We start from the raw sequence: 57,671 nt of genomic DNA on the forward strand, positions 1-57,671 counted from the left end.
AGAATTTGTTATATTGTTTACTAGTTCGGATAGTTCAATATCTTCTTTTTTAGTCTTTAACTTATTTTGATCAAAACGTGCTAAAAATAATAGACCCTCTAATAATGTCTCCATGTGCTGAGTTTCACTTTTTAAATCTGTAAGTACTTCTTGTCCAAAAGCACTAAATCTATTTTCATCATCATTTTCTAAAACTTCTAAAGAGCTATAGAAAACGCTCAGAGGTGTGCGTAATTCATGCGATGCATCCGATACAAATTTTCGTTGTCGCTCAAAGGATTTTTTAATCGGTACCATCGCCTTACCTGCCAGATAATGACTTAGGAAAGCAATACACAATGTTCCGATTAACGTTAATGCGATAAATGCATACATCATTCGTTCTAGTAAATGATGCTGTTTCGTAACGGACTGTCCAATAATTATATAACTGCCATTATGAGAATCGTATTTAATTAAGAGTAAATCTTGATTTTTCCATTCAACAGTTTGTGGATCTTCTTCTTCTACATGCATCATTAACTGTGCAGCATCTTTATAAAGTCCGTAAAAAGATTCATCACCATGCACTAATTCATTATTTTTAGTAAATACATAATAAAAATTTGCTCGATTTGCATCATATTCTATTTTCTTGTCATCTGTTACTCTATCTTCTTTATTATGATCTTCTTCTTTATTATGATCTTCTTTGAAATCATCGTCCTTTTCTAAATGGTAACGTTCTTTACCAAAGAATAGCTCTAGTTCTTGTACTTGTTGTTGTTGCATAAGAGCAGAAATCGAAATATAAAGTGCAGCCATCAATAATAAGACAAATAGTAAGAAAAAGAATGCATATTGTATAGTGAGCTTACGTTGAATTTTATTGAACATGGGAATCTCTCAACTTATAGCCAATCCCTCTAACTGTCTGAATAATTGAAGGATGCTTGCTATCATCAATTTTCTTTCGTACCAATTTCACTAAAGCATCTAACGCGTTATTCGAAACATCCTCATTATAACCCCAAATATGATCATAAATTTGTTCACGCGTTAATGTGCGTCCCTTATTGATAAAGAGATATTCTAAAAATAAAAATTCATTTTTGGTCAATTCTATTTCTTGGTTATCCCGGTAGAGCGTTCTGGCATCTAGGTGTAGTGCATAAGATTGGATTTCAATGACTTGTTCTAATGGTTTATTTTTTCTACGTAAAATGGCACGAACTCTAGCTAACAGTACTTCCATTTTAAAAGGTTTTATCAGGTAGTCATCTGCTCCATTATCAAGGCCTAAAATAACATCTCGTGAATCATCTCTAGCTGTTAACATCAAAATGCCACCCCCATAACCGTTTTCCCGTAATTCACTACATACTTCGATACCATCCTTTTCTGGCATCATCCAATCTAATATAACTAAATCGTAATTTTTATCAAGTGCTAAATCTAATGCTTCTTCACCATTTTTAGCAGTATCTACTTGATATAAATCTTTCTTTAACATAAAAGCTATATTTTTCAATAATCGTAAATCATCTTCGGCAACAAGAATTTTCATCATTTCACCTACTATTTCGAAATTATTATCTTTAGTTTAATGTATCTAACTGAAATAGGTCTGAATATAAGCAAAAAAATAGTGAAAGCTATACTTTCAGCTTTCACTATTTTGTCAAATTTAATCTTCATCCAATATATTTTTCAAATGGTAAATTAGTTTAAGTAACTCTGTAAATAAATTGATGAAGTCGAGATAAAGATTTAATGCGACTAGTGGCACTTCTTCATCACTAATATAATTATGTGCGATTTGGTTCATATCGTACAACGTGTAACCAACGAAAAGTAATACACCAATTCCACTAGCTATGACCATGACAATGTCACTAAAACCTATAAAAATGGTAATAATGGAGAAAATAATTACACCGATCAAAACGATGAAAAGAAATTTACCCCAGTTTCCAAAATTTCGTTTTGTATTATAACCAATTAGGCCAGCGACTATAAAGATTGCTGCTGTAGTACCAAAAATAACTAGGACAAGACTTCCACCTAATGCACCAATATAGAAGTTTAATAAACTATATAGAGTGATCCCTGTTAACAATGCAAACACTATAGAAATACCTTTACTCGCTTTTCTAGCTGCTCGGCTAAACATCACGATTAATAGTAAAACAACTGTTGCAATACTTATTGGCATGATGAAAGCAGGTGGTATAAACACTCCAACAAACAACCCAACTGCCGTAACTACCCATAACAGCGTAAAGAACCGAAGAACCTTCGGAAATTGCGATTCCATTTAACATAACCTCTTCTCAAATATTTCATATATATTATATACGATTTAAGTCTTTGAAAGTTTTAAAAGACATTAAATGTTTTTGAAATGGTTATGAAGTATAATTACTCAAACAATTTGAAACCAAACATCTTACTTATTCGTAAATATTTTAATAATACTTTGGAGGGAAACTAAATGTTCTTTATTCCATCAATTATCGCATTTCTCTATGAGCTGATTCTAATGATTCCTGTTCTAGGAGGCACTATTATCATCGCTTCTGGCTATACAGCTATAACCACTGCTCTCGTTATACATGTAATTGTTCTTGTAATGCGATTTGTTACTGGACATTCGAAAATTGTGCCAACACTTGCTATCCTTCTTACTTTGTTAACTTGGATACCTTTCCTTGGCTGGACAATACACGTAATACTCACTATCCTCTATTTTATCGATATCTTATTTGGTTTGTTGAAAAGGCCTTAAAAAAAGGAGCTAAATACAGCTCCTTTTTCTTTCGTTATTGACTTTTTAATTGAATTAATATAACCTACCTACTACCATTTTTCATATAATTTAATAGCGTCGACTAATGCTTGTACCTCTTTTTTGGAAAGCTTTTTTACAAACGTTTTTTGAGAAGTTGTAAAAGTTACTTTTACCTCACGCTTTATTGATATATTCTTTTTAAAAAACTCATACTGAGAGTCCTCTAATATTAGACCATTCTTTTCTAACTTAAAAGTTTTCTTTTTGTTATTTGAAGCAATAACTACTTTTTCTATTTTTAAATTACCTGAAGATCCCACTAAAGTCATAACCTTTAAATGTTTATCTGTTGCTGGTACCAGACCAATCATGTTTTCATAGTTATCTCTCCATTTAGAATCCACTAAGTTCTTATGAAGATAGAGTATAACATCTGCCTCATAATATTTTCTAAATTTACTTTCAAGGGAATTATTTTTCTTAACAGTTATTATTCTTTTTTTCACTGTTTTATTGCCTGAGGAATCCTTTACTGAGTATGTCAAAGTATATTTCCCCGTTTTTTTAGTATTCACTTTTCCTTTGACTGTAATCTTCTTAGTAATATTGCCATCATAATTATCAGTTGCCCTTACGCCTGTTCTAGCATTAAACTTACTTTTTAAATAGACTGTTTTATTGGAAACACCCGATAGAACAGGCTTTTTTGTATCTACGATTTTAATATCAAAGCTGTTTGTTTTCCCTTCATAAGTAACAGTTAACGTAACTTTTCCAATTTTTTTTGGTACTAATTGATTGCCCTTAATGGAAATTAAAGAATTTGAACTCTTCCATAGAACATTATTATTATTTTCAATTTGCTCCGTTCTTCCATCACTATATTTTTTAACAATAGTTAAATTTACGTTTTTCTTTACTTCCACTGTTTTAAATTTTGAAGGTAACTCTAAAGTGTAAGCATCTGTGGCTTCAGGAGTAGAACTATTTTCTTCTGCATTTGAAACGATTGGCATGGCGCATAAAACGAATAAAAACATGAGTAAAAATAATTTACTTTTCAATTGTTTCCCTCCAATTCCTAGATAAATATATTTTAATTTTTTAATACCAACAATATCTCACTTTTTCTATTTATATCATTGATTCATATGATTACCATATTAATACAATTATGAATTAAAAAACCACGTTATTCTAATTATACAGAATAACGTGGTTTTAGGCTAAGGTTCATAAGATTCAATATTGTTTTATATAAATATTTGCAAATAAGAAAAATATATTTTTTAATGCCTAATATATCAATTAAATATTGAAATGAGATTTATTTTGCAACGATATTTACTAATTTGCCTGGTACAGCAATGACTTTTTTAATATCTTTGCCAGCGATAAATTCTTGAACATGTTCGTCTGCTAATGCTGCTTTTTCTAGTTCTTCACGTGAAGCGTCTTTTGCTACCATTAGTTTTGCTCGTACTTTACCATTTACTTGAACTACTACTTCAATTTCATCATCAACAAGTTTTGCTGGATCAAATGTTGGCCATGGTTCGTATGTGATTGTTTCTTTGTGACCAAGTATAGTCCATAGTTCTTCAGCAATATGAGGAGCAATTGGTGCTAGCATTTTCACAAATCCTTCAGCATATGCTGTTGGTACAACATCTGCTTTATAGCATTCATTGATAAAGACCATCATTTGTGAAATAGATGTGTTAAAACGAATATGTTCGTTATTATCTGTTACTTTTTGAACTGTTTGATGGTAAACCTTTTCTAAAGTTGTATCATTTGAAGCTTTAATTTTATCTGAAAGTGAACCAGTTTCTTCGTTAACAAATAGACGCCAAATTCGATCTAAGAAACGACGTGCACCATCTAAACCATTTGTAGACCAAGGAATTGAAGCTTCAAGTGGTCCCATGAACATTTCGTAAAGACGAAGTGTATCAGCACCGTGACTAGCAACAATATCATCAGGGTTTACAACATTTCCTTTTGATTTGGACATTTTTTCATTACCTTCACCTAGGATCATACCTTGGTTGAATAGTTTTTGGAAAGGTTCTTTTGTTGGAACAACACCTAGATCATATAGAACTTTGTGCCAGAAACGAGCATATAGCAAGTGAAGCACTGCATGTTCTTGACCACCAATATAGATATCAACTGGTAACCAACGTTTTAATAATTCTGGATCTGCAATAGCTTCTTTGTTATGTGGATCGATATAGCGTAAGAAGTACCAACTTGAACCAGCCCATTGTGGCATTGTATTTGTTTCACGACGACCTTTTTTACCTGTTACAGGGTCTACAACATTTACCCAATCTTCAATATTAGCGAGTGGTGATTCACCTGTACCACTTGGACGGATATCAGATGTTTTTGGTAAAACTAATGGAAGTTCTTCTTCAGGAACTGTAGTAATTGTACCGTCTTCCCAGTGAATGACAGGAATTGGTTCACCCCAGTAACGTTGACGAGAGAATAACCAGTCACGTAGACGGTAAGAAACTTTCTTTTCACCGACTTTGTTTTCTTCAAGCCATTCGATTGCTTTTTTAATACCTTCCGCTTTGCCTAAACCGTTTAAGAAACCAGAGTTGATATGTGGACCATCTTCAGTGAACGCTTCTTTTGTCACATCTCCGCCTTCCAATACAGGAATGATTGGTAAATTGAATTGTTTTGCAAATTCATAATCACGATCATCATGTGCAGGAACTGCCATGATTGCACCTGTACCATAGCTAGATAATACATAATCTGCAATCCAAATAGGAATTTCTCTACCATTAATAGGATTCACTGCATAAGCACCAGTGAATACACCAGTCTTTTCTTTTGCTAAATCAGTACGTTCAAGATCTGATTTCACTTTTACTTTGTCAAGATATGCTTCTACAGCTTCACGTTGTGCATCAGTTGTAATTTCTTTTACTAATGCATGTTCTGGAGCAAGGACTGTGTATGTTGCACCAAATAGTGTATCAGGGCGAGTAGTAAATACACGGAAATGTTTGTCAGTACCTTTAATATTGAAATCTACTTCAGCACCTTCAGAACGGCCAATCCAGTGACGTTGCATATCTTTAATATTTTCTGGCCAATCCACTTCATCTAAATCATCGATTAAACGATCAGCATATGCTGTAATTTTCAACATCCATTGTTTCATCGGACGACGTTCAACTGGATGACCACCACGTTCTGATTTACCATCGATAACTTCTTCATTTGCAAGTACTGTACCAAGAGCTGGGCACCAGTTTACAGCAACTTCATCAATATAAGCTAGACCCTTTTTGTAAAGTTGGATGAAAATCCATTGTGTCCATTTATAATACTCTGGATCAGTTGTGTTAATTTCTCGATCCCAGTCATAGCTAAAGCCTAATTCTTGAATTTGACGTTTAAATGTAGCAATGTTTTTTAGTGTAAATTCAGCTGGGTCATTCCCTGTATCAAGTGCATATTGTTCCGCTGGAAGACCAAAAGCATCCCAGCCTATTGGATGCATGACATTAAAGCCTTGCATACGTTTGAAGCGTGATAAGATATCAGTTGCAGTATATCCTTCAGGGTGTCCTACATGTAGACCAGCCCCAGATGGATAAGGGAACATATCTAATGCATAAAATTTTGGTTTTGAATTGTCATTTACTGTTTTGAATGTAGAATGTTCAGCCCAGTATTTTTGCCACTTTTTCTCGATTTCTTGATGATTAAAGTTCAATGGTTCTTCCTCCTTCTTGTTTAAACAACGATAGTTCGTTCACTTCTAATATGGAAGATTCCGTGAAATATAAAAACTCTCGTCCCTATAAAAGGGACGAGAGCAAAAATCTCCCGCGGTACCACCCAAATTAGTGTTAGCACTCAACTTGATTCCTTAACGCGGAAAACGACTTTGGCTATCATTTATTTCACCATAGTGACTCCTGGGCGAGTTCAATTTACCGATTTACTAACTTCCACCAACCGCTAGCTCTCTTTAAAATCAAGATAAACCTACTATTCCCTTTCACAGTCATATCATATTGAGTTATATTCTAATCGAAGTTACGTAAATTGACAAGAGATTTAGTAAAATTGTGAAATTCTTATAAATAGATACTTCCATTAGAAGTAGGAAGAACATACATGATTCACCTTAAAATCAATTCGGCCTCAGTACTATTTACTACATCATCTACTGTAAATCCATCCATTATCTCTTTTAATACTAATCCCTCTTTTGTTACTTCTATCACTGCTTTTTCGGTAATGATCAAGTCAACTACCTCTTTTCCAGTCAGCGGTAACTCACAATCCTTTTTAATCTTTGGAGCCCCATTTTTCGCATTATGTTCCATAATAACGATTACTTTTTTGGCTCCATGGACAAGATCCATTGCGCCTCCCATTCCTTTTATCATTTTTCCTGGGATCATCCAATTGGCAAGGTCTCCTTTTTCAGATACTTCCATCCCCCCCAATATAGCTACATCTATATGTCCTCCTCGAATCATCGCAAAGGATTCCGCACTACTAAAAAAAGAAGCTCCTGGTACAGTTGTGATTGTTTCTTTACCTGCATTGATCAGATCTGGATCCAGTTCTTCTACAGTAGGATAAGGTCCGATTCCTAATAATCCATTCTCTGATTGCAAAATTACAGTTTTTCCTTCTATAAAATTTGCAACTAAAGTCGGCATCCCTATTCCTAGATTCACATAATTCCCATTCTTTACTTCTTCTGCCGCTCTTCTAGCGATTCTTTCACGAATATTCAAATGCTCTCCCCCTATGAACGTGTAGTTATTCTTTCAATTCGCTTTTGCTGTTTTGCTTGGAATATTCCTTGTACATATATACTTGGTGTATGAATGGTACCTGGTTCAAGTTGGCCTACTTCAACTATTTCTTCTACTTCTACAATTGTTGTTTTGGCTGCAGCAGCCATGATTGGGTTAAAATTCTGTGCTGTTTTGTTATATTGTAAATTTCCAAATGTATCCGATTTATGAGCCCTTATAAAAGCGATATCCGCTACTAGTGACTCCTCCAGTAAAAAATCCTTATCACCAAATTTCCGTATTTCTTTTCCTTCCGCAATTTGTGTACCAACTCCAGCTGGTGTATAAAAAGCCGGTATTCCTGCTCCACCAGCGCGGATTTTTTCTGCCAACGTTCCCTGTGGAATCAATTCAACTTCTATATCACCAGTAAGCACTTGTCGCTCAAATTCTTTATTCTCTCCAACGTATGAAGCGATTATTTTACGAATTTGTTTCTTTTTTAAGAGTAAGCCTAGCCCCCAGTCATCGATACCACAGTTATTAGAAATGACTGTTAAATCGTTTACTCCTTTTTTTTCGATAGCGATAATTAGTTGCTCAGGTATACCAACTAAGCCAAATCCTCCTACCATAATCGTCATACCATTTTGAAGATTATCTATTGCTTCTTCTGCAGAACTGAAAATTTTTTTCAACCCAGCCCCTCCTTTTCGTAATAATGATCCCTATACTATTTTGTAAGAAAAATAAGACTCTTTTAATTCCCTGAAATTTTAATAGTTTTAGAGATTTTTTGGGTTTATAAGTAAATATATGAATTTAAATATTTTCTATTCTTATAAATCTATATTTAAATACGATAATTAATAATTTCCTATTTTCTCATTTTGATGATATTGGTTTTCATATATAGATTAATTTTACATTTATACTATTTTACGTAATGTTAATATAAGTATTTATACCCGATATCTATGCATCATTGTACGATTCTATGATAAATAGTAAAATTATGCATGGAAACGGAGGGGAAAATATGAAAATAAAATCTTTCATAACAGCAGCTATCCTCGGAGCAACTTTAGCACTAGGATCTATAACCGCTAACGCGACAACTAAAGATACAGTTAAACCTAGTATCAAAGGGGTAACAACTAAAACTGTATACATAGGACAAACATTCCAACCTTTAAAAGGGGTGTCAGCTTATGACAAAGTGGATGGGAATCTTAGCAACAAGATTAAAGTAACTGGAAAATACAACTTAAAAAAAGCGGGTACTTATACACTAGTCTACTCTGTAAAAGACAAAGCGAAAAATACTCGAGTGATTAAAAGAAAACTAATTGTTAAACAATTAAATGTGACACTTAAACAAAAAAGCCAATACTTTAAGGCAAAAGGTGGTTTTGGAACACTTACAATAGCCCCTGCCAAAACTAAACTTAAAATTGCCCAACTTGCATCAAAAAAATGGATGAAAACAACAAGTGGAAAATGGGTGAAAGACGGTTTTATAGGTAATTATGTATACTTAAATAAACAAACAACTCTTTATAATAAAGTAAATGGAAAGAAATCCAGCACATTGAACGGTGGGATATACCATGTATCGAAAACAACAGAAAATGGTTGGATTCATGTTTCAGTGGGATGGATTAAAAGTGGAGAATTTGTTGACAGCTATATAGATTATGGAAATAAAGCTAAGCAACAAGAAATTATTAAAACTGTCAACAAAGAACGTGCCAAAGAAGGTCGTAAAGCATTAAAAGAAAATCCTATGTTGACAAAAATCGCAATAATTAAATCAATGGACATGGCAAAAAACCATTATTTTTCTCATTATAGTCCTGTATATGGTAGTTTCGATACTATTCTAAGACAAGCAAATTACAAGTATTATTATGCCGGTGAAAATATCGCAACTGGTCAACGTACTGCCGCTGATTTTATGAATAGCTGGATGAATTCATCTGGACACCGCGCAAATATTCTAAATGCAAATTTCAAAGAAATAGGTGTAGGTGTTGTAGAAAATATACCTAATGCACAAATGCCTACTTATGGTACACAAGAATTTGGTAGCCGATACTAGTTCAATAAAAAAGATGAATTCGTTTTTTATACGAATTCATCTTTTTTAGATTTATAGGAGAAAATGCACTCGAGATCCACTCCCCGAAAAATATGAAGTTTTGCATGTAGTACATACGACAAACTATCAAGCATTATCTCTTTCATTTTGTTTTAACGGACGATCATAAAGCATGTAAGGTATCAAAGCAATGGCCAATATACCGATCAAGACAAAGAATGTAATCTTCATACCGTATTGATCTGCCAATACCCCTCCTAAAAAAGGTCCTATCATTTTACCTATCGCACTAAAACTATTAATAAGTCCTTGGTAAAAACCTTCTTTTCCTTTTGGAGCAAGCGAACTCGCAATAGTCGGCACTATTGGCCAGACGAACATTTCTCCAAAAGTTAATATCATGATGGCCACAAGGAACATTTTAAATGTAGCTGCATAACTGACCACAGCAAATGAGATGATAAAAATAACAATACCTATAAAGATTTGACCTTTATAAAATTCCCCCATTTTCTTAACAATCGGATTAATAAGTGGTTGACCTAATACGATTAACAACCCATTTGTTGTCCAAAGTAAACTATATTGGTTCAAAGATATACCCAGATCTTGAGTATAAGAGGAAATTGTTGTTGTCCATTGGGTATAAACCATCCAACTTAAAAGATATCCAATTCCCAAAATAATAAGTGCATTTAGTGTCGAACGATTCTTTATATTACTACTTTCGCTAATTACTGAAGGTGGTGCCATTCCATTATCTGTTGAAATACCTTTATAAGATAAAGCGACAAAGAAAAATAGTATATACATTATTAAGTTTGCAACAAATAAATAGTCGAAACTCTTATTGGCAACTACACCAGCTAACGCTGGACCGATTGCGACTCCTAAATTTTGGGCAAGGTAGATTGCATTGAATCCTTTTCTTCCCCCTTCTGGCCAAGCAGTGCCAACCATCGCAAACATACTAGGAAATACAATTCCCCCACTGAAACCAATTAAAGTTAAAAACCAAACATAATGAGGCCATCCATGCCAAATTACTAAACAAATCAAACCAAGAATCGAGATAATAGTTCCTAACAGAATTGACTTAAAGCCACCAAATTTATCAAAAACATAGCCACCAATTAGATTACCAATAACACCTGCCGCAGCATTCCCCATAAGCACAAGCCCTGCAACTGATAGCGATTGTCCTAGATGATCATGCATATAAATTGTATTTAATGGCCATAAAAATGAGCTACCTACAGTATTGATAAGCATCCCAATAATTAATAACCAAACACTTCTAGGCATTGCAAATCCTCCATTTATATCACGTTTACAAACAATAAACTAAATAAAATTCTAATTTATTTCGCGCATCTAAGTAATACTATCAACCTTTCTTAAAATGCACAACCAATATACACAATTTATATCTTTTAGACTGTTAATAGAAAGTATTCGTCCTCTTTCACTTAACCGTGATAAAATAAGAAGTTGAGGAGTTGAAATTATGACAGATTTAAAAAACAACGACTTTCCTTTTCCTTCAGATGGGAAGCGTTATTATACATGGAATCGCTATTTGCGCGATGAATTTGGATGTAAAGTCTATAAAGTTGCACTAGACGCCGGATTTGACTGTCCAAACCGTGACGGCACAGTTGCGTTTGGAGGATGTACATTCTGTAGTGCTGCAGGTTCAGGTGACTTTGCGGGTGACCGTGTTGATCCAATCCCTGTTCAATTTGAAAAAATTAAAGAAAAAATGCAACATAAATGGAAAGACGGTAAGACAATGGCTTATTTCCAAGCCTATACCAATACACATGCGCCACTTGCAGTTCTAAAAGAAAAATTTGAAGCAGCTCTTGCATGTGAAGGTGTTATGGGTTTAAGTATTGCGACTCGACCCGATTGCTTGCCCGAAGATGTTGTGGAATATTTAGCCGAATTAAATCAACGGACTTATTTATGGGTTGAACTTGGGTTACAAACAGTGCATGACCGTACTGCTAATTTGATCAACCGCGCACATGATTATGCCACTTATATTGAAGGTGTAGAGAAACTTCGCAAACACGGTATTCGTGTTTGTACGCATATCATCAATGGTTTACCACTAGAAGATTACGATATGATGATGGAAACTGCCAAAGAAGTAGCAAAATTAGATGTACAAGCGATTAAAATACATCTACTTCATTTGTTAAAAGGCACTCCACTCGTTAAACAATATGAAAAAGGTATGCTCGAACTAATGGACAAAGATGCCTACATCAATTTAGTAGCAGACCAATTAGAAGTAATTCCACCAGAAATGGTTGTTCAACGAATCACTGGTGATGGACCAATCGACTTAATGATCGGACCAATGTGGTCTGTAAACAAATGGGAAGTTTTAAATGGGATAGATGCCGAATTAGAAAGACGTGGAAGTTGGCAAGGTAAGTTCTACAAAGTGGAAGAAGGCAAGTAATATGAAATTACAACGCGTTTTACAATACGCTCAATTTCTATTAAAAGAAACTGTGGAAACTGGAGACATCGTTGTAGATGCCACTGCTGGTAACGGATACGACACGACATTTCTCGCTCAATTAGTAGGCGAAAACGGTCATGTCTTTGCATTTGATGTGCAACAACAGGCAATTGAATCTACAAATAAACGGTTAACCGAAGTTGGAATGGCAAATAGAGTATCTACTATTTTAGATGGACACGAGAACGTGGCTCAATATGTACAACAGCCGATCAGTGCAGCTATTTTCAATCTAGGTTATTTACCCGGAAGTGAACATCAAATCATCACTAAACCAAATACAACTTTGCAAGCAATTGAAAGTTTACTAAAACTTTTAAAAGTAGGTGGCATGATTGTTTTAGTCGTCTATTATGGTCATGAAGGCGGAAAAGAAGAACGTGATCAAGTAATCGAATACGTTTCAAACCTTCCACAGAAAAAGGTTCATGTTCTACGCTACGAATTTATCAACCAAAAAAACGACCCACCTTTTATCATTGCACTTGAAAAAGTTGCTGAAATTACAAATAAGTAGACAACGTTAAGCTACTACATTAAAGCTAAAAGAATTGTTCTTCTATAATTAATTGAAGAACAATTCTTTTTTATTGAGATTTAATTTTTATCTTCGCTTAATCTTTTTATAATATTTATAAGTAAATTGGTTCTTTCGACTAGCGAAGGTATTTCTAAATATTCATCTTCACTATGTGGTCTTCCTCCAACTGGCCCTAAACCATCAATAGTTGGGATACCTAAAGAAACGGTAGTAGAAGCATCTGAACCTCCTCCTGTTGATACGTCTTTTAAGGTTATTCCCATTTCACAACCGATTTCTTTAATGATTGATAACAATTTTCGGGATTTCTCATCTTTTACCATAGGATAACGATCAATACTTCCGATTAATTCTATTTTTGTACCTGGAACGTCTGATACTGAGCAAATTTCTTTGATTTTTTTTGATAATATTTTCATTTGCTCAATTTTACTGATTCGGACATCGATATAAGCCTCTGCTCTGGGAGCTACTACATTGGCAGCAATACCACCACGAATTATTCCAACATTAACATTAATCCCTTCCTCTTCATCATTAAGACTATGTAGTTTAATGACCTTATGTGCAAACTCTTCAATGGCGCTAACACCTATCTCCGGTTCAATGCCTGAATGGGCTGATTTCCCTCGAATAATTAGCTTATAATTTCCACCTCCCTTTCTTTCGCTAACAATAGAACCATCTTTTCGTGCAGGCTCCAATATCAAGGCATATTCTTTTCCAAAAGCAACTTTTTGGATGAGACTTCTTGAAATTGGTGAACCAATCTCTTCATCACTATTCAAAACAATCTCTACGTTTTTAATTGCTACAGAATGATTATTTTCTACCAATTCCTTCATCGCGTATAATAACTCAACTTGGCTTCCCTTCATATCAATGACACCAGGTCCATAGGCTCGGTCTCCTATAATTTTAAACGGCCTCTTACGAACTGTTCCTTTTTTAAACACAGTGTCCATGTGTCCTATTAGAATAATTTTAGGGTTCTCTGCGCTTTTATGCCTTATGACCAAATTATTCCCGTTTCTCTCTTGATGGTTAACCTGTACATCAAATCCTAGTTTTTGATACTCTTTAGATAAAATATCGCCAATTAAATCTATTCCTTCTTTATATGTGGAACCAGAATCTATATTAACTAATTCTTCTAATAATTTTAGCATTGACACTTGAGTACCCTGTTCATAAGAAATCATATAAGTTAAGTCCTCCCTAATCAGTTTAAGTTTCTTGGAAAAAAGCAAGCAACTTGATGTCCCTTCTCTAACTCGCTTAAAGAAGGTTCCTTCATCTTACAAATATCTTGAACATAAGGACATCTTGAATGGAATCTACATCCTGTAGGTATATTTAAATTACTTGGAATATCATCTTGTAGAACAATACGTTCCCTCTTATCCCTAATTGTAGGATCTGGCAAAGGAACAGCTGATACGAGACTTTCTGTATACGGATGCATAGGTTTTTCAAACAACTCATTTTTTGTCGTAATCTCAACAATCCTCCCAAGATACATTACGGCAATACGGTTACTAATATACTTGACAGCGGGTAAACCATGAGCGATAAATATGAACGTCAATTTAAATTCTTTTTGAAGTCTCATCAACAAATTTAAGATTTGCGCTTGAATCGACACATCAAGTGCTGATACTGGTTCATCACAAATAACTAACTTTGGTCTTAATGCAATTGCTCTTGCAATACCAATTCTTTGACGTTGACCCCCACTAAATTCGTGCGGATATCTATTTCCATATGAGCGATCTAAACCAACAGCATCAAGTAATCGATTTACTTCATCATTTATCTCTTTTTTTGATAATTTAGTATGTGTTTTGATAGGCTCAGCTATTATGTCTTTTACTCTCATTCTAGGATTAAGAGAAGAATACGGATCTTGGAAAATCATCTGAATATCCGCACGACTTTTTCGCATTTCTTCTTTCGTCATTTTGTCCATATCTAGACCATTAAAAATAATTGTCCCCTCTGTTTTATCAAGAAGATGGATTAATAAGTTTCCTGTTGTTGATTTTCCACAACCTGACTCTCCAACAATCCCTAATGTTTCGCCTTGTAGAACAGTAAAATCGATACCATCTACAGCCTTTAAAATTTGATTTTTTTCAACATGAAAGTACTTTTTTAGCCCGTTCACTTCTAGTAAAATTTTATCTTCTATCACATCTTGACCATTTCTAGACTGATTTTGTAAGTTGACCATTTAGTTTCCCCCTTCCTCATATAGCCAGCATCTAATTTGATGTCCAGGAAATCTCGTCATTATTTGTGGTTCTTCTACTACACATTTTTCCATTGCATATGGACATCTCGGATGAAACTTGCAACCTTTTGGCATATCATTAATTGTTGGTACAGTTCCCTCAATAGATTCAAGCTTTTCGTCTGTTTCAAAGAATTTTGGAGTACTATTTAACAATCCTTTTGTATAAGGGTGTTTGGGTTCGCGAAATAGCGTAAAAACATCTGTATATTCAACTACTTGGCCTGCATACATAACAATTACTTTGTCTGCCATTTCTGCTACAACACCTAAATCATGCGTTATTAATAATATTGAAGTTCCATGTTTTTTACTCAGATTACGCATTAAATTTAATATTTGTGCTTGTATAGTTACATCTAACGCAGTTGTTGGCTCATCCGCAATCAATAAATAAGGACGACAAGATAAAGCCATAGCAATCATCACTCGTTGTCTCATCCCTCCGCTTAATACATGAGGATAAGAATCATATACTTTTTCAGGACTTGGTATACCAACATGTCTTAACATTTCTATTGATTGTTTTCTTGCAGTTTTTTTATCTATCTTTTGATGCAAGACAATAGTTTCTGAAATCTGGTTTCCAACAGTAAATAGCGGGTTTAGAGAAGTTAATGGTTCCTGGAAAATCATTGCGATTTCATTTCCTCGTAGATGGCGATATTCCTTCTCTTGTAATTTGTTTAGCTCTTTATCTTTAAATTTAATTTTCCCATTTACTATTTTCCCAGGAGATTCAATAAGACCCATTATAGATAATGAGGTAACACTTTTACCTGACCCTGATTCACCTACAATTGCTACAGTCTCCCCTTCATTCATTTCAAAACTTACTCCATTTACTGATGGAACAGTCCCAGTTTCAGTTATGAAATACGTATGAAGATTTTCTACTTTTAGTAAAATTTTATCTTCGCTCATTTTATCCCCCCCTATCCTTTAGTACGGGGATCTAATATATCTCTTAACCAATCCCCTAAGAAAATAATTGCTAAGACAGTAATAGTGATTGCTAATCCTGGGAAGGTTGCTAACCACCAGCTAGTCGCCAAATAATCACGGCCATCACTTAAAATCCCTCCCCATGAGACAGTAGGTGGCTGAATCCCAAGGCCAAGAAAACTTAATGAAGCTTCCATAATAATAGTTGTTGCAACACTTAATGTTGATATGACGATAAATGAAGAAATGACGTTTGGTAGAATATGCCGCATGATAATCATCATATTTTTTACGCCTATTGCCCTTGCGGCTTTTACAAATTCTCTTTCTTTCACTGACAATGTCTCACCGCGAACAATCCGTGCATATGATACCCAATTTGTTATACCAAGAACGAAAATTAACGTAACAACGCTTGGTCCAAATACTGCTAAAAAAACTAGAGCAAATAGAATATTAGGAATAGCTAAAAATGCATCTACTATTCGCATTAAAATAGTATCTAGAAATCCACCATAATATCCCGAAATTAGTCCAATAAAAACACCTAATATACCAGCTAAAACTACAGATGAAATTCCTACTAATAAGGAAACTCTAGAACCATATAAAATCCTACTTAGGATATCTCTGCCTAAATTATCTGTTCCTAAAAGATGTTCTATTGATCCACCTTCGCTCCAAAAAGGCGGAACTAACATTTTCTCAGGATCAATCTCATTTGGATTAAATGGCGCTAAAACAGGGGCTAATATCGCAGTTAGTATAACGATAAATATAACCAGCAGGCCTACAGTTCCCGTTTTACTTTTCCAAAGCCTTTTCAACCAGATTTTCCAGCTACTACCATTAGTTTTCGAATCTATTAGATGCTGATCAGAATTTTTATGTTCAACAACCATTTAAACACCTCACATTAGTTAAATTTGATCCTAGGATTTAAGAGACGATATGCAATATCAGCTAGGAGATTCATAACAATTACTAGGATGGAAATGACAAACACACTCGCTTGAACAATTGCCATATCTCTCGTATTTACTGCCTGAATTAATAGCTGTCCTAATCCCGGCCAAGAAAATACAGTTTCAGTAATAAGTGCTCCTCCAACTAATGTAGAGGTTTGTAGAGCTGTAATTGTAATTACAGGAATAAGAGAATTTCGAAAAGCATGCTTATAAACGATGAAAAACTTTTTTAGTCCTTTACTTTTGGCTGTACGAATATAATCTTGGCTCAAAATCTCCACCATATTGGATCTAATTAGACGTGTCATTTCTGCTGCAATCCCCGTTGCAAGTGTAACTGCTGGTAAAACTAAATGAATGAATGTCCCTCTACCAGACACAGGAAACCACCCCAATATAACTGAAAAGAATAGGATTAACATAATGCCCAACCAGAAATTTGGCATTGCCTTGCCAATAACTGCTGCACCAGTAGCTAATAAATCTATTGGTGTATTTTTTCTTGTCGCAGACCAAATACCTAAAGGAATTGAAACAACAATTGCTATCGTTAATGCTGCTACAGCCAGTTCTAAAGTTGCCGGCAAACGTTCTAATACCAAAGGTAAAGCAGCCGCATTATATCGAAATGATTCGCCAAAATCACCTGTCACTAGACCGATAAAATATTTACCGTACTGAACGATAAAAGGTTGGTCTAACCCCAGAGCAATTCTTAAATTTTCGATATCTTCCGTACTTGCATCTTCTGGCAGCATCAATGCAACAGGGTCACCTGCAATATAGACCAATGCAAATACTATAAAAGAGATGATGAACAAAACTGGTATAAACTCTAATAATCTTTTAACCAAAAATTTTATCATTTGCTTCTCTCCTTTATACAAGGGAAGCCAGGAAGTTATTTCCTGGCCTCTCTATCTAATCCCCTTTTATTTTCGTTTAATAGTTGGCACATACAGCATTTCATCCTGTGTAGGTGTATAATCCACTCTATCGTTCACGCCAGTATAGATTTTCTCTTGGTAAAGGTGTATATGTGGTACATCCTCTGCAACAATTGATTCGATTTCTTGTAGCTGTTTTGTGCGACTTTCAGCATCCATATTGGAAGCAGATTCTTCTAATAACTTTTCAATTTTGTTATTCTTATAATCTGTTTCTCCGATATTTCTTTCAGCTCTATACCAATCTACTGCATATGCACCATCAAACATTGAATTACCTAAACCTAGCAAGTATGCATCCTTATTCTTTTTAGCTGTTCGCATTTCAACAAACTTGCTCCATTCCATAAAGTCAATCTTTACTTTAATATTCACCTTTGATAGCATACCAGCAATCATTTCTGTCACTTCGGCATCTTGTAAATAACGTCCTTTAGGAGAATGTAACGTCATTTCAAATCCTTTTTCGTATCCAGCTTCTTTAAGTAATGCTTTTGCTTTATCAATATCAAAATGATATTGGTCATATAAATCTGGATTTGCCCCAAAGTTGCCAGGCCCCACTTTTGTCAATGTAGGAATGCCCCCGCCTTTAAGAGCATTTTCTGCTAATGATTTATCATCGATCGCATAGTCGATAGCTTGTCGGACACGTACATCTGATGTTGGATAACCTTTTGTAGCCCGTAGTATCAACATAATAGTTCGGTTTGAAATTTCCTGTTTCAAAGATGTTCCATCATTATCTTCAACACGTTTCCAATCACTTGGAGGAATATTCGTTGCGATATCTACCCCTCCCGTTAGTAATTCAGACACGCGTGTTGAATTCTCAGGAATAACACGGAAAGTCACTTTATCCCATGTATCTACTTTTCCTTTAAAATAATCTTTAAATGGTTCAAATACTACCTTTTCATCACGTACCCATTCTTTAAATTTATAAGGTCCTGTTCCAATTGGATGTTCTAAAAAGTAGTCAAATCCTTTTTCTTTAATATATTTACTTGGCAATATCCCTGAACCTAGACGTGATAGTCTGTGGAGAAGCGAGGGTTCAGCTTTATAAGTAATTATTTTAAAGTTTAAATCATCAATAATTTGTACTTCTTTTATCTGTTTATAATTAGGGTATTCTTTTAAGGTCTCGTCTTTAGCAACACGCTCTAATGTGTACTTAACATCTTCTGAAGTTAATGGATCTCCATTGTGGAATTTAACACCCTCTTTTAACTTTGCTTCTAACGTAGTGTCATTTACTATCTTATAAGTTTCTACTAAGTCTGGTTTTATCTCATTGTTTTCATCTCGTTTAAACAAATAGTCGAACATATTTTGATGAACCGATTCAGTAGATGTATTGTTATGATTGTGAATATCAAAAGAAATAATATCTGAACCAATTGCGATTACTAAACTCTTATCCTTCTTATCCCCAGAACTACTATTTGAATTACCACAAGCTACTAGAAACGTCGAAACAACTATAGCGAAGATCGCAACAAATATAAGACTTTTCCTTTTGCCCATATAAGCACCCCTTTTTGTTTTGTTGCTTATTATATGCAAAATGTGTATTTAATATTTTCTAATTTTTTTAGATTTAGTATTTCTAAATCTATTAATAAAAATTAGTTTTGATCTTTTATTCAAACTTTTGAAACGAATAATGTCATATACTCTTTTGTTTTAAACTTTTAATATTGCGCATAGACTGATACATCCAATCAAAAAAGGAGTTTACAATTGCCAAAAATTCAAGCTGTTAGTACCTATTCTCCTCCTCATTTGCTTACGCAAGACATTGCCGAGAAATTTATTGGAGAACTATTTACAGGAAAGATGAATAAGCTTGAACGTTATTTGAAAGTATTTAAGAATGCTGAAATTCATAATCGTCAACTCGCCATGCCAATAGAATGGTATCAAACCAATCATACTTTCTCAGAAAAAAATGATTTATACATCGAATTGGCAACAGAGTATGGTGTAAAAGTCATTCAAGATTGTTTGGCACAAGTACCTAGTGTAGATGTCGAGGATATAGATGCTATAATTTTTGTCTCAACTACTGGTATTTCAACACCGAGTATTGAAGCAAGATTGATCAATCAGTTATCCTTCTCAGATAGCGTTGTTCGGATACCGATATGGGGGCTTGGGTGTGGTGGTGGAGCAGCGGGCATTAGTCGCGCAAATGACTATTGTTTAGCACACCCAGATTCATTGGTATTAGTTATTTGTTTGGAACTTTGTAGTCTCACTTTTCAACCAGAGGATTTAAATAAGAGTAACTTTATAGGTACTTCTCTTTTTGGTGATGGAGTCGCATGTGTTTTAGTTAGTGGGGACCAAGTAAAAAAATCCACAAATAAAATTTTACCTAGTATTAAAGGAACCGCATCAAAATTACTGCCAAATTCTGAAGATGTTATGGGTTGGCGCATCGAGGACAACGGGTTGCATGTAATATTCGCAAAAAGTATTCCAAGTATAATCGAAAAATGGTTTGCTCCATTTGTAGAAAGCTTTCTCACAAAAAATAAACATTCAATAGATGAAATTTCTCAATTTATCGCACATCCAGGTGGAAAAAAAGTTCTCGCAGCATACGAAACTGCTTTAGAACTTCCAAAAGAACTGCTTGCACCAAGTTCAATTGTTTTAAAACGTCATGGCAATATGTCTTCCCCAACAGTACTTTATGTATTGAAATACGTGATGGATCAACAACCAAACTACGGTGAAATTGGGATCATGGCTTCACTGGGACCAGGATTCAGTGGTGAACTGGTTTTACTTGAATGGGAGTGATGAAATGTTATTTGTAATTGTATTCACATTAATTTGTATCCAAAGATTAGTAGAGTTGCGAATTGCTAAAAGAAACGAACAGTATATGAAACAACGAGGAGCAATTGAATTTGGCCAATCTCATTATCCATTTATCGTTGCACTACATATTTTATTTCTCTGCAGTCTTCTACTAGAATATCTTGTAAAAAGCCCATCACTTAACGTCCTTTGGGTCTTGCTTCTAACGTTATTCTTCCTTCTACAAATTAGTCGTATTTGGGTGATTAAATCTTTAGGACATTTTTGGAATACTAAAATTATTGTTTTACCAAATGCCAACTTAGTAAAAAAAGGACCTTATAAATGGATCTCGCATCCTAATTATGTCATTGTTGCTTTAGAAATTTTAGTTATTCCATTAATCTTCCAAGCATACTTCACTGCAGTTATTTTTACGATATTGAATATGGTGATGATGCTAGTTCGTATCCCTGCTGAAGAAGCAGCATTAAAGAGCATTGATCATGAAGAGGGAAATTTGGAACATTTATAAAGGGATACATCAAATGTAAATTCTATGCCTTACATTCAATACAACGCAAAAAACTAGGGGTCATTATAAATCCCCTAGTTTTTTTATATTTGAACCTTATTTAATTTAATTTTTTCCTTTATTTTTTTCTTCCCAGAAATCAGCATTTTTAATACCGAGCTTTTCAGGATTAAATTGTGGATCTTTTCCGTCTTTTTTCTGTTGTTCATAGTCTTTAAGAGCAATGAGGGTTGGTTTGACTAAAAATACTAAAGAAATTACATTCACCCAAACCATTATTCCTAGACCAATATCGCCTAAAGTCCATGCTGATTTTGAAGTCCTTACCGCACCAAAATATGTTGCGATAATGATCAATAATTGGACAACTCGAATTGCAATTTTTTGCTTTTTCCCATCAAAGATGAAGGCAACGTTTGTTTCTGCAATATAATAATATGCCATTGTTGTTGTGAAGGCAAAGAAGAATAATGCTATTGCAACAAATGCTGCACCAAATCCTCCTATTGGAAACGCCGCATCTACAGCTGCTTGCGTATAAGCTGTTCCTGCATCTATTCCTGGAATATTTTCAACAATAAATTTACCCGCACCATCATCAAGTTGAACATTAAACATTCCTGTAAACAAAATCATTAAGGCTGTTGCTGTACAAACTAAAAATGTATCTAAGTATACAGACGCTGCTTGCACTAGACCTTGTTTAACAGGATGTGATACTTCTGCAGCTGCAGCAGAGTGAGGACCAGTCCCTTGACCAGCCTCATTTGCATAAATCCCACGTTTAACACCCCATGCAATCGCTGCACCTAACATACCACTAAACATTTGTTCAGCGCCAAATGCACTACGGAATATTAACGCAAATATATCTGGTACTTTATCTATATTAATAATGATAATAATAGCTGCTACTAATATATAGCCTATAGCCATAAATGGTACGATAATAGATGCTGCATTAGCAATCCGTTTTACTCCGCCAACAATGATCGTTCCTAAGATTAAGCAAACAAATAAGCCAGATACCCAATGTGGAATATCGAATGCGTTATTCATAGCATCGGCAATTGCGTTAGATTGAACAGTTGGTTGAAGTAGTGTCATCGCTACAAGAGCTGCTACCGCGAAAATCATCCCTAGCCATTTTTTACCCGTGAATTTATGGATATAATAAGCTGGACCACCACGGTATTGACCATTTTTTTCTTCTTTATATATTTGAGCAAGTGTTGACTCCACGTAAGCAGTAGCAGATCCGATAAACGCTGTTACCCACATCCAGAACACAGCTCCTGGACCACCAAAGGCAATTGCTGTAGCAGTACCAGCAATATTCCCGGTACCTATCCTACCAGATAACGCCATAGACATTGCTTGGAATGAAGATACACCCGATTCTGACTTTTCGCCATGAAAAATTTGTCCAAACATATCTTTTAGAAACCTAACTTGTACACCTTTTGTTAAGATGGTAAAAACCAAACCAACTAGTAAAATGCCGTAAATCATCCAAGGTCCCCATAAAACATCATAAATAGAATCAATAATGTTTTTCATCTTGTTGTCTCCCATCATAATAACTTTTTACAACTATTAATACCAAAACATTCGGAAGAATTTAAAAATTCTCTTTAAATATCATTTTAACTTTTACATTACATTTTTTATTTTAATATAAATATATATAGTTATGCATTATTTGTAACCGTTTACATAAGAATGGACACAAAATAGACACAATATGTATTTCCAGAGTGGACATTGTGACATTTTTTTAATAATCTAACCCTTCAAAAATGGCTTTATATAGGTATTTTATGACAATCCTCATTGAAATCGTTCACAAAATACAAAAATTGTCCACTGGTGATGATACAAACAGAAAAAATCAATGCATATCTTTATAATTAAGGTGTGAATTAATATTCATTTCATTTAATGAATATACAATAATTTTCAAGACATTTCCTGAATATCTTTTTAAAAAGATATGTTATTAATAATATATTTAAAAAGAAAATGGCTATCATAAGTAAATTATCTACTTATAATAGCCATACTTCTATTTACTAAATAATATAGCCAATATTACGCAACGCATTATACATAAAGGACTCCATATACTTATAAATATCATCCCGTTCTGGTTCTTGATAAAGATCGTGATAACAAACTATCCATTCCTTGTATTGCATTTCTGATACATTTTGTTGCATCAGCCATTTTTTACTATGGGCTGAGGAAACAACTTTATCATTGCCACCATTCATTAATAATATAGGTATATCTGGAAAATCACCCTGAGTCATAACAATATTCTTCATAAATTGATGCAATTCTCGATACCAGTTCACAGTAATATCAGAATTATAGTAAATATCATCTTTTTCTTCTTTATAAAATTCATAACTACGTGTTAGTTGTTTAACCGTAATGTCATGGTGAATTTTTAAATTTCCTGTTAATTTACTAAGCCCTGTTAAAGCATTTGATAATTTTGATGGTTGGTGTATTAAGTGCATCCACGGAGATGTTAAAATTATTCCAGCACATTCGTATTTATGTTTTCTTTCTATTTGAATAGCGAGAGTTGCTCCTAAACCGTGACCAATTATAAATATTGGTAGATTGTAAGTTAACGCTACCTTCATCATTTGACGAATAAATTTTCCATACTCTCTAAAATCTTCGTCATGCGCTTTTTTTCTTCTACTCTCTTCACCGTGTCCTGGTAAATCACCAGTAATGACATGCATTCCAGACATTCTTAATTTTTCGATTAACCATGCATATCTTCTATGATGCTCATATGCGCTATGTATAAATACTACAACAGCTTTCGCCTGACCTTCAGCTTCCCATTTCCACATATTACTTCTCTCCTCATAAAATCCTATCTCTATTTTAACGTATTCTATTTTTTTCTGTTCCAATTATTATATGAGTTTGTTACGATTATTATAAAAAATCTGAGCTAGAAAAGAGGCGTTTTTTAATGATTTATCCTTTTAAAGATAAAAAGCCATCTATTGACCCATCTGTTTTCATCGGTGACAATGTAGTTATAACCGGAGATGTGACAATAGGTCCAGATTCGTCTATTTTTTATAACACCGTTATTCGAGGAGATGTTTCTCCTACTATTATAGGTCGAAAAGTAAATGTTCAAGATTTATGTTGTTTACATCAAAGCCCTATAGCACCACTTATCCTAGAAGATGAAGTAACAGTTGGACATCAAGTGACTTTGCATAGCTGTCATATTAAAAAAGGCGCACTCATTGGTATGGCTTCTATTGTTTTAGATGGTGCCGAAATCGGAGAAGGGGCTTTTATAGGTGCTGGTAGCCTTGTTACACAAGGAAAGAAGATCCCACCAAATACATTAGCATTTGGCCGACCTGCGAAAGTTATTAGAGAACTTACAGATGAGGATAAAAAAGATATGGATCGTATTCTTAACGAATACTATGAAAAAGGACAATATTATAAATCAGTACAAAATAATCCACTTACACGTTAGCTTTTACTTAATAGAAGATTTTCTTATGAAGGTTCAGATTAGTATTCTGAACCTTCCGTACTTATATGAACTTTTATATTGGAGATGCTTATATGAAAAAGATCCACTATAGTTGGGTAATATTAGTTATTACTTTCTTTTCTATCATCGTAGCAGGCATAATACGTTCGTCTTCGGGTGTTTTTATAGAACCCTTTGAAGCTGAGTTTGGTTGGAGTAGACCTGTTATATCCTTCGCTTTTGCTGTAGGACTTTTTTTGTATGGTTTTTCAGGGCCTTTTATGGCTGCATTTGTCGAAAGATTCGGATTAAAAAGAACAATGATTGCATCCATGGCACTTTTAACACTAGGCCTTGGCTTAACTTTTGTCATGACAGAGGAATGGCAACTTATTTTAATTTGGGGTGTCATGATTGGAATTGGTTCTGGCTTATTTTTGACCGTATTAAGCACACAAATTGGAAATCGTTGGTTTGTCAAACACCGTGGTCTAGCTGTTGGTATTTTAACTGCTGCTACAGCAACCGGGCAACTTGTATTGCTACCTATTCTCGCAAGGTTAATAGAGCAGTATAGTTGGCACCATGCTATTGCATTAATCTTTGGTCTAAGTACTATTATGCTCTTAATAATAGTACTCTTCATGAAGGATTGGCCCAAACAGCTTGGAATCACAGCATTAGGAGCTGTTAAGGATGAGTTTAAAATCAGTACCAATACTACTTCAAATGAAAACCCTTTTAAAATTGTATGGATCTCTTTAATAGAGGGAAGTAAAAGCAAAGCATTTTGGCTTTTAGCTGGCAGTTTCTTTATTTGTGGTCTTTCAACTACTGGTCTAATTGGTACTCATTTTGTAGGATATTGCATGAGTTATGGTATTCCGATGGTTCTTGCTGCTTCGATGTTAAGTTTTATGGGAATATTCGATCTGGTTGGTACAACTTTATCCGGTTGGCTTAGTGATAAAATTGATAATCGTTGGCTATTATTTTCTTATTATGGGCTTCGGGGCCTTTCCCTATTGTTTTTACCTTTTGCATTAAATAACGGCTCTATTACTCTACTTGTTATTTTCTCAGTTTTCTATGGCCTTGATTGGATTGCAACAGTACCTCCTACTATTGGCCTTGCAAGACGCGAGTTCGGTATGAAGAAAAGTGCTATGATGTACGGTTGGATGGTCGCATTTCATCAAGTTGGTGCAGCAGTTGCTGCTTATGGTGGTGGACTTATCTACAATATCTTTGATTCTTACACATGGGCATTTATACTTTCAGGGGTATTTTGTGCATTAGGCAGTCTGTTTGTTATTTTACTCAAAAAACATGATCCTAAAAATGAAATTATTATGGATTAAACTTTAAACAGTAATTCTGTGTTTATTCAGCCTTCTTTCCTAGGAATCACTCTTCTTCATCTTCTTTTTATTTTGCTTGCTATTCTTACTACCCGTTAATGTCTGTTGAATCTGAAACAGTTTGAATGTTATTTTACGTTCTATCATCCAACATAATAGTATAAATAGTTTTATATACTATTATGTTCCAGTTTCAATATTAAAATCCAGATAGGCATATCAAGTAATATAAGGAGTGAATTTCTCATTTTTAGAAATAAAAAGAATATGTCTTTTCTTTTAGTTAGCTTTTTGTGCATTTTATTTTATCCCATATTTCTACTACTATATCTTCAAAACAAAATTAGTGGTTCATCTTTTATTCTTTTCTTTTTACTTAGCCTAATTATTCTAACAACTGTTCGTATTTTAAAAAGGAAAAAAGTATACAAAAGAAAAATCAGCTATGCAGTTTGTATACTTTTTATATTATTTTGTTATGAGCTTCCGCTAATTTTTTATGATGCTACAACACATGTGGCACTTCTTTATCAGCCACCTGAGGAAATTATCGAAGGGACTAATATCTATTTACTTGGTGTGAATAGTGTAGAATTCTCTTTAACAAAAAATAAATTAGATGTTTCGAAAATCTTAGAAAGACAACATGTCAAGCCACTTGCTATCGTTGAAGGTGATAATAAAGATCGCTATGCTAGTAAAAATAGACAACTTTTAAGCTGGCTTCATCTTAAAGAAGACACTACTGAACAAATGAAGAAAAATGTTAGTTACTATTTAGAGCAAACCGATCAAAAGACAGAGAAAAAAATAGATGCCTTTCTAAATAGAGAACGTATCGGTGGAGATAGCGGAGGTTTGGCACTTGTATTGTCTGGAAAAGTTAAAAATGAAGGTTTACAAAACGAACACCCTATTGCTATAACGGGAGCAATCGACAAAAATGGTAACGTAAAGACAATTGGCATGTTAAAAGAGAAAATCCAAATCGCTAGTATTTCAGGTATTTCTTATCTAATTATCCCTAGTGGGAATAAAGAAGAAGCTAATAAATTTCGAAAGGAGATTAACAGTAATATTCAAATTTTTGATGTAGCAACAATTGATGAAGCCATTGAGGTTATTGAAAAGATTAATCAAAAATAAAAAGTCGTTCACTTTTTGTGAACGACTTTTTATTTTTGTGTAAATACTTCACTGTTATTTTAAAGAATCAGCAAATTTTGCTTTTAATGCAGATACTTTGTCTGTATTTTCCCAAGGAACATTCAAATCTGTACGACCGAAGTGTCCGTAAGCTGCTGTTTGTTTGTAAATTGGGCGACGTAAGTCTAGCATTTTAATAATTCCTGCTGGACGCAAGTCAAAGAATTCTCGAACCGCTTCAACTAAATCACTTTCTTTAACTTTCCCAGTACCAAAAGTATCGATTGCGATAGATACTGGTTGTGCAACGCCGATTGCATATGCAAGTTGTACTTCTGCACGTTCTGCAAGACCTGCGGCAACAATATTTTTTGCAACATAACGAGCTGCATATGCACCAGAACGGTCAACTTTTGTAGCATCTTTACCAGAGAAAGCACCGCCACCATGACGAGCATAGCCGCCATAAGTATCAACGATAATTTTACGGCCAGTAAGACCTGCATCACCTTTAGGACCACCAATTACGAAACGGCCTGTTGGATTGATAAAGTATTTTGTTTTGTCATCTAGAAGTTCTGCTGGTACAACTTTAGCAATAACTTCTGATTTTAAATCTTTTTTAATTTGTTCTAAAGTTACTTCTTCATCGTGTTGAGTGGAAATAACAATTGTGTCCACTCTTACTGGATGGTTATTTTCATCATATTCGATAGTTACTTGTGTTTTACCATCTGGACGTAAGTAATCTAATTGACCTGATTTACGAACTTCTGTTAAACGACGTGCTAATTTGTGTGCCAAACTAATTGGAAGTGGCATTAACTCAGGTGTTTCGTTGCAAGCATAGCCGAACATTAAACCTTGGTCCCCTGCACCAATTGCTTCAATGTCTGCATCTGTCATAGATCCTTCACGTGCTTCTAATGCTTTGTCAACACCTTGTGCGATATCAGGTGATTGTTCACCTACAGCAACAAGTACTGCTAGGTTTTCTGCATCAAAACCGTATTTACCACGAGTGTAGCCAATTTCCGCTACTGTATCGCGAACAATACCTTTCATATCTACATACGTAGTAGTTGTTAACTCACCTGTTACAAGTACTAGACCTGTTGTAACCGTTGTTTCACATGCTACACGTGCATTTGGATCTTTTGCTAAAACAGCATCCAAAATTGCATCTGAAATTTGGTCACAAATTTTATCTGGATGTCCTTCTGTTACGCTTTCTGAAGTAAATAATCTTCTGTTTGTCATTTGGTTTCCTCCTATTATCAACGAGATCCTCTCGAAAAAAAGATACGGTACTCATTACCCATGTCCGTTTATGTTCTAAACGTCAAGCCAGCTATAAGCTGCTTTTTTAACACGAGGATATAGAAAGTGCCAGTACATAATATAAATAGAATGCAACAAATCGCATATAATAATGAAACAAATCAGATTTGCTTCTATTTTTTGAAAAAAAAAACCTTTCACTCATCGAAAATCAATGAGGAAAGGATATGTTTCGTAAGCACCTTTCACTCTTATCGTTCAAGGAATCTTCCTTGCATCAGATTAGCACCAACGCATCACGTGAAAGATAATGCAGGTTGCCGGGCTTCATAGGGCCTGACCCTCCACCAGCTCGGGATAAGAGTATCCGTTCTAATGCATATACTAAGTGATATTACTATGAAAGTCAAACTTATTTTCTTATAGTAATAAAAAAATCAAATTCATAAAAATTAATTTCCAATTAGTATAGACTATTCGTTTCAATGTGTTATACTAATTCTCGAGATGAAGAAAAGAAACCCATTTAAGGGTAATAACATAAAAAGGAAGGTACGAACAAAGATGAATTCAGTAGAAATTGCGAATGAACTGAAGGGTTTATTACAAGGAAATAACATTTCAGTACAACTTTCAGTCCCACAATTAGTGGAAAAAGCAACTTCCCGCGGTGAAGCAATCTTAACAGTTGATGGCGCTGTTCGTGCAGTAACAGGCAAGTATACAGGACGTTCACCTAAAGATAAATTTATGGTAGTCGAAGAATCTTCTAAAGATCAAATTGATTGGGGTAAAATTAACCAACCAATTTCTGCAGAAGTGTTTGATTCATTATATAACAAAGTTGTTAACTATTTAAAACAAAAAGAAGAAGTTTTTGTGTTTAAAGGCTTTGCAGGTGCAGACAAAGATTCTCGCTTAGCAATCCGCGTTGTTAATGAATACGCTTGGCATAATCTATTTGCTCACCAATTATTCATCCGCCCTACTGATGAAGAACTAAATACACATGAAGCTGATTTCACTATTTTATCCGCGCCTACTTTTAAAGCGGATCCAAAAGTGGATGGTACAACTTCAGAAACTTTCATCATCGTATCTTTAGAAAAACGTATTATTTTAATCGGCGGCACTGAATATGCTGGAGAAATGAAAAAATCTATCTTCGGTATTATGAATTACTTATTACCACAAAACGGAATCCTACCAATGCACTGTTCTGCCAATGTAGGTGAACAAGGAGACGTTGCTCTATTCTTTGGTTTATCAGGTACTGGTAAAACAACGTTATCTGCAGATGGTAATCGTAAACTAATCGGTGACGATGAACATGGTTGGTCTGATAACGGCGTGTTCAATATTGAAGGTGGTTGCTATGCAAAAACAATCAACCTTTCAGCTGAAAAAGAACCAGAAATTTATAACGCTATTACATTTGGTACAGTGCTTGAAAATGTTATCGTAGATTCTGAAACTCGAATTCCTGACTACGATGATGAGACACTAACACAAAATACTCGTGTTGCATACCCAATCCAAAACATTGAAAATATCGTTGATCCTTCTGTTGCAGGTCACCCAAAAACAGTTGTTTTCTTAACAGCTGATGCCTTTGGTGTTTTACCTCCAATTAGTAAATTAACGAAAGAACAGGCTATGTATCACTTCTTATCAGGTTTCACTTCTAAAACACCTGGTACAGAGCGTGGTGTTGTAGAACCTGAACCAGTATTTTCAACTTGCTTCGGAGCTCCTTTCTTCCCATTACATGCTACTGTTTATGCAGAAATGTTAGGAAAGAAAATTGATGAACACCAAGTAAATGTATTCTTAGTAAACACTGGATGGACTGGCGGAATCTACGGTGAAGGTAGTCGTATGAAACTTTCTTACACTCGTAAAATGGTACGCGATGCTATCGACGGTAAACTTAATGATGTATTTACCGACAAAGACCCTATCTTCGGTCTTGCAATGCCAACTGCAATTGAAGGTGTACCAACAAATCTTTTAAATCCGCGTAATGCTTGGGCTAATAAAGAAGCTTATGATAAAAAAGCAACTGAATTAGCTGGTATGTTCCATGAAAACTTTAAAAAATTCGGTGCAGCAGCAGAAGAAATTACTAAAAATGGTGCACCACTCGCTTAAATAAATCAAAACAAGTTAAAAACCTATAAGTAAATCAAAAATCGTATGAAAAAACGAGCAGTATATTCAACTGCTCGTTTTTTTGTGTGCATTTGTACGGGTTTAATGGCAAGTACTCTGATGAGCTAGAATTAAATTCGCTCTTGCGGTGCGGTTATTCGCTCCTGAGACGGTTTTATTCGCTCCTGTGGTGCATTTATTCGCTCGAATTCAAATTTTATTCGCTCTCTAAGCAATTTACGTCCTAAAATCCCCCTCAATATTTTCGCACTCAAAAAAGCACTACAACAAACGTTGCAGTGCTAATCCGTATCATCTGGTACAAATTCAGTGATCAACCTGTATTGTTCAAACATTTCTACAATTGGTTCTGCTTCTTCCTTTGTAACTTGGTTAAAGAAAACTTCTTCTCCATAATTACGGATTTCGAGGCCCTCTCTCATGTCATCATCATGAAAGAGAATGGAAAACCATTTGAGCTTACCATCAATATGTGGCTTTTCTTTAAAGTAATTTCGTGTGTCTTCTTCCAACAGCACTAGTTGGATTTTCACAAGTCCTTCACTTCTTGAAACATAACTAATTTGCTCTAATTCTTGGATTGCTTGTGTTTCTTCTTTCCAATTTTGAATTTGGACTTCGGAATAAGGCTCTGTATAGTTGATCCACAAATCTTCCCAATAGGGATATTTTTCTTCAAATTTCAAGTCATTATTCTTTAACTTTTCAGGGTCCACCCGTGCTTTAATATAGCCCACAATTTGTCACCCCTATGAATGTTGTAACTTCATCCATTGACAAACATCATCTACAACTTTCCGATTTATATCGCTCGGGAAAAAATGAGTATATTCCGGATAATACCAAGTCTCTACATGTTTATTTAAACGTTTTAAACTATTTTCTAAAAGCTGTGCATGTTTAAATCCAACATTTTCATCACACTTTCCATGTATGATTAATACGGATGCATGTAAATCTTCTAAATGTACAATTGGTGTACGTTCTTCGTAAGCTGAAGGATTTGTCTGTGGCGAACCACCGAATACTCTTTTCATCATTCTACGCATATCAATTCTTTCTTCGTACGTATAGGTTACATTTGATACGCCACCCCATGTCACGATTGAAGTAATATCATCGCGCAATATTCCCGTCCATAGCGCCATAATACCACCTCTTGAGAAAGCGAAAAGATGAATACGATCCTTTCTACAAAACTCCTTTAACACCTCTACCGCATTAACTGCATCTAATCGGTCATTACCACCAAATTCATCTCGCCCTTCACCACCACGTGTTCCTCTATAGTATGGTGCAAATACGGTGAAACCATGTGAAGCAAGTTGAGTGATTCTAGCGGGGCGTACCATACCTACACCTTGTATACCACCGCGTAAATACAATATTCCTTCATAATTTGCATGGATAACAGGAGTTGCAAGTAAGCCTTTTACACGTAAACCATCAGACCAATATGTTATTTCTTTTAATGTAACACGTGGATTAGGCGATGGATAATCCCTTAAGCTTTCAATTTTCCCATTTATCTTCACGTTCACTCACCTTTTCAAGAATCTTCTTCATGCCCAAATCTTTCATATAGAAGCTTAAATGTTCGTTTGCCAACAATTCTTCTTCACTCATTAGTATGACGCCTCTTGTTTCTACATTCGGGTGGTTTCGATCGATCATTTCTACTTTTGCGGTGAAAACTGCTTTTGTAAAAGGCATTTGTTCTTGAACCATATAGGTCGCTAACCACTCTATTGATCCAATTGTAGCTCCCGTTTCCTCAAATACTTCCCTTATAGCAGCTTCTTCGATTGTTTCACCTTTTTCTACTTTCCCTCCAGGAAATTCATACCCGCGTTTTGGATGGTCTGTAAGTAACCATTTTCCTTCATACTTTGCTAATACAAGAACATGTTTTGGTTCAATAGAAAATGCATTCTTCTTAAAAGACAATTCACAGCCATTACCATTTAAATCTGTATATGTAAACATACCTTCGCTCACTCCTTATTACCCTTAGTGTAGCGAAGGAATCACCAACTATCAACTATAGTAAGGCATTTGTTCAATGAATTTTTTTGTTTCTTTATCGCCAAATTCATGAATAAGTGCATATATCTTCATCAAGTGGAAATCCACTTCATCATTTTGTTCATCAAAATGATAAGGTACAGCAGGAAGTTGTGCTCTCCACATACCATCATTATCCCAACTGGTCATTTGTTCGAATAATACATCAAAAATTCTTAACATAGATGGATCTACATTTATGTGAAATTCATATGGCGCAAGTTGTGGTGCAAAATTATAATATTTGTGCATAACAGATATATAAACATCAACATTATTAGACATTTGAATTCTCCTTTTTTCATAGCTTGGTTTATTTAAAATATTTTTATACAAAAAGACATCCTATAATCGAAATAGGATGCCCTCTAAACCTTCCGTTTGAAGTCTTTTATGCTTGAATATCTATAACGGAACCTTTATACGGATGAACAGCAGGTTGTTCTGGCATTTGTTCTAACAATTGAACTGCTGAAGTTGTTTCCATATTCATGGCATTTTGCAAAACACTCATTTGAACTGTTTGTTGTAGTTCTAAAAGTTGTGTATTCATAATTGAATTCAATTCCAATTTTCAATTCCCCCTTTATAGTATTTATATCGGGAGAAAATAATCTATCTACATTTTTTGATTGATTTTTCATCATCTATTTGTTCAAGGAACTTCATTATAATCGGCAATTCCGGAGGACTTATCTTTTCAGGTAATTGCTTTATATCAAAAAATCGAAGTTCTTTTACTTCTTCTATATCTAATTTGAGTTCTCCATCATAGTCGGTACATATGAATGAAGTGATCACATTATAAACTTCATCGCCATGTGGATATTGATAGTAAAAGTTTTCCCCAGAAAATATATTAAACAAGTTAAGTGATTTTGCCTTTAATCCTGTTTCTTCATACAATTCCCTTTTTGCCGCTTGTTCTAGTGTTTCGCCCGGTTCTAATGCACCACCCGGCAATCCCCAACAATTATTGTCTTGTCTTAACTGCAACAATAATTGGTGATCAGAGTTTAATAAAATCACATTTGCTCCTGGAAGTATTAGTGGACGACTACCTACTAGCGCTCTTAATTCCGATACATATCCCATATGATTTCCCCTTTCCCTCTCTAAAATAAAGCGAAACTCAATCAGCGTAAGTTGTTTTCTACACCAATCACAGGAATAAACGATATGTATCTGAATAATGTTTCATTTAAAATGAATTATTTCTAACTATTCAGTTATTTATAAAACCATTTTTTAAACTCTTGCTATAGCCAATCTTCTACTAGTAAAACTTCTTTTCTATTTGTATCTAATTTAATCTTTCTTCCAATCGGCATAGCATGCATAGGATGCGTATGTGCACAGTCAAACTCAGCTAAAATTGGAATATGTAGTTGATCAATTTGCTCCACAAGTATTTCAAAAGGTCTTCTGCCTGTGCCAAGATCATCAAAAAGTTCATGTTTTCCTAGAATAATACCAGCCACTTTATCAAAAACACCATGTAATTTTAGCATTGCAAAATTCTTTTCCACTGTTGCAGCATCTTTCGCACTATCTTCAATTAGCAGAATATCTCCTTTCTTGATCTCAGGAAAATATTCTGTACCTATAAATCCATACATCGTATTTACATTACCACCAATAAGGCGGCCTTCTGCTACACCTCCATTAACACAAATCCATTCGTTATTATATAACGTTTTTTCTTGTGTTTTTTCCAACCAGTTAACACACTCATCAGACCATTTGTCAGGAGTAGGAATACTGTAAGGAAGGGATTTTTTAGCTACAAATAAATTTTCAAAATACTGGTAAGTATCAGATACGAGTGGTTCAAATTCACCAAATGAAGGAACTATAGCTGGTCCATAGAATACAGGTATATTGGTTTTTGCATATAACGCTAGGAGAATAGCGGTTGCATCAGAATAACCAATGATCAACTTTGGTGAACATCGAAATGCTTCATAATCTATATAAGGCAATAGACTATTTGAATTCGTACCACCTATCGTTGACATAACCATCTTTACTTTAGGATCTCGCAACAACTCATTTAGTTCCTCAGCGCGTTCTTTTGGAGTGCCACTACGATAATAATCTTGTTTTCCTGTCAAACTTCCCTCTTTTATGTAGAATCCCTTTTCTTCTAAAAATCGTTTACTACGCTCATATCTAACCTTTGAAGTTACAGTGACGGGTGAAGATGATGAAAAAATACGATTGTATCTCCTTGTTTTAACTTTTCAAACAACATAGCTACCACCCTTCTATTATTATGAAGTATTGTAAGTATACTACACATTATTGATCATTAATCTACTCAATTAGTAGCACTTAATTGTTTATTGTAAATCTGGATAAACTATCACTTTCATACAAGAAATAACAAAAATATGAAATAAGTATGAAGAAAATATGAAGAATTTGAGTAATAATCACTAAAACCCATCATTTCAAAATAACTAATAGAAAATGACACATTTTTACCACAATATCGTTACACTTTGGACTAATTCGCCTCTTCTTTTAAGAAAAACAAGTTTTATACTGTAAGTGAAGTTAAAATAACAGTTTTCTTAGGAGGAAGTTTAAATGGATGTTTTGATTTTAGCTAGAATTCAATATGCAATCACAACCATTTTCCACTTTTTCTTCGTTCCATTTTCAATTTCTATGATATTCCTAGTATCTATATTTGAAACTATGTATGTATGGAAGAAGAAGAAAATTTACTTAGACATGTCTTTATATTGGGGGAAGATTTTCCTTATATCTTTTGCAATTGGGGTTGTCACAGGTATTTTGCAAGAATTCCAATTTGGGATGAACTGGTCAGAATACTCTCGCTTCATGGGAGACGTTTTTGGAGCACCATTAGCAGTTGAAGCCTTACTTGCATTCTTTATGGAATCTACTTTTATAGGCGTTTGGATGTTTGGACGAAACAAATTGCCTAAGTGGGTTATTGCACTTTCAGCATGGCTTGTTACTTTTGGAACAACATTATCTGCACTTTGGATTTTAGCAGCTAATTCCTTCATGCAAGAGCCAGTTGGATTCAAGATTGAAAATGGAAAAGCTGTTTTAACAGACTTTATGGCGTTATTAACTAACCCACAATTATTAGTCGAATTTCCACATACTATTTTTGGTGCACTTGCTACAGGTACATTCGTCGTTGCCGGCATTTGCGCATATAACTTATTAAAAAAACGAAATACAGAATTTTTCAAAAAAACATTTAATTATGCAATGGTAATCGCTTGTATCGCCGGCATCGGGATTGCTCTTTCTGGTCATACACAAGCCCAACATTTAATGTCATCACAACCGATGAAAATGGCTGCTTCTGAAGCATTATGGGAAGATTCCGGTGATCCTGCAGCTTGGACTATAGTTGGAGGAATTGATACAGAAAACAAAGAAAATAAGTGGGAGGTAAATATTCCTTATCTATTAAGTTATCTTGCTTACAGTGAATTTGATGGTTCTGTTGAAGGCATGAAAACACTCCAAGCAAAATATGAAAAATTATATGGAGAGAATATTAACTATATTCCACCTGTCAAAACCGTTTTCTGGAGTTTCCGTATTATGGCTGGATTTGGTGGTTTAATGATCGTTATTTCATTATTAGGTTTATGGTTTGCAAACCGTAAAACATTAGAAGATAAAAAATGGTTTTTACGAGTTTTATTAGTATCAATTGCTTTACCATTTATCGCGAACACTGCGGGTTGGATCATGACAGAAATTGGTCGCCAACCTTGGACAGTATTCGGCTATTACACTACAGCCCAATCGATTTCACCTAACGTATCGAAAGGACAAATTCTATTCTCAACAATTTCTTTTAGTACCTTGTATGTCATTCTTGCAATTGTTTTAATCATCCTAGTAGCTAGAATTGCCAAACAAGGACCAGATATGATTATTAATAAAAAATCCGACTCAAAAGTAGATTTAATGGACAAGGAGGCGTTTGAAGAATGACTTTAGAAGAACTATGGTTCGTATTAATCGCGGTCCTCTTCATCGGATTCTTTTTCTTAGAAGGATTTGACTTTGGTGTAGGGATGTCAACACGCTTACTTGCCAGAAATAAACATGAACGTGAACAATTAATGGACACTATAGGGCCATTCTGGGATGCAAACGAAGTATGGCTTATTACAGCGGGTGGTGCGCTCTTTGCCGCCTTCCCAAACTGGTACGCTACGATGTTCTCTGGATACTATACATTATTTGTCCTCCTCCTACTTGTCCTAATTATTCGTGGGGTGGGAATTGAGTATAGTCACCATGTTAAAACCGACAAAGCAAAAAATATTTGGCATTGGTTATTCTTTATCGGTAGTATCGGTGCACCATTCTTATTAGGAATGTTATTTACAAGTCTTGTTAAAGGAATGCCTATTAACCAAGACATGCATCTATTTGGTTCATTTAGTGATTTTGTAAATATTTACTCACTTATTGGTGGACTTGCTGTTGTTCTACTTTCACTTGTCCACGGCTTAACATTTATTGGTTTACGTACAACTGGTGATGTTCATACTAGAGCTATCTCATTATTAAACAAAGTTTATATTCTATTGTTCGTTGGAGAAATCGTTTTTGCTGTATTAACTTATTTACAAACAGATTTATTCACAGTTCGTCCAATCGCAACTCCAGCATTACTAGCATTAACAGTTATTGCTACAATACTGGGCTGGCTGTTTGCCAATAAGAGAGGCGAAAAAATTGCTTTTACGTCTTCGGGACTTGCCATTGCTTTTGTAGTAGCAATGTTATTTATCGGCTTATTCCCTCGTGTTATGATCAGCTCAATTGACCCTGCATTCAATCTAACAATTGAAAATGCAGCAAGTGGGCATTACACGTTATCTGTTATGACAAAAGTAGCCTTCACATTATTACCATTTGTTTTAGGCTACCAAATTTGGAGCTACTACGTATTCCGTAAACGTATTAGCCCTAAGAAATAGGTGACATAAATGATTGACAAAGCGCTATTTAAACTAAATGGTTTTAAAAGAACAATTGGTTTCTTGTTTGTGATGGCAACTTTGCAAGGTGTATTCACTATACTCCAAGCCATTTATCTAGCGATGACAATTACAAATCTATTCCATAAGGAGCAGCTGGCTAATCAGCTGCTCCCTATGTCGTTATTTTTTATCTTTTTCATGTTAAAACAAACTATCATATACTTTAGAGAAAAATATATGAAACGTTTTTCGATGAAGATAGGTTCTGATTTAAGGAAGGAACTAAATACAAAATTATTTAATCTTGGTCCGAATATTACAGCTACTGAAGGTACAGGAAATATGGTCACTTTAAATTTAGAAGGTATCTCAAATGTTGAACAATATGTTCAATTATTCTTACCTAAAGTAGTTAATATGAGCGTCATTCCTATTTTGATATTCATTTATACGTTAACACTTGATACAACGTCAGCTCTAATACTTTTACTTGTTCTTCCTGTTCTCATCTTTTTCTTAATTTTATTAGGCATTGCTGCACGCGTAAAAGCTGATAAACAATATGAATCGTATCAAATTTTATCAAACCATTTTGTTGACTCACTTCGCGGATTAAAAACACTACGCTTTTTAGGACTAAGTAAAAAATACGATCGGAATATAAAGAAGGTAAGTGAACAATATCGAAAAGCTACAATGGGAACTTTAGCCATCGCTTTTCTCTCCACATTTGCATTAGAATTCTTTACAAGCATTTCGATTGCTATTGTGGCTCTATTTTTAGGATTGGGGTTGATCAAAGGTACATTAGTTCTTCTTCCATCCTTAATCATTCTAATTTTAGCACCCGAATACTTTGCTCCGATACGGGAGTTTGGAGCAGATTATCACGCAACATTAGATGGAAAAAATGCATTTACAGCCATTTCATCTATATTAGCGAAGCCCTTATATAATCAAGACCAGAAAGAAATTACGAAATGGGATGCACAATCTACCCTAAATATTAAAAACTTAACAGTGCAGCATGAAGAGGCAAATCAGCCTTCATTACATGATGTAAAATTTACGATTAGAGGTTTTCAAAATGTAGGAATAATTGGTGCAAGTGGTTCTGGTAAATCTACGTTAATCAATGCATTAAGCGGATTTGTTGAAACAAAAAATACAGATATCTTACTAAACGGTGAAACCATTAGTTCTTTTAACAATAAAAATTGGCAAAACCAAATTTACTATATCCCTCAACATCCCTATATTTTTCATAATACAATTCGAAATAATGTGGCTTTTTACACGAAAAACTCAACAAATAAACAAATTGAGAATGCCTGTGAAAGAGCCGGTTTAAGTGATGTTATTGCTTCGCTACCAAATGGCTATGATGAAATGATTGGTGAAACTGGTCGTACTTTAAGTGGTGGCCAAGAACAACGAATTGCACTAGCTCGTGCCTTCTTGGATGATTCTCGCAAAATTTTACTATTTGACGAACCGACAGCTCATCTAGATATTGAAACTGAATGGGAAATTAAACAAAGGATGTTACCATTATTTAAAAATCGGTTAGTCTTCTTTGCTACGCACCGACTACACTGGATGATGGATATGGACTTAATACTTGTGATGGATCATGGTGAAATTGTTGAACAAGGTACCCATAAAGAACTTATAGCCAAAAAAGGGTATTACTATCAATTGGTAAAACAACAATCCCATGGAACGGAGGCTTAATGTTATGACGACAAAACAACAAAATATCCTCAAACATACATGGGTAAAGCCTTATTTAAAGCAAAATAAAAAACATTTATTGCTAGTCTTTTTCCTAGGAACAATGACATTTATATGCGCAAGCGCGCTCATGTTCACATCCGGGTATTTGATTTCAAAATCTGCTACACGCCCAGAAAACATTCTACTATTATACGTACCCATTGTACTCGTACGGACATTTGGGATTTTTCGTCCTGTATTTAATTATTTAAATCAGCTGACAAGCCACTCATTTGTCTTGAAAATCGTGTCAAACATGCGTGTACGATTATATAAAAATTTAGAATCACAAGCTTTAACACTATCAAATCGTTTTTCTACGGGTAATTTACTTGGTGTTCTAGCTGATGATATCGAACATTTGCAAAACTTTTATTTGAAAACTATTTTTCCTAGTGTATTTGCGACTGTTTTGTATTTCATTTCTGTTGTAGCGTTAGGTTTTTTCTCTATTCCCTTTGCGTTATTAATAGCATTATTATTATTTGTACTATTGATCGTCATTCCACTTGTATCGTTGTTAGCCAATCGTAAACGATTAATGCAGATGAAAGTAATTCGTAGTGAATTATATGCTTCGCTTACTGATGCAGTAATGGGATTAAGCGATTGGAAGATTAGTGGAAAACAGCAAACCTTTTTAACGGATTATGAAAAAATTGAAGAGAAACAAGATATTTTAGAATATCAAATGGACACTTTTAATCGTCGACGTAATTTGTTATTTCAAGTAATAGTTGTACTCATGACATTAGTAATGATTTGTTTTGCTGCAACGAATGCAAATGCAGGTGACTTTGCTCATATTTGGATTGCTGCATTCGTATTAGTAGTATTCCCTTTAGCAGAAGCTTTTTCACCTGTTTCAGATGCTATAAGCCATATTCCTAGTTACGAGACTTCTCTACACCGATTAAATAAGATTGAAGCAGCTAATATTGGCACAAAAGAACATGTCAATACTATGAAAGGGCAACCTATTAACATCACATTTAACGATGTTTCATTTAAATATGACAAAGAACAGAGTGCCGTCTTAAAGAAGCTTAATCTACAATTTGAGCAAGGTGAGAAAATCGCTATTTTAGGGAAAACAGGATCTGGTAAAAGTACAATTGCAAAACTTATATTGGGCGTCATTCCTCCATCTGATGGCACAGTACAACTGAATGGTCAAAATTCATCTTCAATTCAGGAGGACATAGCTACTTACGTTGGGGTTCTCGAACAAAAGCCACACTTATTTGACTCTACTGTGATGAATAATATTCGTTTAGGAAATATACATGCTACTGATGAAGAGGTTATGGAAGCGGCTAAAAAAGTACAAATGCATAGTTATATCGAATCGCTTCCAGATGGCTACAATACTCGCATGCAAGAACTTGGAGAACGCTTTTCAGGAGGAGAACGCCAACGTATTGCATTAGCACGAATTTTGTTACAAGATACCCCCATTGTAATTCTTGACGAACCGACAGTAGGTCTTGATGCAATTACTGAACAAAAGCTAATCGATACTATTTTTAAAGCCTTACAAGGAAAAACAATTATTTGGATAACGCACCACTTAGCCGGTGTCGATCATATGGATCGAGTTATGTTCATAGAAGATGGTTCAGTTTACTTAGAAGGCACACATCAACAATTACTTTCAAGTAATGCTCGATATCGAAGGTTATATACATTAGATCATCCAATGATGGAGTAAAGTATAGTTTGAAAGAAAAGGAACAACGATGATCTCGTTGTTCCTTTTCTGCCTGCTAATATTTTAGAAACAATCTCATTCTAAACAATATTTCATCTCAAGCCTCTAATTGCATCAATGCGCCAAAGTATTGTGATGCTGTTGTAAAACATATGAAAGCAATAAGTTCACTTATTTCCTCATCACAAAGACAATCCTTTAAAATATTGACAATAGCAGAGGGGGTTTTCCCTTTGTAAGTAAGAAAAGCTTGTGCAAATCCAACACTCACCGTTATTTTCTCATCATAGTATTTGTTATCAGGTTTCCCCTTTGCTTTACAATATTCACAACCATTTTCCTGTGCAAGCGTTCTTCTTACTTGCTCCTTTAACATTGCAGATAGAAAACCATCCTTCTCTAATTCTTCGCTTAAACTATTCCACTTTTCCATAATCCTTGTATTATGCCCTAACAATTTTTGAAATGGTGTAGAGCCTATTTTTGAATATGAAATTAATGTCATTTTGTATCCCTCCTATAAAATATTGTAAGATTAATAATAGAAATTTCACATTATACATTAAAGGTATTTTTCAAAAATACTTTTAAGAAAGAAGGTAAAAACACATGATAGATTTAATCGATAAATCGATATTAAAAGAGCTTTCTAATGACAGTCGTTTCTCAATGAGTGAATTAGGTCGTCGCATTCATTTATCTGCACCCGCTGTTAAAGAAAGAGTAAAGCAACTTGAGGAAAAAGGAGTTATCGAAACATACACAGTCAAAATTAATGATAAATGTTTAGGTTACTCTATACAGTGTATTATCGAAGCCACTATCAAAAATAATCGTTATAACGATTTTAAAGAACTTATTCAAACATATAATCATGTAGACTTTTGTTATAGAATTGCGGGAGATGCCTGTTTTATGTTGAAGATAAATTTCACCACTTTTGAAGATGCAGAAAAAACAATAGATGAATTACAACCATTAGCTCATACAAAAACAAATTTTATTTTTTCTGAAGTAAAGACATATAAAAATTTTTAAAATTAATGTAGACAAATATATGGATTTTTCACCTCTAGGCGTTTTCATTAGAAACGCCTTTTCAACTTCTCATATATTACTTTATAGAAGTTAGAAAATTTCGAAAGTGGTGAGGATTCATGTATCTGTATTCTCATATGTTCTTTACTGGACTGCTCTTAGGACTTGTTTTAGATGGGTTAACTAATTTATGTTTCGTGAATATGAAACATAATAACAGAATTACTGTCATCTTCATCATTGCGATTATTTTATTTATAATTAGCCTTTTAATAGGTAATACAATCGGGAATTCGATTGGGTTTATCAGCCTAGGTATATATCTAACAGCTTTATCCTTAGCCTTAGCGGGAATTCAATCTTCTTGGAGAAAGTATGTATATATTGCAGTTATTCTGGTCACTTCTACCTTTTATATTGTTTACTTCTTATAAGTCAGAAATTTTATACTTATAAACATCATTAAAAACCCTACAAAATGGTTCTTTTGTAGGGCATTTATATAAAATCTCCGGCATTTTATAAATGCTTAGAGATGTATACATGATTATCCTTCCATTTGTCCGATCAAAAATTGGACCGTTTCTATATCAGAAGTTGTTGGTATTTCGAACTCTTGTTGATACTTTTCTGCACCTTTTCCGGTTATACATACCCAATCACCTGAGCTAGCATCCTCGAACACCTGCTTAATGGCTAAAGTTCTATCAGGAATGATATAGCCTCCCTGACTTAGAACATTCAATGCTTCTTCCATTTCTTCATAACTAACGTCATTTAGATCATCAAATGTGAGAATATGGACATCACTAATTTCTTTCGATACATTGACCATTCCACCTCTTTTGGAAATATCACGATTTCCCCTGAAGCCAAAGATATGGAAAATGCGATTTGCACCTTCTTCTTTGGCTGTTTGTAAACAATGATTGAAGGCATCTGCCGTATGTGCATAATCCACAACAATTGTTGCCCCTTTAGGGTGTTGAAACATTTCAAACCGTCCTGGAACTCCAGGGAATAATTCTAATGCTTGTAATATCTCTTCTGGTGAAATACCTATTTTACTTGCTGTTAGAAAAGCCATTGCAGCATTTAATATATTGTGTTTCCCCAAAATATTGAGCTTTAAATTGATATTAGGTGTATTTTCAAATGTAATGATGGAATTTCCGGATTTTAGAAGATCGATTTGTAAATCATGATGATTTTGATCGCCAATTACATGGATTGTACGATTGTTAGCCATTAGTTGTTCAGCTAGTTTTTGACCCCAATTGCAATATTGATTAATAATTGCTTTACCTTCAGGCTTCAATTGATCAAAGAGACTTGCCTTTACAGAGAAATATTCATCCATATCTCGATGATAATCTAAATGATCTTGGTCTAAATTTGTAAATAAGCAAAAATCAAATTCAACACCATTGACACGATATTGCGAAAGGCCATGTGAAGAAATTTCCATAATGATATATTCATCTTCACTTAAAGAAAGTTGTTTGTTTAATTCGAGGGCATCAGGGGTAGTATTAGATGAAGGAGCAGCTTTTCCATTAATCACATTTTTAACCGTACCAAACAGAGAGCATTTTTTACCAGCTGATTCTAAAATATGTTTAAGCATATAAGAAGTGGTGGTTTTCCCGTTTGTACCAGTAATACCGATCATCTTCTTATTTTTCGATGGATTCCCATAAAATTCACAGGCTAACTGCGCAAGTGCAAAGCGGCTATTTTCTACCTTGATATACGGAACAGATAATCCTGTTAAATTCTTCTCTCCAATAACAATTTTAGCACCTGCATCAATTGCATTTTGTATAAAATCATGTCCGTCTACACGATAACCTTTGATGGCAACAAAGATATCATTGGGGCGGATTTCAGTGGAATTAGTAGTAATTCCATCGATGTCCATATCACCTATAGAGTCATTAACATTTTGTTCTATGCGTCCTAATAGGGCATTTAGTTTCATGATATTCACTCCTAGTGAAGCATAACGTCACATTGGACATTTTAATAATTCTTATTTATAATGACCCGTTAAACGCAATTTATACGAATGTATTGAGAAAATAAAACACAAGCCTTTCATTACTCTACAAACTAAATGACCGATAATGACTTAAGACAACAACAAAACGCGAATTCTAAGTTAGAATTCGCGCCCCTGACTATTTCCGCATCGCTTTAAAAATAAAGCTAACAACAAAAATTAATATAATCGCTCCTATTAAAGCTGGTATTATATAGAAATCGCTTATTTTTGGTCCCCATGAGCCAAATATCAAACTACCGATCCAAGCACCAATAATACCTGCAATTATGTTTCCTATAATACCGCCTGGAATATCTTTACCTAAAATTAGGCCAGCTAACCAGCCTAAAATACCACCTATAATTAAATACCAAATAAAACTAAACATAATAATATCGACTTCCTTTCTTTCGGCTCTGCTTATATATTCCCCGTTTCCGTGAATTTAAACGTAGCTTTTAGAACGCCAATAGATAGTTGTATTATTTTACTGGTACGTCTAGTGTAGGTTGGTTAATATTTTTGTCATTATAATGCCACCATTCAGAGCTAATTGTTGTAAAACCAACTTCAGTCATGATTTTCGTTAAGAAATTCATATTTTTCTGTGCCTTTTTAGAATTCTTTTTATATGTACGACCAGCCTTTTTTGAAAATGAATCAAATTTAGTTGGCATAGTTAGTTCTCTGCCCTTTTTATCAACCAATGTTACATCAACACTTACTCCCTTACTGTGTTTTGAATCCAATAATGGGTAAGCTACATACATATGATTTTGAATCTTATACCACATTTCCCACTGCACACTTAAGGGACGATATGCATCCCAAATTTTAATCTTATACCCTTTTTTATTTGCCAGCTTGTTAGCTTTTTTTAATTTTTTTGCTGTAGATTTTGTCATTAATGCCTTCGCTTTTTTTGGATATAATCGGTATCCCATAAAATTATTCTTCGTCGCATAGTGTAGGTCAATAACAAAACCATCTTTTTCAGTTAACTCCACTAATCCAGCTTCTTTATAATTGACCGGCGCATTTTTTAAATATTTTGCAGAGGCCCAACCTGTTTTTCCATTATAAGTTACCTTGTACCAACCTTTATAATACTGCGTTGCTTTAACGAAAACGCCTTGATCTATTTGACCAATCTTCGAATATTTTACCCCAGCACCTTTACGAATATTCAATTGTGCTGTTGCTTTTAAAGTTTTTTCTACTTTTTGTATTGTTGCTGCCTTTGCTGTTGTTGAAGAAATCACTCCACAATCAACTCCTCCCATTAATAGTGTAAAACTTAAACAACCTGCAATCAGTAATGTCATTATTCTCACAAAATCCGCCTCTAATTTCTTTATATAGTATTTATATTATCCATTTTACTTTTTGAAATAATTGTATGCAATCTCACATTTAAGTATATTATCTAAAAATAATCTTTAGTAAGCAAAATTCCCTATCAGCTTTCATGAAACGTTCACAGTTCTTATTTTCACTAAGCACTATACTATAACTATATTTAAAATTTTAGTAAAATAAAGATGAATTAAAAATGGAGTGATCATAATGTCTGTTGCGTGGATTGCAATTATGCCAGTTGTCGTACTGACAGTGGTATTGGCTAGCGTATTAATATACTTTATAGCCAAAAACAATAAAAAAAATTCCCATAAAACAATTGATCCGAAACCAGCTGAGAATTTCAATAACTATTCGAAGAAAGAAGAGTTGAAGTGAAAAAGCTATTTATATTACCAATTCGCTTTTATCAAAAGGTGATTTCACCTTTGAAACCACCAAGCTGTCGCTTCTATCCAACATGTTCCAATTACGGAATTGAAGCTATTGAAAAACATGGTGTATTGAAAGGCGGATATTTAACAATCAATAGGATTTTACGCTGCCAACCATTTTGTAAAGGTGGATATGATCCGGTACCTGAAGAATGGCCTCCAAAAAAGAAATAATTTTGGAGGTTTTTCTATTGTCTTTTTACTAGAAATCTTGTATAGTAGTAATTGTTCTAAAAATAAACCGTAATCATTACTATTTACGAGGTGTGAAAATGAAAAAATTCTTTTCCATTTTTTTAATTGCCCTATTAGCTGTTTTCACTGCTGCATGCGGAGCAGACAAAAAAGCTAATACTACAAAAGACCAAAATGGCAAACTGAAAATTTATACAACCGTATATCCACTAGAATACTTCGCAAAACGTATTGGTGGCAATCATGTAGAAGTATCTTCTATTTACCCACCAGGATCAAACGAGCATACTTTTGAGCCTACACAAAGAGATATGATGAATATCGCCGATGCAGACTACTTTTTCTATATCGGACTAGGACTTGAAGGATTCGTAGAAAACGCACAAAAATCTTTAAAAAGTGAAAATGTTCAATTTGTAGAAACAGCTGCAAATGTATCTAAGGATAAACTAGCTGTAAGTACCGGTCATGAAGATGAGGATCATGCTACTGAAGAACATCATCATGGCAATGACCAAGTCGATCCACATGTCTGGCTATCGCCCATTATTAGCCAAGACCTTGCTCTTTCTATTAAAGATGAACTAGTAAAAGCTCAACCAGATAACAAAGCAGATTTCGAAAAAAACTATGATTCACTTGTAAAAGACTTAAAAGCATTAGATAAAGACTTTAAAGCTATGTCAGATCAAGCAAAGAGAAAGACATTCTTTGTCTCACATGCAGCCTTTGGTTATATTGCTGGAACATATGGCCTTAGCCAAATCTCAGTAGCTGGTTTAAATTCACAAGACGAACCATCACAAAAAGAACTTACTAAAATCGTCGACCAAGCCAAAAAAGAAGATATTCACTATGTATTATTCGAACAAAATGTCTCATCTAATTTAGCAAAAGTTATTGAAAAAGATATTGGTGCTGAGCCGCTTACATTAAATAATTTAAGCGTACTTACAACCGATAACATTAAAAACAAGGAAGACTATTTTACAATAATGCATCAAAATATCGAAACATTTAAGAAAGCTTTGGAGAAATAATATAGAAAAGGGGCGTCCAATAAGTCAAAAACTTACGTGGCTGCCCCTATTTTTATATAAATTTTTATGTGTATTACTTCTTCGGTGGTCGAATCAAGATTCTACCATCCTCATTGAAAAATGACTTTAAGATACAAATGCTTTCAACATCCACACATGCTTTTCTAAGCTCTGATTAATCGAATTTAACAAATCCTCAGTCATGTCATCATTTTCATTTGCTGCTTCAGACATTCCCTTTTTAAGATTCTTCATCATAATTTCAAAATCTTGAATCAAAATCTTGACCATTTGTTCAGCAGTTTCACTTCCTGATACCTCTTTTATCTCTGAAATTTCGAGATGCTCTTTTAAAGTGGCAACGGGTTGTCCTCCTAAAGCTAATATGCGCTCTGCAATATCATCCAGATGACTTGACGCTTCATTGTACAATTCCTCAAATTTTTCATGTAATGTGAAAAAAGAAGGTCCTTTTACATACCAATGGAAATTATGAAGCTTTGTATACAGTACAGACCACGATGCAACGAGTTGGTTTAGTTGAAGCTGTAATTCAGACATCATTAAAACACTCCTATTTCTTTTTTAATTTCTTATTTAATATTCCACTAATATTCGGAAGCTAAACATAAGAAATCAAAAAGAAATAATTCTAATTATTAGTAACAACAACTCGTCTCTTACAACACATTTAAGAAAAGTTTTATATAAACATTTCAAAAATTCCAATGCCGATTAAGATTACTCCTGATATTAATGTAGAATTTTTGCCAATAAACGTCTTTGAGAGAATAAGTCCAAAATGTCCTCCAATTGCAAATGTCAAAAGCGAAAAGAATCCTATAGATATCACTGTAAAGATAGCTGAAATACCATTCGCACCTATTCCTATTCCTCCACCAATACAATTTATTGATAAAATTAGACCTAAAACAATTGCTTCTCTAATCGAGATAATATTATTTTGATCCTTATCAATTTTTTCTAAATTCTCCTCTGATTTTGCACATGCAAAATTATTCGAGACAATCGTATATAAACCAATTACACACAACAAAATACATCCTACAATATTCGCTTTTTCTTGTGAGATAAATTCTATCAACACACTCCCAAGCAAAACCGATAAATAAGTAACAATCATTGATACTACTGCAATTGTCAGATTAGACGCAAAAGGTATTTTCGTCTTTTTGACACCATAAGCAAGACCTATACCTAAATTATCTAAATTTGCAGCAATTCCAACTAAAATAATCGTAATCCAATGCATAGAATCCTCCCTATTTGTAACGCACTCAACTCATCATATGCAGGGATAAATTTTTTGCTCTCCAAATTATAATGAATGTAAAAAAAGGATTTAGAAGCTAAAATCTTCTTAATCCTTTTCCCCTTATGCTATTAAAAATTTCGATCCGACCATAAACAAGATATATACAGCACAACCGATTAATACAGATTGACCTGGTTTAAACCAATTAGTCAATAAATAGATTCCAACTACTAAAACAACCATACCTACTGCTCCAACAATCCCATTGCGTTGTGTAATATGAAAAGCTTTTGGCGTCATATTATGCACTTGTAAATTTAGGTTCATTAAGGTCATGATCGGTAAAAGTGTTATGATGCCTGATAAAAACAAGAATTTCGATTTGCTTAACATAGCAGCAAGCATCATGACAGTGCCACCGATGATAAATTGTATTACATATCCCACGACTATTACTCCTAACAACTATTATTGATTTGTTGCCATTGTAATGTTATTTTTTTCATAAGTAAACTTAATGTTTTGAATGATAAGTATAGAAAAAATTTATAGATGGTGATATCATGTCGATCAATAAAATAAAAGCATTCGTAACTGCAGTCGAATATGGAAGCTTAACAAAAGCTGCCGAACAACTTGATTACACACAACCTAGTATTAGTCATATGATTAGCAGTTTGGAAATGGACTATGGATTTTCACTTTTAATAAGAGGGAAAAATGGAGTCAAACCTACAGAAAACGGAAAAGCGCTGTTGCCAATCATGCACGAAATACTGAAAGGTTCACAACTTCTAAACGAAATGGTCAATGATATTAACGGCTTAGATAGTGGGAAAATTCAAATTGGGGCATATACAAGTGTTTGTGTACACTGGATGCCAACGGTTTTAAATTTATTCAATACAAAATACCCCAAAATTGAAGTTCAATTATACGAAGGAAATTCTCAAGAGATTAAACTATGGTTAGAGAGCGGGAAGATTGACTTTGCAATTGGAACAACACAAATCGACGAACATCCTCATTTTATCCCTTTAATGCAGGATCGAATGCTTGCCATTCTACCTAAAGAGCATCGGTTAGCTACATGTGATTCCATACCACTTAAAGCTTTTTCAGAAGAACCTTGCATCATGCCTTATGAAGATTCCCATCATGATGTGCAATTTATCTTCAAACAAGCTAAAATCTCTCCACATATTGCGTATCAAATTCGTGGTGATGAAGCAATTATTGCCATGGTAAAAAAGGGGTTAGGTATTAGTTTACTTTCCGAATTATTGATAAAAGAACATCTACCAGAGCTTTGCGCTAAACCGATTGAGGGGAATTATGTTCGGACACTCGGTATTCTAACGACCTCAACTGTAAATAATCTCTCCCCATCGACTAAAAAATTCATTCCTTTTTTACAAGATTGGGTTCAAGAAAATTATTAACATGCATAAAAGGGCTTATGTCCTGGGGTGTCCCGTACTTAGAAAAGCTTAAAGGGCAACCTTCCTTTGATAACGACTTTCCTGCTATAAGTATTTGCTCCATTATTGTAACAAAAGACGTATCTAAAATCAGACACGCCTTTTCATCTTATTCACCTAGGATTTCTTTTTTAGATGGTGCTTGTTTTTTTGATTGATAGTTGACGGTAGCAATCACGCAAACCGTTATAAGTACATAAGACAACTCAACAATTGCACAAAATCTAATAAAGTAAAACAAGCTTGGATTAACTAAATATTCTGCAGAAGTAACGAATATCGGAATATATAAGACCCATGTAAAAATGGTCAAGAAGCTTTGTATTTCAATGTCCATACGAGCCCTTTTAGGTTGCACCATTATTAAACAAATGTATTGTACAATCATTAAAAAAATTGCTGCTAATATAATCTCTGGGTTAATCTGATGCGTTTTTAGAGATGTGAAAAGTAAAATAGCTACACCTGTTACGATTACAGATAATTCATTTCGAAATTCAAGTAAAACTCTTTTAATGATAGTATCTCCTCCAATGATGATTACGTATTTTTCTAAGACTACTAGTAATTCTATATAGAATCTTTTCCATAAAACATCTATTAATATAGTTGTATGGGACAAACCATCATCCTATGACTATTAATTTTTTTGAACTACTAATTTTGCAATCATATAATGTACAAATATGTTAAGAAACATGATAAACATAGTTGCTGTCACAACTCTGACAAAAATCACTTAAATTATTCGGAACGTGGATACAATTTGAAAATGTATGGATTAAACTCCAATTTGCGTGGATTGGATTTTGAACAGCGTGGATTACTCGTCTTTTTATGTGGATTAACCCCAAAAAATTCGTGGATTGGCACATATATTAATACTTAAATTAAGAGGCTTATTCTTGAAATAAATAAGCCCCTTAAAATTCTCACTATATATCATCCTTCATCCGCTTCTTATACACAATAACAGTCAGGATCATCACGATAATTATCCACAAGCTTATAAGACCAAATGGTTGGACTATATCTCCTATTTGAAAATGATTTTCGAGTGATTCTGCTAGATTGATTAGTTGTGTACTAGGTAGCCATTCAATCACTTTTAATACCGGATACTTTTCTACAAATGCACTTGCAAAAGGTCCTATTGAAAATAGGAAGAAAACAGGCATTACAATAACAGAAGATTCCATAACAGTTTTAGCAATCAAACCTATTAATGTTCCTATAGTAATATAGAATATACTTGATAATAGGAACGCTATAATCATAATCAATGTATTTCCAGGATTATATCCCGTTAATAGGATTGAACCTGTTAAAATTAGAATCGTAATGATAAATGTTAACATACTTTTCCCTATTAAAATTTCAGGAATTGTTGCGGGAGATAGCATCAAATTTCTTAATGTGTTTTTTTCTTTCTCTTCTGCGATTAAACAACATTGAATGTAGGTTGCAACAAGAGAAAAAGTCATATTAATAGCCATAAAATGAACTTGGATTGTATCAGTACCCATTCGCAAGTAAAAAGCAGCAATGATCAAAGGTACCAAAATTATTGAAGATACAGCTAGATTTCGCGAGAATTCTTTATAATCTTTTACTAAGATTGCTTGCATTCTTTTCATGGATAAATTCATACTAATTTCCTCCCTGTTACTTGGACAAATATCTCCCCTAAGCTAGGTTCATTTGTAGACACTCTTTCAACCAGATTTTTTTGCATCCAGTCGAACATTTTATTAGCATCCGTTGCACCTTTACTGATTGTTTCTTGTTGACCATTTTTTAATTCAACTGTTAAGGTATCATCCGCATATTGCTTTTTTAACTCTTTCGGTGTTCCAATTGCACAAATCTTACCGTTGTTTAAAAAGGCAATTCGATTGCAAAGAGTATCTGCTTCAGCCATATCATGAGTTGTTAAAAAAACTGTAGTACCTTCTGCATTTAATCTCCTTAACCCTTCATAAATATGAAACTTATTTACAGGATCTAAAGCAGATGTAGGCTCATCTAAAAATAATAGATCTGGTTGATGCAAGATTGTACGAGCTAGCAGTACACGCTGTCTCATACCTTTTGATAGCTTGTTAATGTGTTTTTTTCTATCGCTATATAAATTCACAAATTCAAGAGATTTTTTAACAGAATTTTCATTCAAATTATATATTTTTCTATACAAATCCAGATTTTCTTCAATTGTTAAGCGATCATATAGACCACTATTATCAGATAAAATACCCAATCATTGCCGTGCTTCAGGTGATTTTAAAAAAGAAATATCCTGATTAAAGACTTTTACATCACCATTTGTCGGTGATAACTGCCCCGTCAAAATTTTAATCGTAGTCGTTTTTCCAGATCCACTTGGACCAAGAAAGCCAAAAATTTCTCCCTTTTCTATTTCAAAAGAAACATCCTGTAATGCATACTCGCTTTTAAACTTCTTTTGTAAATGATTTACTTTTATAACTTCCCCCATTTTATAAACCTCCTAATATGTCCTTGAAATTAGCATACTTAAGATTTACTCATTACACATCAAAATATGGATGAATTGTATTATATGTCGATGAACAGTACCATTTAATCCGTGATTAGCAACAATTATTTCCTGAGAAATATTTATATTCCTATGATTTCCTTTAATTCGACTAATTTAGATCTTGAAAGTGGTACATTTAGTCTTTCTTTACCCGATAAAACCAAGCTATAACTGTTTTTTGACCATGTTATAACTTCTCTTACTTTTTGCAGATTTACAATATATGAACGGTGGCATCTAAAAAAGCCAAAGTGTATTAATCGTCTTTCTAACTCACTTAACGTTAAGGAACACGGATACGCTACTCCAGTAACAAATACATTCACTTCTCCTTCGACGCTTTCAATATAATCAATTTCAGGTGGATTAAATAATACCAATTTATCTTTGATCTTCGTTGGAATCTTCTCTAATTTAATAGCTTGCTTATCTACCTTCATATCAATCGAATTTTCCTCTTGCAAATCAAACTTTTCTAACCCTGTATCTTCTATACGAAATACACTATATGTCGAAATCATTAAGTCTTCTAAACTTGCAGACAAAAGACATATTGTGTATCCTTTCTCCTTCAAGAAATTCAAAGTACGTTCTACAATACGCTTTGTTTCAATATCTAAATTTTGATATGGCTCTTCAATAATATGTATTGGCTTTTCATGAATAAGTAATTTAGCAAGTTTAACTCTTTGCAATTGTGAATAGGATAAATTTTTTATTTTCAATTTTTTCGCTTTTAATAATCCCGTAATGTTCAGAGCATCATCGATTTCAATATTAGAGTTATATAATTTTTTCTCGAATTTCAGACTTTCGAATATAGTCATTCTTTCGTAATGTCCTTCCTGTCGAAAGAATATATTCATATTAGAATAATGTTGAAGATATTTTAGGAGACAATCAATTTGAAAAACATCTAAATGCATTCCTACAATTTCACCTGAAGTTAATGGTAATTGAAAAGATGGTAAAAGAATTCTACCATCAAATGTTGTTATTGTAGGAATTTTAATTGGTTGTTGAAATTTTTCCATAATATTCAAAATCCTTTCGTGTTTATTTTGAAATATGTATATAAAGCAAAAACCCCCATTAGCTTGATTAGTCCATATTTCATATAAAAAAGCCCATAGATGACTTTTTCATATCTATGGGCTTATTATTTAACTCTATATTTTTATATTAATTCCTTCAATTTCCTACGTAATAGTTTATTTGAACCGTTTCTAGGAAGTTCATCAACAATATAAATTTTATTTGGCACTTTGTAACCCGCCAAATGTTCTTTGCAGTATACCAGGAGTTCGTTCACTTCTACATTATTATTCAATACCACAAATGCATTTGGAACTTGTCCCCATTTGTCATCTTCTACTCCACAAACACCTACTTCTCGAACAGATGGATGAGATGTTAAGACGTTTTCTATTTCTGCGGGATATATATTTTCTCCACCAGAAATGATTAAATCTGACCGGCGATCCACTACAAATAAGTACCCTTCATCATCAAAATAACCAATATCTCCACTATGCAACCAACCATCTTGTTGAGAAGGTTTATCTGAAAAACGTCCCACATAACCAGGTGTTACATGTTTCCCTCGTATTAATATTTCGCCTTGCTCAAATGGTGCCTTTGCATTTTCTATTCGGATTTGATTAAAAAATAATGGTTTTCCTGCAGAACCAATTTTCCGCAATGCATCTTTACTTGATAAAGTTGCTGTTTGTGAGGATGTTTCGGTCATGCCATATGTCTGTGAAATTTGAATATGTCGTTTGATAGCGCGTTTTAAATAATCGATTGGTACAGGTCCGCCCCCTGCAAGCATTGTTTGGAATTTATCAGATACGTATACATCACGATGCTCTAATTCTGTTAATATGCGCTCTAATGTGAAAGCTACAACAGACATACGTGTTACAGTACCATCTACTAGAAAATCGACTACCTTTTCAACATCAAATTTTTTCAAAAGTTCTAAGCGTACACCATGCAGTAAACATTTACACAACATAGAAAACCCACTAATATGAAAAAGTGGAACTGTACATAACCATGTATCATCTTCAACAAGACCTGTATTATAGAGGGAGGATGTTGCACTTGATACATGATTGCCCACAGTTTGACGGACCCCTTTTGGAAAACCTGTTGTACCAGATGTATACATAATCGTCATTGTATCATTTTCATCCCATTCATCTGTTGGTGTAAATGCTATTGCAGATACATCTGAGACTTTAGAAAATGAATGAATTGGTGAAGCTGTTTCCGGCAACTTATTTAGCAATTCATCTTCTACTAATATTGCAACTGCCTCTGAATCTTGAATTTGATAAGCTAATTCTGTTTTACTTAAACGCAGATTGAGAAGTACCATTTCACATTGTAAATGCATACAGCCACAAATCATGAAAATAATTTGTGGTGTAGATGTTGCAAAAATAGCTACACGATCATGCGCTTTAATGCCTAGTGCTTCTAGTTTTGAAGCATATCGTAATGCTAAATCATTTATCTCTTTATATGTCCAAGACTGACCTTCGAAACTTACTGCTACTTGTTCCGGGGTTAGTGTTGAACGCTGTAAAATCCAATTTGGAATCATTTTTTGTCACCCTTATAAAAAAATCATTAAGATAATCATATCATTATAGTAACAGAAAATGAAAAAGCTCGTATCAAAGGTATACGTGCAAGGATATTACTTTTACTATTATTGCTACAATTTAAGCAGTAAATAAAAAACTACTCTCAAACGAGAGTAGCTTTCTATAGACAATTCATTCTATTATGGGAAACGTGGGAATTGACCGAAGTCTGGATCACGTTTTTCTTTAAATGCGTCGCGACCTTCTTTTGCTTCATCTGTTGTGTAGTAAAGTAAAGTAGCGTCTCCACCTAATTGTTGTAAACCAGCAAGACCATCTGTATCTGCGTTAAATGAAGCTTTTAAGAAACGTAGAGCAGTTGGTGATTTTTTAAGCATTTCTTCACACCATTCTACTGTAGTATCTTCAAGTTTTTCATAAGGTACTACTGTATTTACAAGACCCATGTCTAATGCTTCTTGCGCGTCGTATTGACGACATAAATACCAAATTTCACGAGCTTTTTTATGTCCAACGATACGTGCTAAATAGCCTGCACCGTAACCAGCGTCAAATGAACCTACTTTTGGTCCAGTTTGTCCAAAACGAGCATTTTCAGCAGCGATTGTTAAATCACATACGATATGCAGTACATGTCCACCGCCGATTGCATATCCTGCAACCATTGCTACTACTGGTTTTGGAATTTTACGGATTAAAGTTTGTAGATCAAGTACATTTAGGCGAGGAATATTGTCTTCACCAACATAACCACCGTTACCACGTACTTTTTGGTCTCCGCCTGAGCAGAATGCTTTTTCGCCTTCACCAGTTAAGATAATTGCACCAATTTTTGCATCGTCGCGAGCACGAGTAAATGCATCGATCATTTCTGCAGTTGTTTTTGGACGAAATGCATTTCTTACTTCTGGACGGTTAATAGTAATTTTAGCAATGCCGTTATAAGATTCATATTTGATATCTTCGTAGACATGTTCTGTTACCCATTCACGAGTCATTATAAATCCTCCTATATTGTTTCTAGGTGTTTCTCTATTATTGTAGCAAAGATTTGTGGATTTTCCACATGTATTGCATGGCCAACACCTGATACGATTACATTTTTGCAATATAAGAATCTTTCCTTCATATCAATGGCCTTTTGTTGGAATTTTTTATCTAATTCACCTGTTATCAATAGTACAGGCTTTGTAAAGTTCTGCAAATCACCCCAAAAGGATGGTTGTGATCCAGTTCCCATGCCACGCAAACTATTGGCTAAACCAACTACACGTTGGCTTAATCTTTCTTCTCGTATTGCTTGTTGTTTTGATTCTGACAATTTTTTTTGTGATTCAAAAAGAGGAATGTTCTCCCATTGTTCCACAAAAGCATCTAGTCCATACTTTTCAATTTTTTCTGCTAATGCACGATCACTTTTTCTTCTCGCTTCACGTTCTTCTTCTGTTTTAAGTCCAGGTGAAGAACTTTCTAAAATTAGCTGGTCAACCATTTCCGCATATTTCATCGTAAAAGCGAGCGCTACACGTCCTCCCATTGAATAACCAATTAGAGTAAATGACGGAATACGTCTTGCTTCAAAAAAGTCATGCAATAATTCAACTTGTTCTTCCATCGAATATCTTTTGACGATATATGGAGCATCCGATAACCCATGACCAATCAAATCTATAGTAATAATACGATAAGTTTCTTCAAATGACTCAATTACCTCATCCCATGTCTTTGTACTACCTGTGAAGCCATGTAAGAAAACAAGCGTTTTTTCAGCTTGAGGATTTATAATTTGGTAATGTACATTTAAATCTCTTACAGATGTCATTACGCTTGCCATTTTTCATCTAACTCCTTACTAATAGAGTCCCATAAATTTCGATGAGATTGGACATTAACTGATCGATTTGTTACCACTTCGATAATACGGACAGGTTTTACTTTAGGGGATTCAAGTACCTGTACAAACTTTTCTTTTGAGTGAATGACATCATATTGAGCATCGTACATTCTTGCTAAATCCGAAAATTGCAAATCAGAAGGGGTACCAAATAACTCTTCATAATAATCTTCTACAGTTGCCTGTGAAAGATAAGAGAAAATGCCACCACCATTATTATTCATCACAACAATTGTGATATCACAATTTTGATAACGGCTAGCTATTAATCCATTTGAATCATGTAAAAATGCTAAATCTCCTATTAATAAATACGAATGTCTATTTGTTGCTAATTGTGTACCAATTGCTGTTGAAACAACGCCATCAATTCCGTTTGCACCGCGATTAGCATAAATACGCACATCTTTATTTGTTTTATAGAAAAACGTATCTACATCACGGATTGGCATACTACTACTTGCAAA

57 protein-coding genes, 3 pseudogenes, 1 riboswitch and 1 other annotated feature (2 of these 62 running past the window's edge) are annotated in these 57,671 nt (G+C 34.2%); of the genes and pseudogenes, 20 read left to right on the forward strand and 40 right to left on the reverse strand.

Going from position 1 to position 57,671, the window contains the following annotated elements; translation table 11 throughout:
- The 3 genes from Q0977_RS02475 to Q0977_RS02485 form a co-directional block, all read right to left on the reverse strand.
- On the reverse strand, window positions 1-876 hold the 5' portion of the coding sequence (locus tag Q0977_RS02475; RefSeq protein ID WP_299510284.1) for a cell wall metabolism sensor histidine kinase WalK. The gene continues 405 nt to the left of window position 1, outside the view; 876 of the gene's 1,281 nt are visible here — the first part of the coding sequence; it begins with the start codon at window positions 874-876; the stop codon falls past the left edge of the window.
- On the reverse strand, window positions 866-1,546 hold the full coding sequence (locus Q0977_RS02480; RefSeq protein WP_299510285.1) for a response regulator transcription factor: 681 nt from the start codon (window positions 1,544-1,546) through the stop codon (window positions 866-868). Before Q0977_RS02480 ends, Q0977_RS02475 begins: the two co-directional genes overlap by 11 nt.
- 120 nt (window positions 1,547-1,666) lie before the next feature.
- Complete coding sequence (locus tag Q0977_RS02485; RefSeq protein WP_119416847.1) at window positions 1,667-2,296, reverse strand: Bax inhibitor-1/YccA family protein; 630 nt, start codon at window positions 2,294-2,296, stop codon at window positions 1,667-1,669.
- 177 nt (window positions 2,297-2,473) lie between these two features.
- On the opposite strand from Q0977_RS02485, the gene Q0977_RS02490 reads away from it, so the two are divergent.
- Window positions 2,474-2,767, forward strand: coding sequence for a hypothetical protein (locus Q0977_RS02490; RefSeq protein WP_119416846.1), 294 nt, complete (start codon window positions 2,474-2,476; stop codon window positions 2,765-2,767).
- Window positions 2,768-2,838: 71 nt separating this feature from the next.
- Here Q0977_RS02490 and Q0977_RS02495 read toward each other — a convergent pair whose 3' ends face one another.
- The 4 genes from Q0977_RS02495 to Q0977_RS02510 all read right to left on the reverse strand — a co-directional run bounded on the left by Q0977_RS02495 (window position 2,839) and on the right by Q0977_RS02510 (window position 8,255).
- A complete protein-coding gene (locus tag Q0977_RS02495; protein WP_119416845.1) occupies window positions 2,839-3,834 on the reverse strand; it encodes a DUF5011 domain-containing protein in 996 nt (331 codons plus the stop codon).
- 263 nt (window positions 3,835-4,097) lie between these two features.
- Window positions 4,098-6,515: a leucine--tRNA ligase gene (gene leuS, locus Q0977_RS02500; RefSeq protein WP_124218639.1), complete on the reverse strand. Its 2,418-nt coding sequence runs from the start codon at window positions 6,513-6,515 to the stop codon at window positions 4,098-4,100.
- Window positions 6,516-6,604: 89 nt separating this feature from the next.
- Window positions 6,605-6,816: a binding site (T-box leader), on the reverse strand.
- Window positions 6,817-6,927: 111 nt separating this feature from the next.
- Entirely contained in the window at window positions 6,928-7,554 is a 627-nt protein-coding gene (locus tag Q0977_RS02505) for a 3-oxoacid CoA-transferase subunit B (protein WP_119416843.1), read from the reverse strand.
- Between the two features lie 11 nt (window positions 7,555-7,565).
- Window positions 7,566-8,255 (reverse strand): CoA transferase subunit A, encoded by a 690-nt coding sequence (locus Q0977_RS02510; RefSeq protein ID WP_119416842.1) that lies wholly within the window; start codon window positions 8,253-8,255, stop codon window positions 7,566-7,568.
- A 341-nt stretch (window positions 8,256-8,596) separates the two neighbouring features.
- Between Q0977_RS02510 and Q0977_RS02515 the strand changes: the two genes are divergently transcribed.
- Entirely contained in the window at window positions 8,597-9,658 is a 1,062-nt protein-coding gene (locus tag Q0977_RS02515; RefSeq protein ID WP_158582397.1) for a CAP domain-containing protein, read from the forward strand.
- A gap of 126 nt (window positions 9,659-9,784) precedes the next feature.
- On the opposite strand, the gene Q0977_RS02520 is transcribed toward Q0977_RS02515, so the two are convergent.
- A complete protein-coding gene (locus Q0977_RS02520) occupies window positions 9,785-10,963 on the reverse strand; it encodes an MFS transporter (RefSeq protein WP_119416840.1) in 1,179 nt (392 codons plus the stop codon).
- 202 nt (window positions 10,964-11,165) lie between these two features.
- Here Q0977_RS02520 and Q0977_RS02525 point away from each other — a divergent pair, with 202 nt between their 5' ends.
- Window positions 11,166-12,131: a TIGR01212 family radical SAM protein gene (locus Q0977_RS02525; RefSeq protein ID WP_119416839.1), complete on the forward strand. Its 966-nt coding sequence runs from the start codon at window positions 11,166-11,168 to the stop codon at window positions 12,129-12,131.
- Between the two features lies 1 nt (window position 12,132).
- On the forward strand, window positions 12,133-12,711 hold the full coding sequence (locus Q0977_RS02530; RefSeq protein ID WP_119416838.1) for a class I SAM-dependent methyltransferase: 579 nt from the start codon (window positions 12,133-12,135) through the stop codon (window positions 12,709-12,711).
- A gap of 80 nt (window positions 12,712-12,791) precedes the next feature.
- Here the strand turns inward: Q0977_RS02530 and Q0977_RS02535 are convergent, their stop codons facing one another.
- The 6 genes from Q0977_RS02535 to Q0977_RS02560 form a co-directional block, all read right to left on the reverse strand.
- Window positions 12,792-13,937: a M20 family metallopeptidase gene (locus Q0977_RS02535; RefSeq protein ID WP_119416837.1), complete on the reverse strand. Its 1,146-nt coding sequence runs from the start codon at window positions 13,935-13,937 to the stop codon at window positions 12,792-12,794.
- A gap of 20 nt (window positions 13,938-13,957) precedes the next feature.
- The gene (locus tag Q0977_RS02540) at window positions 13,958-14,968 is read right to left on the reverse strand and encodes an ABC transporter ATP-binding protein (protein ID WP_119416836.1); all 1,011 of its coding nucleotides are present in this window, start codon (window positions 14,966-14,968) and stop codon (window positions 13,958-13,960) included.
- Entirely contained in the window at window positions 14,969-15,952 is a 984-nt protein-coding gene (locus Q0977_RS02545) for an ABC transporter ATP-binding protein (protein ID WP_119416835.1), read from the reverse strand.
- 11 nt (window positions 15,953-15,963) lie between these two features.
- Window positions 15,964-16,875 carry an ABC transporter permease gene (locus tag Q0977_RS02550; protein WP_119416834.1) on the reverse strand — a complete coding sequence of 304 codons (912 nt, stop codon included), beginning with the start codon at window positions 16,873-16,875 and terminating at the stop codon, window positions 15,964-15,966.
- A 14-nt stretch (window positions 16,876-16,889) separates the two neighbouring features.
- Window positions 16,890-17,807, reverse strand: coding sequence for an ABC transporter permease (locus Q0977_RS02555; RefSeq protein WP_299510310.1), 918 nt, complete (start codon window positions 17,805-17,807; stop codon window positions 16,890-16,892).
- Window positions 17,808-17,873: 66 nt separating this feature from the next.
- Entirely contained in the window at window positions 17,874-19,418 is a 1,545-nt protein-coding gene (locus tag Q0977_RS02560; RefSeq protein WP_124218369.1) for an ABC transporter substrate-binding protein, read from the reverse strand.
- Between the two features lie 216 nt (window positions 19,419-19,634).
- Between Q0977_RS02560 and Q0977_RS02565 the strand changes: the two genes are divergently transcribed.
- Entirely contained in the window at window positions 19,635-20,702 is a 1,068-nt protein-coding gene (locus Q0977_RS02565) for a type III polyketide synthase (RefSeq protein WP_119417155.1), read from the forward strand.
- A 4-nt stretch (window positions 20,703-20,706) separates the two neighbouring features.
- On the forward strand, window positions 20,707-21,237 hold the full coding sequence (locus tag Q0977_RS02570; RefSeq protein ID WP_119417154.1) for an isoprenylcysteine carboxyl methyltransferase family protein: 531 nt from the start codon (window positions 20,707-20,709) through the stop codon (window positions 21,235-21,237).
- A 105-nt stretch (window positions 21,238-21,342) separates the two neighbouring features.
- On the opposite strand, the gene Q0977_RS02575 is transcribed toward Q0977_RS02570, so the two are convergent.
- Together Q0977_RS02575 and Q0977_RS02580 are read right to left on the reverse strand one after the other, a co-directional pair.
- Window positions 21,343-22,797 (reverse strand): sodium:alanine symporter family protein, encoded by a 1,455-nt coding sequence (locus Q0977_RS02575; RefSeq protein WP_119417153.1) that lies wholly within the window; start codon window positions 22,795-22,797, stop codon window positions 21,343-21,345.
- 512 nt (window positions 22,798-23,309) lie between these two features.
- Window positions 23,310-24,110, reverse strand: a complete 801-nt coding sequence (locus tag Q0977_RS02580) for an alpha/beta hydrolase (protein ID WP_119417152.1) — start codon at window positions 24,108-24,110, stop codon at window positions 23,310-23,312.
- Window positions 24,111-24,235: 125 nt separating this feature from the next.
- Between Q0977_RS02580 and Q0977_RS02585 the strand changes: the two genes are divergently transcribed.
- From Q0977_RS02585 to Q0977_RS02595, 3 genes are all read left to right on the forward strand, one after another.
- Window positions 24,236-24,763: a gamma carbonic anhydrase family protein gene (locus Q0977_RS02585; protein ID WP_119417151.1), complete on the forward strand. Its 528-nt coding sequence runs from the start codon at window positions 24,236-24,238 to the stop codon at window positions 24,761-24,763.
- A gap of 92 nt (window positions 24,764-24,855) precedes the next feature.
- Window positions 24,856-26,124 carry an MFS transporter gene (locus Q0977_RS02590; protein ID WP_299510324.1) on the forward strand — a complete coding sequence of 423 codons (1,269 nt, stop codon included), beginning with the start codon at window positions 24,856-24,858 and terminating at the stop codon, window positions 26,122-26,124.
- A 516-nt stretch (window positions 26,125-26,640) separates the two neighbouring features.
- On the forward strand, window positions 26,641-27,270 hold the full coding sequence (locus tag Q0977_RS02595; protein ID WP_299510326.1) for a S16 family serine protease: 630 nt from the start codon (window positions 26,641-26,643) through the stop codon (window positions 27,268-27,270).
- A gap of 54 nt (window positions 27,271-27,324) precedes the next feature.
- Here Q0977_RS02595 and metK read toward each other — a convergent pair whose 3' ends face one another.
- Entirely contained in the window at window positions 27,325-28,530 is a 1,206-nt protein-coding gene (gene metK / locus Q0977_RS02600; RefSeq protein ID WP_299510328.1) for a methionine adenosyltransferase, read from the reverse strand.
- Window positions 28,531-28,799: 269 nt separating this feature from the next.
- Window positions 28,800-28,915, reverse strand: a riboswitch (SAM riboswitch).
- Between the two features lie 200 nt (window positions 28,916-29,115).
- Between metK and pckA the strand changes: the two genes are divergently transcribed.
- The gene (gene pckA, locus Q0977_RS02605; protein WP_299510330.1) at window positions 29,116-30,702 is read left to right on the forward strand and encodes a phosphoenolpyruvate carboxykinase (ATP); all 1,587 of its coding nucleotides are present in this window, start codon (window positions 29,116-29,118) and stop codon (window positions 30,700-30,702) included.
- Between the two features lie 302 nt (window positions 30,703-31,004).
- Here the strand turns inward: pckA and Q0977_RS02610 are convergent, their stop codons facing one another.
- The 7 genes and pseudogenes from Q0977_RS02610 to Q0977_RS02640 form a co-directional block, all read right to left on the reverse strand.
- Complete coding sequence (locus tag Q0977_RS02610; RefSeq protein WP_299510332.1) at window positions 31,005-31,460, reverse strand: hypothetical protein; 456 nt, start codon at window positions 31,458-31,460, stop codon at window positions 31,005-31,007.
- A gap of 12 nt (window positions 31,461-31,472) precedes the next feature.
- Complete coding sequence (locus tag Q0977_RS02615) at window positions 31,473-32,258, reverse strand: S9 family peptidase (RefSeq protein WP_299510334.1); 786 nt, start codon at window positions 32,256-32,258, stop codon at window positions 31,473-31,475.
- Window positions 32,236-32,709, reverse strand: coding sequence for an RNA deprotection pyrophosphohydrolase (gene ytkD, locus Q0977_RS02620; RefSeq protein ID WP_299510336.1), 474 nt, complete (start codon window positions 32,707-32,709; stop codon window positions 32,236-32,238). Before ytkD ends, Q0977_RS02615 begins: the two co-directional genes overlap by 23 nt.
- A 51-nt stretch (window positions 32,710-32,760) precedes the next feature.
- A complete protein-coding gene (locus Q0977_RS02625; RefSeq protein WP_299510337.1) occupies window positions 32,761-33,072 on the reverse strand; it encodes a transposase in 312 nt (103 codons plus the stop codon).
- 106 nt (window positions 33,073-33,178) lie between these two features.
- Window positions 33,179-33,358, reverse strand: a complete 180-nt coding sequence (locus tag Q0977_RS02630; protein ID WP_299510339.1) for a YjfB family protein — start codon at window positions 33,356-33,358, stop codon at window positions 33,179-33,181.
- Between the two features lie 44 nt (window positions 33,359-33,402).
- Complete coding sequence (locus Q0977_RS02635; RefSeq protein ID WP_119417229.1) at window positions 33,403-33,882, reverse strand: NUDIX hydrolase; 480 nt, start codon at window positions 33,880-33,882, stop codon at window positions 33,403-33,405.
- A gap of 164 nt (window positions 33,883-34,046) precedes the next feature.
- A pseudogene (locus tag Q0977_RS02640) lies at window positions 34,047-35,041 on the reverse strand (S66 peptidase family protein).
- A 338-nt stretch (window positions 35,042-35,379) separates the two neighbouring features.
- Here Q0977_RS02640 and Q0977_RS02645 point away from each other — a divergent pair.
- From Q0977_RS02645 to cydC, 4 genes are read left to right on the forward strand one after another with little or no spacing between them, the layout of a single operon-like run.
- Window positions 35,380-36,780, forward strand: a complete 1,401-nt coding sequence (locus Q0977_RS02645; protein ID WP_299510342.1) for a cytochrome ubiquinol oxidase subunit I — start codon at window positions 35,380-35,382, stop codon at window positions 36,778-36,780.
- The gene (gene cydB / locus Q0977_RS02650; protein ID WP_299510344.1) at window positions 36,777-37,778 is read left to right on the forward strand and encodes a cytochrome d ubiquinol oxidase subunit II; all 1,002 of its coding nucleotides are present in this window, start codon (window positions 36,777-36,779) and stop codon (window positions 37,776-37,778) included. The genes Q0977_RS02645 and cydB overlap by 4 nt, the downstream gene beginning before the upstream one ends.
- Before the next feature lie 9 nt (window positions 37,779-37,787).
- The gene (gene cydD, locus Q0977_RS02655) at window positions 37,788-39,515 is read left to right on the forward strand and encodes a thiol reductant ABC exporter subunit CydD (RefSeq protein ID WP_367269427.1); all 1,728 of its coding nucleotides are present in this window, start codon (window positions 37,788-37,790) and stop codon (window positions 39,513-39,515) included.
- A gap of 25 nt (window positions 39,516-39,540) precedes the next feature.
- Window positions 39,541-41,268, forward strand: coding sequence for a thiol reductant ABC exporter subunit CydC (gene cydC, locus Q0977_RS02660; protein WP_299510397.1), 1,728 nt, complete (start codon window positions 39,541-39,543; stop codon window positions 41,266-41,268).
- 97 nt (window positions 41,269-41,365) lie between these two features.
- Here the strand turns inward: cydC and Q0977_RS02665 are convergent, their stop codons facing one another.
- The gene (locus Q0977_RS02665) at window positions 41,366-41,773 is read right to left on the reverse strand and encodes a carboxymuconolactone decarboxylase family protein (RefSeq protein ID WP_119417233.1); all 408 of its coding nucleotides are present in this window, start codon (window positions 41,771-41,773) and stop codon (window positions 41,366-41,368) included.
- Between the two features lie 107 nt (window positions 41,774-41,880).
- Here Q0977_RS02665 and Q0977_RS02670 point away from each other — a divergent pair, with 107 nt between their 5' ends.
- Entirely contained in the window at window positions 41,881-42,306 is a 426-nt protein-coding gene (locus tag Q0977_RS02670; RefSeq protein ID WP_299510399.1) for an Lrp/AsnC family transcriptional regulator, read from the forward strand.
- Window positions 42,307-42,425: 119 nt separating this feature from the next.
- Window positions 42,426-42,740: a hypothetical protein gene (locus Q0977_RS02675; RefSeq protein ID WP_299510351.1), complete on the forward strand. Its 315-nt coding sequence runs from the start codon at window positions 42,426-42,428 to the stop codon at window positions 42,738-42,740.
- Window positions 42,741-42,853: 113 nt separating this feature from the next.
- Here the strand turns inward: Q0977_RS02675 and Q0977_RS02680 are convergent, their stop codons facing one another.
- The 3 genes from Q0977_RS02680 to Q0977_RS02690 all read right to left on the reverse strand — a co-directional run bounded on the left by Q0977_RS02680 (window position 42,854) and on the right by Q0977_RS02690 (window position 45,675).
- On the reverse strand, window positions 42,854-44,287 hold the full coding sequence (locus Q0977_RS02680; protein ID WP_299510353.1) for a UDP-N-acetylmuramoyl-L-alanyl-D-glutamate--2,6-diaminopimelate ligase: 1,434 nt from the start codon (window positions 44,285-44,287) through the stop codon (window positions 42,854-42,856).
- Window positions 44,288-44,486: 199 nt separating this feature from the next.
- A complete protein-coding gene (locus tag Q0977_RS02685) occupies window positions 44,487-44,738 on the reverse strand; it encodes a GlsB/YeaQ/YmgE family stress response membrane protein (RefSeq protein ID WP_119416896.1) in 252 nt (83 codons plus the stop codon).
- A gap of 94 nt (window positions 44,739-44,832) precedes the next feature.
- Window positions 44,833-45,675, reverse strand: coding sequence for a M15 family metallopeptidase (locus tag Q0977_RS02690; protein WP_299510400.1), 843 nt, complete (start codon window positions 45,673-45,675; stop codon window positions 44,833-44,835).
- Between the two features lie 241 nt (window positions 45,676-45,916).
- On the opposite strand from Q0977_RS02690, the gene Q0977_RS02695 reads away from it, so the two are divergent.
- The 3 genes from Q0977_RS02695 to Q0977_RS02705 all read left to right on the forward strand — a co-directional run bounded on the left by Q0977_RS02695 (window position 45,917) and on the right by Q0977_RS02705 (window position 47,378).
- Window positions 45,917-46,087 (forward strand): hypothetical protein, encoded by a 171-nt coding sequence (locus Q0977_RS02695; RefSeq protein ID WP_164489609.1) that lies wholly within the window; start codon window positions 45,917-45,919, stop codon window positions 46,085-46,087.
- Entirely contained in the window at window positions 46,084-46,317 is a 234-nt protein-coding gene (gene yidD, locus Q0977_RS02700) for a membrane protein insertion efficiency factor YidD (protein WP_119416898.1), read from the forward strand. The genes Q0977_RS02695 and yidD overlap by 4 nt, the downstream gene beginning before the upstream one ends.
- Window positions 46,318-46,415: 98 nt before the next feature.
- On the forward strand, window positions 46,416-47,378 hold the full coding sequence (locus Q0977_RS02705) for a metal ABC transporter solute-binding protein, Zn/Mn family (RefSeq protein ID WP_124218357.1): 963 nt from the start codon (window positions 46,416-46,418) through the stop codon (window positions 47,376-47,378).
- 126 nt (window positions 47,379-47,504) lie between these two features.
- On the opposite strand, the gene Q0977_RS02710 is transcribed toward Q0977_RS02705, so the two are convergent.
- The 4 genes and pseudogenes from Q0977_RS02710 to Q0977_RS02725 form a co-directional block, all read right to left on the reverse strand.
- Window positions 47,505-47,942, reverse strand: a complete 438-nt coding sequence (locus Q0977_RS02710; protein WP_119416900.1) for a Dps family protein — start codon at window positions 47,940-47,942, stop codon at window positions 47,505-47,507.
- Between the two features lie 139 nt (window positions 47,943-48,081).
- Window positions 48,082-48,435: a manganese efflux pump gene (locus Q0977_RS02715; RefSeq protein WP_255416327.1), complete on the reverse strand. Its 354-nt coding sequence runs from the start codon at window positions 48,433-48,435 to the stop codon at window positions 48,082-48,084.
- A pseudogene (locus tag Q0977_RS02720) lies at window positions 48,424-48,654 on the reverse strand (manganese efflux pump); the annotation flags it as partial. The pseudogene Q0977_RS02720 and the gene Q0977_RS02715, both read right to left, overlap by 12 nt.
- Window positions 48,655-48,774: 120 nt before the next feature.
- The gene (locus tag Q0977_RS02725; RefSeq protein ID WP_119416902.1) at window positions 48,775-49,101 is read right to left on the reverse strand and encodes a GlpM family protein; all 327 of its coding nucleotides are present in this window, start codon (window positions 49,099-49,101) and stop codon (window positions 48,775-48,777) included.
- Window positions 49,102-49,217: 116 nt separating this feature from the next.
- Between Q0977_RS02725 and Q0977_RS02730 the strand changes: the two genes are divergently transcribed.
- Window positions 49,218-50,096 carry a LysR family transcriptional regulator gene (locus Q0977_RS02730; protein ID WP_299510363.1) on the forward strand — a complete coding sequence of 293 codons (879 nt, stop codon included), beginning with the start codon at window positions 49,218-49,220 and terminating at the stop codon, window positions 50,094-50,096.
- A gap of 148 nt (window positions 50,097-50,244) precedes the next feature.
- Here the strand turns inward: Q0977_RS02730 and Q0977_RS02735 are convergent, their stop codons facing one another.
- The 8 genes and pseudogenes from Q0977_RS02735 to menD all read right to left on the reverse strand — a co-directional run.
- Window positions 50,245-50,757 carry a hypothetical protein gene (locus Q0977_RS02735; RefSeq protein WP_119416904.1) on the reverse strand — a complete coding sequence of 171 codons (513 nt, stop codon included), beginning with the start codon at window positions 50,755-50,757 and terminating at the stop codon, window positions 50,245-50,247.
- Window positions 50,758-51,070: 313 nt separating this feature from the next.
- A complete protein-coding gene (locus Q0977_RS02740) occupies window positions 51,071-51,784 on the reverse strand; it encodes an ABC transporter permease (RefSeq protein ID WP_299510368.1) in 714 nt (237 codons plus the stop codon).
- Window positions 51,781-52,629: pseudogene (locus Q0977_RS02745) on the reverse strand (ATP-binding cassette domain-containing protein). Before Q0977_RS02745 ends, Q0977_RS02740 begins: the two are co-directional and overlap by 4 nt.
- A gap of 143 nt (window positions 52,630-52,772) precedes the next feature.
- A complete protein-coding gene (locus Q0977_RS02750) occupies window positions 52,773-53,726 on the reverse strand; it encodes a LytTR family transcriptional regulator DNA-binding domain-containing protein (protein ID WP_299510370.1) in 954 nt (317 codons plus the stop codon).
- A gap of 143 nt (window positions 53,727-53,869) precedes the next feature.
- Window positions 53,870-55,306: an o-succinylbenzoate--CoA ligase gene (locus Q0977_RS02755; protein WP_299510372.1), complete on the reverse strand. Its 1,437-nt coding sequence runs from the start codon at window positions 55,304-55,306 to the stop codon at window positions 53,870-53,872.
- A 183-nt stretch (window positions 55,307-55,489) separates the two neighbouring features.
- Window positions 55,490-56,308, reverse strand: a complete 819-nt coding sequence (gene menB, locus Q0977_RS02760) for a 1,4-dihydroxy-2-naphthoyl-CoA synthase (protein WP_299510374.1) — start codon at window positions 56,306-56,308, stop codon at window positions 55,490-55,492.
- Between the two features lie 11 nt (window positions 56,309-56,319).
- On the reverse strand, window positions 56,320-57,144 hold the full coding sequence (gene menH / locus Q0977_RS02765; RefSeq protein ID WP_299510376.1) for a 2-succinyl-6-hydroxy-2,4-cyclohexadiene-1-carboxylate synthase: 825 nt from the start codon (window positions 57,142-57,144) through the stop codon (window positions 56,320-56,322).
- Window positions 57,132-57,671 carry the 3' portion of a 2-succinyl-5-enolpyruvyl-6-hydroxy-3-cyclohexene-1-carboxylic-acid synthase gene (gene menD, locus Q0977_RS02770; protein WP_119416911.1) on the reverse strand. Its footprint extends 1,188 nt past the window's final position, so only the last 540 of its 1,728 coding nucleotides appear in the window; its start codon lies off the right edge, out of view — the gene reads right to left on this strand; its stop codon occupies window positions 57,132-57,134. Before menD ends, menH begins: the two co-directional genes overlap by 13 nt.

Origin of the sequence: uncultured Rummeliibacillus sp., from assembly GCF_934216135.1 — a bacterium.
Taxonomy (GTDB): domain Bacteria; phylum Bacillota; class Bacilli; order Bacillales_A; family Planococcaceae; genus Rummeliibacillus.

Bases quoted from the DNA above. Each gene is read 5' to 3' on its own strand.
- Q0977_RS02480 (WP_299510285.1), bottom strand. From the start codon at position 1,546: ATGAAAATTCTTGTTGCCGAAGATGATTTACGATTATTGAAAAATATA.
- Q0977_RS02485 (WP_119416847.1), bottom strand. From the start codon at position 2,296: ATGGAATCGCAATTTCCGAAGGTTCTTCGGTTCTTTACGCTGTTATGG.
- Q0977_RS02490 (WP_119416846.1), top strand. From the start codon at position 2,474: ATGTTCTTTATTCCATCAATTATCGCATTTCTCTATGAGCTGATTCTA.
- Q0977_RS02515 (WP_158582397.1), top strand. From the start codon at position 8,597: ATGAAAATAAAATCTTTCATAACAGCAGCTATCCTCGGAGCAACTTTA.
- Q0977_RS02520 (WP_119416840.1), bottom strand. From the start codon at position 10,963: ATGCCTAGAAGTGTTTGGTTATTAATTATTGGGATGCTTATCAATACT.
- Q0977_RS02525 (WP_119416839.1), top strand. From the start codon at position 11,166: ATGACAGATTTAAAAAACAACGACTTTCCTTTTCCTTCAGATGGGAAG.
- Q0977_RS02530 (WP_119416838.1), top strand. From the start codon at position 12,133: ATGAAATTACAACGCGTTTTACAATACGCTCAATTTCTATTAAAAGAA.
- Q0977_RS02535 (WP_119416837.1), bottom strand. From the start codon at position 13,937: ATGATTTCTTATGAACAGGGTACTCAAGTGTCAATGCTAAAATTATTA.
- Q0977_RS02540 (WP_119416836.1), bottom strand. From the start codon at position 14,968: ATGGTCAACTTACAAAATCAGTCTAGAAATGGTCAAGATGTGATAGAA.
- Q0977_RS02545 (WP_119416835.1), bottom strand. From the start codon at position 15,952: ATGAGCGAAGATAAAATTTTACTAAAAGTAGAAAATCTTCATACGTAT.
- Q0977_RS02550 (WP_119416834.1), bottom strand. From the start codon at position 16,875: ATGGTTGTTGAACATAAAAATTCTGATCAGCATCTAATAGATTCGAAA.
- Q0977_RS02555 (WP_299510310.1), bottom strand. From the start codon at position 17,807: ATGATAAAATTTTTGGTTAAAAGATTATTAGAGTTTATACCAGTTTTG.
- Q0977_RS02560 (WP_124218369.1), bottom strand. From the start codon at position 19,418: ATGGGCAAAAGGAAAAGTCTTATATTTGTTGCGATCTTCGCTATAGTT.
- Q0977_RS02570 (WP_119417154.1), top strand. From the start codon at position 20,707: ATGTTATTTGTAATTGTATTCACATTAATTTGTATCCAAAGATTAGTA.
- Q0977_RS02575 (WP_119417153.1), bottom strand. From the start codon at position 22,797: ATGAAAAACATTATTGATTCTATTTATGATGTTTTATGGGGACCTTGG.
- Q0977_RS02580 (WP_119417152.1), bottom strand. From the start codon at position 24,110: ATGTGGAAATGGGAAGCTGAAGGTCAGGCGAAAGCTGTTGTAGTATTT.
- Q0977_RS02585 (WP_119417151.1), top strand. From the start codon at position 24,236: ATGATTTATCCTTTTAAAGATAAAAAGCCATCTATTGACCCATCTGTT.
- Q0977_RS02590 (WP_299510324.1), top strand. From the start codon at position 24,856: ATGAAAAAGATCCACTATAGTTGGGTAATATTAGTTATTACTTTCTTT.
- metK (WP_299510328.1), bottom strand. From the start codon at position 28,530: ATGACAAACAGAAGATTATTTACTTCAGAAAGCGTAACAGAAGGACAT.
- pckA (WP_299510330.1), top strand. From the start codon at position 29,116: ATGAATTCAGTAGAAATTGCGAATGAACTGAAGGGTTTATTACAAGGA.
- ytkD (WP_299510336.1), bottom strand. From the start codon at position 32,709: ATGTTTACATATACAGATTTAAATGGTAATGGCTGTGAATTGTCTTTT.
- Q0977_RS02625 (WP_299510337.1), bottom strand. From the start codon at position 33,072: ATGTCTAATAATGTTGATGTTTATATATCTGTTATGCACAAATATTAT.
- Q0977_RS02635 (WP_119417229.1), bottom strand. From the start codon at position 33,882: ATGGGATATGTATCGGAATTAAGAGCGCTAGTAGGTAGTCGTCCACTA.
- Q0977_RS02645 (WP_299510342.1), top strand. From the start codon at position 35,380: ATGGATGTTTTGATTTTAGCTAGAATTCAATATGCAATCACAACCATT.
- cydB (WP_299510344.1), top strand. From the start codon at position 36,777: ATGACTTTAGAAGAACTATGGTTCGTATTAATCGCGGTCCTCTTCATC.
- cydD (WP_367269427.1), top strand. From the start codon at position 37,788: ATGATTGACAAAGCGCTATTTAAACTAAATGGTTTTAAAAGAACAATT.
- Q0977_RS02665 (WP_119417233.1), bottom strand. From the start codon at position 41,773: ATGACATTAATTTCATATTCAAAAATAGGCTCTACACCATTTCAAAAA.
- Q0977_RS02675 (WP_299510351.1), top strand. From the start codon at position 42,426: ATGTATCTGTATTCTCATATGTTCTTTACTGGACTGCTCTTAGGACTT.
- Q0977_RS02680 (WP_299510353.1), bottom strand. From the start codon at position 44,287: ATGAAACTAAATGCCCTATTAGGACGCATAGAACAAAATGTTAATGAC.
- Q0977_RS02685 (WP_119416896.1), bottom strand. From the start codon at position 44,738: ATGTTTAGTTTTATTTGGTATTTAATTATAGGTGGTATTTTAGGCTGG.
- Q0977_RS02690 (WP_299510400.1), bottom strand. From the start codon at position 45,675: ATGACATTACTGATTGCAGGTTGTTTAAGTTTTACACTATTAATGGGA.
- Q0977_RS02695 (WP_164489609.1), top strand. From the start codon at position 45,917: ATGTCTGTTGCGTGGATTGCAATTATGCCAGTTGTCGTACTGACAGTG.
- Q0977_RS02705 (WP_124218357.1), top strand. From the start codon at position 46,416: ATGAAAAAATTCTTTTCCATTTTTTTAATTGCCCTATTAGCTGTTTTC.
- Q0977_RS02710 (WP_119416900.1), bottom strand. From the start codon at position 47,942: ATGATGTCTGAATTACAGCTTCAACTAAACCAACTCGTTGCATCGTGG.
- Q0977_RS02730 (WP_299510363.1), top strand. From the start codon at position 49,218: ATGTCGATCAATAAAATAAAAGCATTCGTAACTGCAGTCGAATATGGA.
- Q0977_RS02740 (WP_299510368.1), bottom strand. From the start codon at position 51,784: ATGAATTTATCCATGAAAAGAATGCAAGCAATCTTAGTAAAAGATTAT.
- Q0977_RS02750 (WP_299510370.1), bottom strand. From the start codon at position 53,726: ATGGAAAAATTTCAACAACCAATTAAAATTCCTACAATAACAACATTT.
- Q0977_RS02755 (WP_299510372.1), bottom strand. From the start codon at position 55,306: ATGATTCCAAATTGGATTTTACAGCGTTCAACACTAACCCCGGAACAA.
- menB (WP_299510374.1), bottom strand. From the start codon at position 56,308: ATGACTCGTGAATGGGTAACAGAACATGTCTACGAAGATATCAAATAT.
- menH (WP_299510376.1), bottom strand. From the start codon at position 57,144: ATGGCAAGCGTAATGACATCTGTAAGAGATTTAAATGTACATTACCAA.